The sequence below is a fragment of the Shewanella oneidensis MR-1 genome, from assembly GCF_000146165.2.
Classification (GTDB): domain Bacteria; phylum Pseudomonadota; class Gammaproteobacteria; order Enterobacterales; family Shewanellaceae; genus Shewanella; species Shewanella oneidensis.
The window spans coordinates 1,095,759-1,153,429 of sequence record NC_004347.2 but is presented as its reverse complement, the minus strand read 5'-3'; the positions used below and the strand labels follow the sequence as shown (position 1 = coordinate 1,153,429).

General features: G+C 44.9%; 46 protein-coding genes and 1 riboswitch (2 of these 47 cut by a window edge). Of the genes, 20 read left to right on the top strand and 26 right to left on the bottom strand.

Annotation, left to right across the window (positions count from 1 at the left end; all coding sequences use genetic code 11):
* From nqrM to SO_RS05080, 13 genes are all read right to left on the bottom strand, one after another.
* A protein-coding gene (gene nqrM / locus SO_RS05140) for a (Na+)-NQR maturation NqrM (RefSeq protein WP_011071354.1) crosses the window boundary here: on the bottom strand, nucleotides 1–176 show its 5' portion. The gene continues 49 nt to the left of window position 1, outside the view; the window shows 176 of its 225 coding nt (coding positions 1–176); the start codon lies at nucleotides 174–176; its stop codon lies beyond the left edge, outside the window.
* Between the two features lie 11 nt (nucleotides 177–187).
* The gene (locus SO_RS05135; RefSeq protein WP_011071353.1) at nucleotides 188–1,231 is read right to left on the bottom strand and encodes an FAD:protein FMN transferase; all 1,044 of its coding nucleotides are present in this window, start codon (nucleotides 1,229–1,231) and stop codon (nucleotides 188–190) included.
* A 99-nt stretch (nucleotides 1,232–1,330) separates the two neighbouring features.
* On the bottom strand, nucleotides 1,331–2,587 hold the full coding sequence (gene nqrF, locus SO_RS05130; RefSeq protein ID WP_011071352.1) for an NADH:ubiquinone reductase (Na(+)-transporting) subunit F: 1,257 nt from the start codon (nucleotides 2,585–2,587) through the stop codon (nucleotides 1,331–1,333).
* A gap of 46 nt (nucleotides 2,588–2,633) precedes the next feature.
* The gene (gene nqrE, locus SO_RS05125) at nucleotides 2,634–3,242 is read right to left on the bottom strand and encodes an NADH:ubiquinone reductase (Na(+)-transporting) subunit E (protein ID WP_011071351.1); all 609 of its coding nucleotides are present in this window, start codon (nucleotides 3,240–3,242) and stop codon (nucleotides 2,634–2,636) included.
* 5 nt (nucleotides 3,243–3,247) lie between these two features.
* Nucleotides 3,248–3,880, bottom strand: coding sequence for an NADH:ubiquinone reductase (Na(+)-transporting) subunit D (locus tag SO_RS05120; RefSeq protein ID WP_011071350.1), 633 nt, complete (start codon nucleotides 3,878–3,880; stop codon nucleotides 3,248–3,250).
* The gene (locus SO_RS05115) at nucleotides 3,880–4,668 is read right to left on the bottom strand and encodes a Na(+)-translocating NADH-quinone reductase subunit C (protein WP_011071349.1); all 789 of its coding nucleotides are present in this window, start codon (nucleotides 4,666–4,668) and stop codon (nucleotides 3,880–3,882) included. The genes SO_RS05120 and SO_RS05115 overlap by 1 nt, the downstream gene beginning before the upstream one ends.
* Nucleotides 4,661–5,860, bottom strand: coding sequence for an NADH:ubiquinone reductase (Na(+)-transporting) subunit B (locus SO_RS05110; protein WP_011071348.1), 1,200 nt, complete (start codon nucleotides 5,858–5,860; stop codon nucleotides 4,661–4,663). Before SO_RS05110 ends, SO_RS05115 begins: the two co-directional genes overlap by 8 nt.
* Nucleotides 5,860–7,194, bottom strand: coding sequence for a Na(+)-translocating NADH-quinone reductase subunit A (locus tag SO_RS05105; protein WP_011071347.1), 1,335 nt, complete (start codon nucleotides 7,192–7,194; stop codon nucleotides 5,860–5,862). Before SO_RS05105 ends, SO_RS05110 begins: the two co-directional genes overlap by 1 nt.
* A gap of 401 nt (nucleotides 7,195–7,595) precedes the next feature.
* The gene (locus SO_RS05100; protein WP_011071346.1) at nucleotides 7,596–9,647 is read right to left on the bottom strand and encodes a TonB-dependent receptor domain-containing protein; all 2,052 of its coding nucleotides are present in this window, start codon (nucleotides 9,645–9,647) and stop codon (nucleotides 7,596–7,598) included.
* 132 nt (nucleotides 9,648–9,779) lie between these two features.
* On the bottom strand, nucleotides 9,780–10,289 hold the full coding sequence (gene luxS / locus SO_RS05095; protein WP_011071345.1) for an S-ribosylhomocysteine lyase: 510 nt from the start codon (nucleotides 10,287–10,289) through the stop codon (nucleotides 9,780–9,782).
* Between the two features lie 164 nt (nucleotides 10,290–10,453).
* Entirely contained in the window at nucleotides 10,454–11,566 is a 1,113-nt protein-coding gene (locus SO_RS05090; RefSeq protein ID WP_011071344.1) for a TRAP transporter substrate-binding protein, read from the bottom strand.
* A 214-nt stretch (nucleotides 11,567–11,780) separates the two neighbouring features.
* Nucleotides 11,781–12,101 carry a BolA family protein gene (locus SO_RS05085; protein WP_011071343.1) on the bottom strand — a complete coding sequence of 107 codons (321 nt, stop codon included), beginning with the start codon at nucleotides 12,099–12,101 and terminating at the stop codon, nucleotides 11,781–11,783.
* 145 nt (nucleotides 12,102–12,246) lie between these two features.
* Nucleotides 12,247–12,900 (bottom strand): alpha-ketoglutarate-dependent dioxygenase AlkB family protein, encoded by a 654-nt coding sequence (locus tag SO_RS05080; RefSeq protein ID WP_011071342.1) that lies wholly within the window; start codon nucleotides 12,898–12,900, stop codon nucleotides 12,247–12,249.
* 262 nt (nucleotides 12,901–13,162) lie between these two features.
* Between SO_RS05080 and SO_RS05075 the strand changes: the two genes are divergently transcribed.
* Together SO_RS05075 and SO_RS05070 are read left to right on the top strand one after the other, a co-directional pair.
* Complete coding sequence (locus tag SO_RS05075) at nucleotides 13,163–14,296, top strand: methyltransferase (RefSeq protein ID WP_011071341.1); 1,134 nt, start codon at nucleotides 13,163–13,165, stop codon at nucleotides 14,294–14,296.
* 211 nt (nucleotides 14,297–14,507) lie between these two features.
* Nucleotides 14,508–17,645 carry a DUF2339 domain-containing protein gene (locus SO_RS05070; RefSeq protein WP_011071340.1) on the top strand — a complete coding sequence of 1,046 codons (3,138 nt, stop codon included), beginning with the start codon at nucleotides 14,508–14,510 and terminating at the stop codon, nucleotides 17,643–17,645.
* Nucleotides 17,646–17,731: 86 nt separating this feature from the next.
* Here SO_RS05070 and SO_RS05065 read toward each other — a convergent pair whose 3' ends face one another.
* Nucleotides 17,732–19,024: an O-acetylhomoserine aminocarboxypropyltransferase/cysteine synthase family protein gene (locus SO_RS05065; protein WP_011071339.1), complete on the bottom strand. Its 1,293-nt coding sequence runs from the start codon at nucleotides 19,022–19,024 to the stop codon at nucleotides 17,732–17,734.
* A 587-nt stretch (nucleotides 19,025–19,611) separates the two neighbouring features.
* Here SO_RS05065 and SO_RS05060 point away from each other — a divergent pair.
* Entirely contained in the window at nucleotides 19,612–19,998 is a 387-nt protein-coding gene (locus tag SO_RS05060; RefSeq protein WP_011071338.1) for a GreA/GreB family elongation factor, read from the top strand.
* Between the two features lie 568 nt (nucleotides 19,999–20,566).
* Nucleotides 20,567–21,889, top strand: a complete 1,323-nt coding sequence (locus SO_RS05055; protein ID WP_011071337.1) for an IS4-like element ISSod7 family transposase — start codon at nucleotides 20,567–20,569, stop codon at nucleotides 21,887–21,889.
* Nucleotides 21,890–21,979: 90 nt separating this feature from the next.
* Here SO_RS05055 and SO_RS05050 read toward each other — a convergent pair whose 3' ends face one another.
* Nucleotides 21,980–22,759, bottom strand: a complete 780-nt coding sequence (locus SO_RS05050; RefSeq protein WP_011071336.1) for an AraC family transcriptional regulator — start codon at nucleotides 22,757–22,759, stop codon at nucleotides 21,980–21,982.
* A 190-nt stretch (nucleotides 22,760–22,949) separates the two neighbouring features.
* Here SO_RS05050 and SO_RS05045 point away from each other — a divergent pair, with 190 nt between their 5' ends.
* The gene (locus SO_RS05045; RefSeq protein ID WP_011071335.1) at nucleotides 22,950–23,840 is read left to right on the top strand and encodes a DMT family transporter; all 891 of its coding nucleotides are present in this window, start codon (nucleotides 22,950–22,952) and stop codon (nucleotides 23,838–23,840) included.
* A 202-nt stretch (nucleotides 23,841–24,042) separates the two neighbouring features.
* Here the strand turns inward: SO_RS05045 and SO_RS05040 are convergent, their stop codons facing one another.
* Nucleotides 24,043–24,882: an FAD:protein FMN transferase gene (locus tag SO_RS05040; RefSeq protein WP_011071334.1), complete on the bottom strand. Its 840-nt coding sequence runs from the start codon at nucleotides 24,880–24,882 to the stop codon at nucleotides 24,043–24,045.
* Nucleotides 24,883–25,703: 821 nt separating this feature from the next.
* On the opposite strand from SO_RS05040, the gene SO_RS05035 reads away from it, so the two are divergent.
* The 3 genes from SO_RS05035 (at nucleotide 25,704) to SO_RS05025 (ending at nucleotide 28,657) form a co-directional block, all read left to right on the top strand.
* Nucleotides 25,704–27,041: a Na+/H+ antiporter NhaC family protein gene (locus SO_RS05035; protein ID WP_011071333.1), complete on the top strand. Its 1,338-nt coding sequence runs from the start codon at nucleotides 25,704–25,706 to the stop codon at nucleotides 27,039–27,041.
* Between the two features lie 180 nt (nucleotides 27,042–27,221).
* Nucleotides 27,222–27,917, top strand: coding sequence for a hypothetical protein (locus SO_RS05030; protein WP_011071332.1), 696 nt, complete (start codon nucleotides 27,222–27,224; stop codon nucleotides 27,915–27,917).
* An 11-nt stretch (nucleotides 27,918–27,928) separates the two neighbouring features.
* Nucleotides 27,929–28,657 (top strand): 23S rRNA pseudouridine(2604) synthase RluF, encoded by a 729-nt coding sequence (locus SO_RS05025; RefSeq protein WP_011071331.1) that lies wholly within the window; start codon nucleotides 27,929–27,931, stop codon nucleotides 28,655–28,657.
* Between the two features lie 523 nt (nucleotides 28,658–29,180).
* Here the strand turns inward: SO_RS05025 and SO_RS05020 are convergent.
* Nucleotides 29,181–30,340 (bottom strand): IS3-like element ISSod1 family transposase gene (locus tag SO_RS05020; RefSeq protein ID WP_141135407.1). Its coding sequence is split into 2 segments (ribosomal slippage): nucleotides 29,181–30,091 and nucleotides 30,091–30,340, totalling 1,161 coding nucleotides; the frame shifts between segments, so codons are not numbered across the junction.
* Nucleotides 30,341–30,500: 160 nt separating this feature from the next.
* Here SO_RS05020 and SO_RS05015 point away from each other — a divergent pair.
* The 4 genes from SO_RS05015 (at nucleotide 30,501) to SO_RS05000 (ending at nucleotide 34,513) form a co-directional block, all read left to right on the top strand.
* Nucleotides 30,501–31,694, top strand: a complete 1,194-nt coding sequence (locus SO_RS05015) for a DUF4062 domain-containing protein (protein WP_011071330.1) — start codon at nucleotides 30,501–30,503, stop codon at nucleotides 31,692–31,694.
* A 369-nt stretch (nucleotides 31,695–32,063) separates the two neighbouring features.
* Nucleotides 32,064–33,223, top strand: a protein-coding gene (locus SO_RS05010) for an IS3-like element ISSod1 family transposase (RefSeq protein WP_141135407.1) whose coding sequence is annotated in 2 segments (ribosomal slippage) — nucleotides 32,064–32,313 and nucleotides 32,313–33,223 — 1,161 coding nt in all. Because the reading frame shifts where the segments join, the coding sequence is not laid out codon by codon here.
* 118 nt (nucleotides 33,224–33,341) lie between these two features.
* A complete protein-coding gene (locus SO_RS05005; protein ID WP_164925636.1) occupies nucleotides 33,342–33,602 on the top strand; it encodes a hypothetical protein in 261 nt (86 codons plus the stop codon).
* Nucleotides 33,599–34,513 carry a DUF4868 domain-containing protein gene (locus SO_RS05000; RefSeq protein ID WP_011071329.1) on the top strand — a complete coding sequence of 305 codons (915 nt, stop codon included), beginning with the start codon at nucleotides 33,599–33,601 and terminating at the stop codon, nucleotides 34,511–34,513. The genes SO_RS05005 and SO_RS05000 overlap by 4 nt, the downstream gene beginning before the upstream one ends.
* Nucleotides 34,514–35,122: 609 nt before the next feature.
* Here the strand turns inward: SO_RS05000 and SO_RS04995 are convergent.
* The 3 genes from SO_RS04995 to gbpA all read right to left on the bottom strand — a co-directional run bounded on the left by SO_RS04995 (nucleotide 35,123) and on the right by gbpA (nucleotide 40,727).
* Entirely contained in the window at nucleotides 35,123–37,279 is a 2,157-nt protein-coding gene (locus SO_RS04995) for a S46 family peptidase (RefSeq protein ID WP_011071328.1), read from the bottom strand.
* A 218-nt stretch (nucleotides 37,280–37,497) separates the two neighbouring features.
* On the bottom strand, nucleotides 37,498–38,673 hold the full coding sequence (locus SO_RS04990) for an aromatic amino acid transport family protein (protein WP_164925832.1): 1,176 nt from the start codon (nucleotides 38,671–38,673) through the stop codon (nucleotides 37,498–37,500).
* A 578-nt stretch (nucleotides 38,674–39,251) separates the two neighbouring features.
* Nucleotides 39,252–40,727: an N-acetylglucosamine-binding protein GbpA gene (gene gbpA, locus SO_RS04985; RefSeq protein WP_011071326.1), complete on the bottom strand. Its 1,476-nt coding sequence runs from the start codon at nucleotides 40,725–40,727 to the stop codon at nucleotides 39,252–39,254.
* A gap of 128 nt (nucleotides 40,728–40,855) precedes the next feature.
* A riboswitch (cyclic di-GMP riboswitch) is annotated at nucleotides 40,856–40,949 on the bottom strand.
* 405 nt (nucleotides 40,950–41,354) lie between these two features.
* On the opposite strand from gbpA, the gene SO_RS04980 reads away from it, so the two are divergent.
* A complete protein-coding gene (locus SO_RS04980) occupies nucleotides 41,355–41,909 on the top strand; it encodes a TMEM165/GDT1 family protein (RefSeq protein ID WP_011071325.1) in 555 nt (184 codons plus the stop codon).
* A gap of 79 nt (nucleotides 41,910–41,988) precedes the next feature.
* Here SO_RS04980 and katB read toward each other — a convergent pair whose 3' ends face one another.
* From katB to fkpA, 6 genes are all read right to left on the bottom strand, one after another.
* Nucleotides 41,989–43,449 (bottom strand): catalase KatB, encoded by a 1,461-nt coding sequence (katB, locus tag SO_RS04975; protein ID WP_011071324.1) that lies wholly within the window; start codon nucleotides 43,447–43,449, stop codon nucleotides 41,989–41,991.
* A gap of 414 nt (nucleotides 43,450–43,863) precedes the next feature.
* Nucleotides 43,864–44,103 (bottom strand): YgjV family protein, encoded by a 240-nt coding sequence (locus SO_RS04970; protein WP_011071323.1) that lies wholly within the window; start codon nucleotides 44,101–44,103, stop codon nucleotides 43,864–43,866.
* 53 nt (nucleotides 44,104–44,156) lie between these two features.
* Nucleotides 44,157–44,594, bottom strand: a complete 438-nt coding sequence (locus SO_RS04965) for a PaaI family thioesterase (protein ID WP_011071322.1) — start codon at nucleotides 44,592–44,594, stop codon at nucleotides 44,157–44,159.
* Between the two features lie 108 nt (nucleotides 44,595–44,702).
* On the bottom strand, nucleotides 44,703–45,158 hold the full coding sequence (locus SO_RS04960) for a hypothetical protein (protein ID WP_011071321.1): 456 nt from the start codon (nucleotides 45,156–45,158) through the stop codon (nucleotides 44,703–44,705).
* Nucleotides 45,159–45,291: 133 nt separating this feature from the next.
* Nucleotides 45,292–47,907, bottom strand: a complete 2,616-nt coding sequence (gene exeM / locus SO_RS04955) for an extracellular exonuclease ExeM (RefSeq protein WP_011071320.1) — start codon at nucleotides 47,905–47,907, stop codon at nucleotides 45,292–45,294.
* Nucleotides 47,908–48,470: 563 nt separating this feature from the next.
* Nucleotides 48,471–49,238: an FKBP-type peptidyl-prolyl cis-trans isomerase gene (gene fkpA / locus SO_RS04950; RefSeq protein WP_011071319.1), complete on the bottom strand. Its 768-nt coding sequence runs from the start codon at nucleotides 49,236–49,238 to the stop codon at nucleotides 48,471–48,473.
* Between the two features lie 153 nt (nucleotides 49,239–49,391).
* On the opposite strand from fkpA, the gene SO_RS04945 reads away from it, so the two are divergent.
* The 7 genes from SO_RS04945 to SO_RS04915 all read left to right on the top strand — a co-directional run.
* A complete protein-coding gene (locus SO_RS04945; protein ID WP_011071318.1) occupies nucleotides 49,392–50,342 on the top strand; it encodes a WD40 repeat domain-containing protein in 951 nt (316 codons plus the stop codon).
* A 9-nt stretch (nucleotides 50,343–50,351) separates the two neighbouring features.
* On the top strand, nucleotides 50,352–50,564 hold the full coding sequence (locus tag SO_RS04940) for a SlyX family protein (protein WP_011071317.1): 213 nt from the start codon (nucleotides 50,352–50,354) through the stop codon (nucleotides 50,562–50,564).
* Nucleotides 50,565–50,621: 57 nt separating this feature from the next.
* Nucleotides 50,622–51,167, top strand: a complete 546-nt coding sequence (gene def / locus SO_RS04935) for a peptide deformylase (protein WP_011071316.1) — start codon at nucleotides 50,622–50,624, stop codon at nucleotides 51,165–51,167.
* Nucleotides 51,164–52,564 carry a COG3014 family protein gene (locus SO_RS04930; RefSeq protein WP_011071315.1) on the top strand — a complete coding sequence of 467 codons (1,401 nt, stop codon included), beginning with the start codon at nucleotides 51,164–51,166 and terminating at the stop codon, nucleotides 52,562–52,564. Before def ends, SO_RS04930 begins: the two co-directional genes overlap by 4 nt.
* A 67-nt stretch (nucleotides 52,565–52,631) precedes the next feature.
* Nucleotides 52,632–53,225: a penicillin-binding protein activator LpoB gene (gene lpoB / locus SO_RS04925; protein WP_172966546.1), complete on the top strand. Its 594-nt coding sequence runs from the start codon at nucleotides 52,632–52,634 to the stop codon at nucleotides 53,223–53,225.
* Nucleotides 53,226–53,464: 239 nt separating this feature from the next.
* On the top strand, nucleotides 53,465–56,098 hold the full coding sequence (gene pepN / locus SO_RS04920) for an aminopeptidase N (RefSeq protein ID WP_011071313.1): 2,634 nt from the start codon (nucleotides 53,465–53,467) through the stop codon (nucleotides 56,096–56,098).
* A 492-nt stretch (nucleotides 56,099–56,590) separates the two neighbouring features.
* Nucleotides 56,591–57,671: the 5' portion of a methyl-accepting chemotaxis protein gene (locus tag SO_RS04915; protein WP_011071312.1), read on the top strand. Its footprint extends 812 nt past the window's final position; 1,081 of the gene's 1,893 nt are visible here — the first part of the coding sequence; it begins with the start codon at nucleotides 56,591–56,593; the stop codon falls past the right edge of the window.

Sequence of the window (57,671 nt, the reverse complement as noted above, 5' to 3'; positions counted from 1 at the left end):
GCCATGCGACGTTTACGCTTGTCGCAGGGATCATCACAATCGCAGGCTTTTTCAATCCCTAATACACCTAAACCGCCACAACTTCCTTCTACGGCTTTGCGCTTGATGAGATAACCTATCGACATAAGCAAAAAGAACAGTAATAAAATCACAAATGCCGCGATAAAAGTGCTCATGTAAACTCCGACTACTTAAGGAAAGGCTTGAAGGCGTCGCTGTAGTAGACTTTAAATCCTTCACCTTGCTTTTCTATTAGCATTATCGCCAAGTGTTCCTTCTTGGCAAGCTCCAATGATGCTTCTGTACCCAAAACCATCATTGCCGTCGCAAAACCATCTGCCGTCATGCATTCGTTATGCAAAACGGTGACAGATGCTAGCTTATGATTGATAGGCAAACCGGTACGCGGATCAATTATATGCGTAAAACGTTGGCCTGCTTCCTCATAATAATTGCGATAATCTCCCGACGTTGCCATAGACATAGTGCCAGGTTCAATCACCTGCTGCACAGCTATACCTTCATCGGTCGGCTTCTCTATTGCCACACGCCATGAGCTAGCATCGCCTTTAGTGCCTTTAATGCTCAGCTCGCCACCGATTTCAACTAAGTAACCCGTTGCTTGATACTTATCTAAAATCGAAGCAACTTTATCAACACCAAAGCCCTTAGCGATTGACGATAAATCCACATACAAGTGTGCATTATGTTTACGTAAAAGATTGCCTTCGATAGACAGTTCACGAATACCCGTTTTGGCCTTAGCTGCATCAATCTCGGCTTGACTCGGTACTTTTGTCGGGCGCTTATCAGGTCCAAAACCCCACAGATTAACTAAAGGACCTAAGGTAATATCTAACGCTTTATCGGTAACGTCATATAAACGCATACCTTCTCTAACTACCTTAATGGTATCGGGAGAGACTTCCACACTCTGCTCTAGCGGTAATTGATTGAAACGGGAAAGCTCGGAATTAGGACGATAGGTCGACATTTGGTTATTGACTTGTTCTAGGGCTAAGTCAATTTCAGCCTGCAATAGTTGGGCTGTCGGCATATGCTCATTGGGAACCACTTTAATGTGGTAAGTCGTTCCCATTGTGCTGCCCGCAAGGGAAATAACCTCATCCTGTTTGCTACAGGCTGAAATAAAAAAGGCCAGACCTACAAGGACCAGCCAGCTAACTGAATGCTTAAACATTGAGGTTTTTAACGCTAGGGTTTTAAACATAGTGACTAACAACTCTTTATGTATGCCCTTTAATGCAAAAGTTGCAGATGAGAGCTCTACTCCACATCTGCAACTCATTTTACCTTGGGCTAATTCACATTAGCCGCCGAAGTCATCCAACAGGATGTTTTCGTCTTCGACACCAAGATTTTTCAACATACCGATCACGGCCGCGTTCATCATTGGAGGTCCACACATATAGAACTCACAATCTTCTGGAGCGTCGTGATTTTTCAGGTAGTTTTCATACAGTACGTTATGGATGAAACCAGTGTAACCATCCCAATTATCCTCTGGTTGAGGATCGGACAGTGCCACATGCCATACAAAGTTGTCGTTTTCAGCCGCTAAGCCGTCAAAGTCTTCCACGTAGAACATTTCACGCTTAGAACGTGCACCGTACCAGAAGCTCATCTTACGCTTAGACTTGAGACGCTTCAGTTGGTCGAAAATGTGCGAACGCATTGGCGCCATACCCGCACCACCGCCGATAAACACCATTTCAGCATCGGTATCTTTCGCGAAGAATTCACCGAATGGACCAGAAATTGTTACTTTATCGCCCGCTTTTAAGCTCCAAATGTAAGATGACATCTTACCGCAAGGCAGCGTCAAATTACGTGGTGGTGGCGTCGCGATACGCACGTTCAACATGATGATGCCAAACTCTTCTGGGTAGTTAGCCATCGAGTAAGCGCGGATCGTTTCTTCGTCAACTTTAGATTCTAACTTGAAGAAACCAAAGTGTTCCCAATCGCCACGGTATTTTGCCGGTACGTCGAAATCAGCATATTTAACATGGTGTGCAGGCGCTTCGATCTGGATGTAACCACCTGCTCGGAACGGAACAGATTCACCATCAGGAATTTGCAGCTTCAGTTCTTTAATGAAGGTCGCCTTGTTATCGTTAGAGATAACAGCACATTCCCACTTCTTAATACCAAAGATTTCTTCGTCAAGTTCAATTTCCATATCGTTCTTAACGTTCACCTGGCAAGACAGACGACAACCTTTACGGGCGTCCCCCTTGCTGATGTGGTCTAATTCTGTTGGCAGGATATCACCGCCGCCAGACTTAACCACCACGCGACATTGGCCACAAGAACCACCGCCACCACAGGCGCTCGATACGAAGATACCGTTGTTCGCCAGCACGCCTAACAGCTTGCCACCGGCACCGGTTGTAATCGCTTTTTCAGGATCGTCGTTGATGCCGATCGTGATGTCACCGCTAGACACTAGCTTAGATTTAGCGAATAAAATCACTAACACTAAGACTAGGACGATAGCAGTAAACATACTCACACCGAGGTAAACCTCAAGCGGAGTAGATTTAAAAATACCAAGAATATCCATTAACTTATCCTTAGAAGGTCCAATTCAAGAAGCCGTTTGGTATCTCTTATAGAGACACACCAGAAAACGACATGAAACCTAAGGCCATTAAACCAGCAGTAATAAAGGTAATACCCAAACCACGCAGGCCATTAGGCACATCGGCATACTTCAGCTTCTCACGGATACCGGCCATCAATACGATAGCTAATGCCCAACCTACTCCAGAGCCGAAACCAAACACCAGACTTTCACCCAGTTTATAGTCACGCTCAACCATAAATGATACCGCACCGAAAATCGCACAGTTCACAGTGATCAGAGGTAAGAAGATACCTAACGCGTTATACAAAGGAGGAAAGTACTTATCCAGTGCCATTTCCAGAATTTGAACTAAAGCCGCGATCACACCGATAAAGGTAATGAATTTCAAGAAGCTTAGGTCAGCTTCAGGTGCGCCGGCCCAAGCCAATGCGCCAGGTGCTAACAGCCCTTGGTAAATAACTTGGTTAGCAGGAACAGAGATAGTTAACACTACAACTACCGCAATCCCTAGGCCCATCGCAGTGGTCACTTTCTTCGATACAGCTAAGAAAGTACACATACCGAGGAAGAAGGCCAGTGCCATGTTTTCAATGAAAACAGAGCGAATTAACAGGCTAATATAATGTTCCATCTCAATTACCCTTTTGCTTCAACTTGCTCTGGCTTATAGGTACGAATAATCCAAATCAACATACCGATCAGGAAGAACGCACTTGGCGGCAGTAATAGCAGACCGTTTGGTTGATACCAGCCACCATCAGAGATCTTGTGCAGGATTTGAACACCGAACAGAGAACCGTTACCAAACAGCTCACGCACAAAACCAACAGCTAATAGAATCGCACCGTAACCTAAACCGTTACCAATACCATCCATAAAACTCATCATTGGCGGTGTTTTCATCGCATAGGCTTCAGCGCGACCCATTACGATACAGTTCGTAATAATAAGGCCGACGAATACCGATAATTGCTTAGAAATCTGATAAGCATAAGCCTGCAGCAATTGGTCAACCACGATTACCAGAGAGGCAATAATGGTCATCTGTACGATAATACGTACGCTGCTAGGAATATGATTACGGATCATTGAGATAAACAGGTTAGAAAACGCTGTTACCGCAGTTAATGCCAACGCCATCACCAGTGCAGTTTCGAGCTTGCTCGTTACCGCTAACGCACTACATACACCAAGAACTTGTAATGCAATCGGGTTGTTGTTGACGATAGGTCCAGTCAGAACCTGTTTCAGTTCTTTAGCGTCAGACATTAGCTGAGACCTCCATTGCGTGCTTTTTCAATGAAACTCGCAAAACCTTCTTTACCTAACCAGAATGTCAGAGAGTGTTGAACACCGTTACTGGTCAGAGTCGCGCCGGATAATGCATCTACACCGTATTCAGTGCTGGCTACTGCAGGGTTTTTAGTTACGCTGATCGCAATATTACCTTGCGCATCAAATAACTTTTTACCATGCCACTTGGCTTTCCACTGAGCATTTTGGACTTCACCACCAAGACCTGGGGTTTCACCGTGCTCGTAGTAAACTAGGCTTTGAATCGTGTTGAGATCAGCATCTAACGCTAAGAAAGCATACATTGTTGACCACAAACCATAACCATGAACTGGCAGGATCACGCTGGTTAACTTACCTTGATCGTCGCGAACGAGGTAAACCACAGCGTCCTCAGAAACACGCTTAACAGAAGCAATGTCGTTTTCGGGGACAAATGAGGTCTTCACATCACGAGCCGCTTTGCGTTGGTCAAATGTATTGGCGTCAACACCTTCAACCCAATCACCAGTTTTTAAGTTAACTAACTTAGCTTCGATATGCTTACCGTAAGTTTCCAAAATTTGCGCTTTGGTCACTTTACCGGCTTTAGTGTCAATCAGACCCGCAGCTTCCAGAATGTACTTTTGCTTATCAAGCAGTTTGTTTTCTGCCTGAGTTGGGCGCAGTAATACTGCCGCAGTCGACACAAATATCGCACAAATTAGACATAAGCCAACGACGATAAATAACGTTCTGCCGAACGAATCTTTATTACTAGCCACGAGCAATCCTCCGCTTGATATTTGCCTGAACCACGAAGTGGTCGAACAATGGCGCGAACAGGTTAGCAAACAGAATCGCTAACATCATGCCTTCTGGGAACGCAGGGTTAATCACGCGGATGAACACAGCCATTGCACCAATCAAGAACCCGTAGGCCCATTTAGCTTGGTTAGTGAATGACGCAGACACTGGGTCAGTCGCCATAAACATCATGCCAAAGGCAAAACCACCCAACACTAAGTGCCAGTACCAAGGCATTGCAAACATTGGGTTAGTGTCGCTACCGACAACGTTAAGCAGCGTAGAAATGGCAATCATACCCACCATTACACCGCCCACGATGCGCCATGATGCGATACGGGTATAGATGATAACTAGACCACCTAACAGAATCGCCAGCGTCGATACTTCACCCACAGAGCCTGGAATGAAACCGAAGAAAGCATCCCACCAGTTTTGGTTAAAGGCATAATCTAAACTGCCGGCTGCGGCTTGGCTCAAGGCGGTTGCACCAGAGTAACCGTCAGCCACCACCCAAGAGGTATCACCGGACATGTTCAGCGGATACGCAAAGAACAAGAAGGCGCGGCCTGCAAGTGCGGGGTTTAAGAAGTTACGGCCCGTGCCACCAAACACCTCTTTTGCCACAACCACACCGAAGGTGATCCCCATCGCCACCATCCATAATGGAATCGTTGGCGGCAGGGTTAAGGCAAACAGGATAGAGGTAACAAAGAAGCCTTCGTTCACTTCATGACCACGGATAGCAGCAAACAGCACTTCCCAAATACCGCCCACTGCAAACGTCACTGCATAGATAGGGAGGAAGAAACAGGCGCCATACCACATCAGCGCAGGCCAGCCAGAGTTTGCCGTCAGTTCAGTACCGAACATGCTAAACAAGCTCACTTGCCATACATCAGGGGTCGCAAAACCAGCCACTAAAGCTATTTGAGCTTGTAAACCTACGTTGTACATCCCCACAAACATCGCAGGGAAAGCACAGGCCCAAACCGTAATCATCATACGTTTTAGGTCAAGGTTATCGCGAACGTGGGTCTTGCCATTATTCACTTTGCCCGGGGTATAAAAAATGGTGTATGCCGCTTCAAAGAGGGCATAAAACTTTTCGTATTTACCGCCTTTTTCAAAGTCGGGTTCAATACGTTCGAAAAAATCTTTCAAGCTCATTAGCCTTCCCTCACGATCGTATCTAAACAATCACGCAGATATGAACCGTAGTCATATTTGCCTGGACATACGAAAGTACACAGTGCGAGATCTTCTTCATCCAACTCTAACGCGCCTAATGTAACTGCACCGTCAAAGTCACCCGAAATCAGGTCACGCAGTAACATTGTAGGAAGAATATCCAGAGGCATTACACGCTCATAGTTACCAATAGGTACCATAGCGCGGTCTGAACCACCTGTGCTCGTTGTCATATTGAACAAACGAGAAGAGCTAAAGTGACCAAGGAATGCACGAGTGATAGAGAATTTGTTCGCGCCAGGTAATACCCAACCCAAAAATTCTTTTTCCGTGCCTTCTTCTAGCAGACTCACCTGCATATGGTAACGGCCTAAATACCCTTGAGGACCTATCGCTGTACGACCATTGAGCACAGAGCCTGAAATAAAGCGCACATTACCCGCTAGGGTTTCGCCCGCAGTCAGTTCAGTCATGCTTGCACCTAAAACAGTGCGAACTAATCTTGGCTTAGCTGCTTTGGGACCCGCAATCGCGACTACACGTTCAGTATGCAGTTGACCTGTTGTAAATAGCTGACCAATGGCTATAACATCTTGGTAACCGACATGCCAAACAGTACGTTTTGCAGAGGCGGGAAGTAGGAAATGGATATGAGTACCAACAAGACCCGCAGGGTGAATACCGGCAAATTCTTCAACTTGGGCATTAGCGGCAGGAATATCGGCGCCAGGCGCTTTACAAAGGTAAACTTTATCTTCGGTAAGTCTTGCTAAGACTTTAAGACCATTAGCAAAATCTTCTTTATGCTCGCGGATAACTACTACAGGATCGGCTGCATGGGGTTGCGTATCAATGGCGGTTACAAAAATACCCGCAGCAGAAGAATCTACAGCTGGCACTTTGCTGAAAGGACGTGTACGCAATGCAGTCCATAAACCTGATTCAATCAGGTTATCACGGACCAATTGCGCATCAAGCGTATCTAGTGCAGTGGCATCATATTTCGCAAAGGCAATGCTGTCGTTACCTTCCACTTCTATAACAACAGACTGCAGCACACGCTGGGCGCCCCGGTTAATGTCTAATATAGTACCACTGGCTAAAGCCGTATATTTTACGCCAGGATTTTTCTTATCTTCGAAAATCACCTGACCTTTTTGTACTTTATCGCCCACTTTGATCTTCATCGTTGGACGTAAGCCAATATACTCTTCACCCAAAGTAGCTACATGTTTAATGGCTGGGCCATTATGGATAACTTGCTCTGGTCCGCCTGCTATAGGCAGTTCCAATCCTTTCTTAATTGTAATCATATCCACAAGCACTACGTTTTGAAGGAAAGACAATGCGCCGCGTTCCTGCTAAATACGTGGGTTTTAAACAAAACCTACTGCATTGAGCTAGCGCAGATTTATCACAGAAATGCGATCGCAATCACGCTGGTCGCGCGCATTCTACCCCAATTGCCGTGCCATCGCCACGAAAATTATAGGTGTTTTCAAACCTAAAATAAGGATTTACAAGAATCATGCGCTACAGCGTTCACCTTCCGACCGAACAAGGGTTCAGAAAGAGAGAGTATTACGGTCGTCAAATACTATAACATTAATTTTTAAAGAATTAATTTAGCGAAAGGTCGATAACCTGTGATATCTAGAAATCTAAATGCTTTTTCGCTTTATTCCTAATAACTTTAAACAAGATTTAACTCAGTTTAGAACCGCCATTGATAACCTAAATAGCTGATCCGTCCATTTTCAGTTCGAATTCCACTATTTGATACTGTTGTCACTAAAGATTCATCGAATAGGTTTTCAAGGCGAAAATACACCCTGTGGTGCTTATCAATATCGTAATTTGCCGCTATATCGGCACGCCATTGACCGTCAACACGCTGCAACTCACTACCATACTGACTGAAATCACGCTCAGATTGATAAGCAGCGACAAGGTTTAATTGATATTGGGCGTATTCAATCCCCGCGCTCAATTGCAATTGGTGCTCGGGTAACCAAGCCAGTTTGTCGCCCTCCAGGACGCAACCTTGGATATCGGTGCAGGTGCTCGTCTGATATTCAGCGCTAAGATACTGATAACTTAGCTCTAAGGGTAATTCAAGCTCACCCAACATCGAGCGATAGCCCAGGCCGAATTCAACCCCATAGGTAAGCACATCGGGTATATTTTCTTGAGTTAGCAGACGAGAATCGACGCACATGGAGTAACTATCACAATCCACATGAAGATTATCAAATTCTTGCACATAAGCCCGCAAATCAGCCTTAATGCCGTCACTCGCATATTGGGCACTGACTTGATAATGAAGCGATTCCTGAGCGTCTTGGGTAAGATTACCCGCACTCGCCGCAGCCCATGCCCGGCGTATATCGGTACTAAAACGCCAATCGCCTGCATCATAAAGCACACCAAGTTGCGGCATCCAATCGCTATCAGAAAAGTCCGCTTCGTCAAGCCCAGCAAAAGCTAAGCTCACTTCACGATTAACACTAACATGCTCGTAAGTAAGCCCTAACTTGATTTGCATGCCCTGCCAACGCCATAAAGAGTCGATTGCCGACGTCAGCGCCGTGGCATCATCGGTGTAGGCTAACACCGCATTAGACTCATCACGGACGATACTTCTGTCAGCTTGCCATAATGCAGTTTGATCACCAAAACGCATCTCGGCTTTATCGGTATGATAACGAGCGCTGTAGGTAATTTGATGTTCGCCGTATTGGTTTATCGACTGAGTCTGGGCACCGAATGCACTGTAATCATTGTCTTGCACCAACATATTTACATCGGCGCCATTCGCACTGGGATTACGATCGAAGGCGGCAATGTCGTAAAGCGTTCCCAAGCCAATATTTTGCCCATTAAACGCGCCAAGCTGATCCAGTCGTTGTGAATAGAATTGATAGTAAAAGTCGCTCATCACCTTGCTATCACCTAAGTTGACTTGATGTGATAACTGGTATTTATGTTGCCGTCCTTGATGTTTATCTTGTGCGGTAGCGGAATACAGCAGCAAAGGATCCTGCTGCCAGTCGGCGGCAGTGATCCCAAGCAATGAACGGTAACTATCATCATCGATAAATTGATAGGTAAATTCCGTTTGCTGCGGACTGCGGGCGCCAAGTAAGCTTGAAGCATTGACCTTAAACAACATATCCATTTTTTTTCTGTCAGCATCGCTGCCGTTGAAAAAAATCGCATCACCTTGTTCTTTAATATAATTAGCCGCAAATAAGGCACCGTATTCTTTTTGATTAACGCCCCAACGCATGCCCGCATTCACATCTGAATCCGTCGTCCCCTCGATTTGAACACTGCCAGATTGTGAGCGTTCAATAATGTTAAGGCTTTGGTAGTCCACCACGCCAAATGATCCCTGACCACCAACAGCCATATTGGCCAGTGGCGTAGTCGTCACACTTTGCTGCAACAAAAGATGGGGTAATAGCTGCAATTGCGGTGCCGAATAGGGCGCAGGTGAGAAATACACTCTATCTTGCATCACAGCCACACCTTGGGTGGCTGAGCGCATACTGATATTGGCGGAATTGCCACTATGGTCAGCCCGAAGCAGCGTTAGGCTATTGAGATTGCTTAACTGCATTGCATCATCGGTAGAATGATACTGATCATTGAGCTTCGCTAAATCAAGTGTTTGAGAATAGAGGGGATTTGCATTAAGTGAATTAGCGTAAACACAGGAAACCGCAAGCGCGGTCAGCGACATGACAAAATAGCGACTTGACATACCAAGCTCCCAAAACTTTTTGTTAGCGTACGGCGTTTGTTGTTATTTTGTAAAATAACTGAATTTGCAAGAAAAAAAAAGCGACTATTGTCGCTTTCTTGACGCTTTCGCGTTAAGCCTGATATACGCGGCCTAGAGTTTACCTAGAATCTCATCACTGAGTTTTAAATCATCGTTGCGGTTAACGCTCACGCCAGCTGCGATAATATTACGTGCAATGTCCTGCGCTTGCTCCAAAGAGTGCATCTCATAGGTGCCACATTGATATTCGTTCAGCTCAGGAATTTCAGATTGTTCAACAACTTTCAGTACATCTTCCATTGAGGCAAGCCACGCATCCGCTACTTGACGTTCAGTAGGCACGCCAATCAGGCTCATATAAAAACCAGTGCGACAGCCCATTGGAGAAATATCAATAATTTCCACATCATCACCATTTAAATGGTCACGCATAAAGCCCGCAAACAAATGTTCCAAAGTGTGGATGCCACGCTCGCTCAGGATATCTTTATTTGGCGCGCAAAAACGCAGATCGAATACGGTAATCGCATCGCCTTTTGGGGTCGTCATATGTTTGGCAACACGCACGGCAGGTGCATTCATCCGAGTATGGTCAACGGTAAAGCTATCAAGTAATGGCATAGAGATCTCCAAATTATCAGGGCGATACAACGCCACTGTCGCTATCTGTTTATAGGTGCAAGCATAACATCAAATGGATTTGGACCGATAACAAGATAACTTAAGATGAAATCATCTCATATCAGTCAGATGCTAATATAAACATTTTGTGTAAATAAATGGCATTAATGCTGCCGTTGCTGGCTGTATGCGTCCTCAGAAATCTTATGGTATTCACGCACTCCCTGTTCATAAGCATGATAAGCACGGTACACCTTGCCCATCATAGGATCTTGTTCCGCTTGTTCTCCAATCACCTGATGTGAGATCCGCTCAAGTTCGGTTAACACCGCAGGCGGAAAAGCCCTAAGCTCGACACCTTCTTCTTTAACGAGGGTTTCGAGGGCGGTGACATTGCTCGTGGTGTATTCATCCAACATATCTTGATTGATAGCACGGGCCGCTGTTTTAACGACAGTTTGCAAATCTTCGGGAAGACTCTCAAAGGCGGCTTTGTTGATCAAAAATTCCATATTGGAACCAGGTTCATGCCAACCGGGATAGTAATAATATTTCGCGACTTTATGCAAACCAAAGGCGAGATCGTTAACTGGCCCAACCCATTCGGCGGCGTCAAGCGAGCCTGTTTGTAGCGCACTAAACAGTTCTCTGCCAGCCATATTAACAGGCACGGCGCCAACACGCTTAAGTACCTCTCCACCAAGCCCTGGCATTCGGATCTTCAGCCCTTTAAAGTCGGCAATCGTATTGATGGGTTTATTAAACCAGCCGCCCATTTGCATGCCTGTATTTCCCCCTGCTAAGGGAATAATACCAAAGGGGCGATAAACCTCCTCCCACAGCGCCATGCCGCCATAATGCAACCAGCCGTTCATTTCCTGTGCTGTCATTCCAAATGGAATCGAAGAAAAAAACTGTGAGGCGGGAGTTTTGCCCTTCCAATAATAGGAAGCGGCGTGGGCCATCTGAATTTTACCTTGGCTAACCCCGTCGAATACCGCAAAGGCAGGCATTAATTCCCCAGCGCCGTGCACGGTAATGCGCAATTGACCATGGGACATATCATTAACCAGCGTTGCAAAACGCTCTGGCGCCATACCTAAGCCGGGGAAATTTTTCGGCCAAGAGGTGGCTAAACGCCATTCAATCACTTGCTTCACGGGAGGTGCATCAGTAATGGACGCTTTAGAAATAGGTTCAGCATGTTGGGATGAGGGATTACAGCCAGTCGCACCAAAAAACAATACCGTAAATAACAGTCCCCCCAAATAACGCATCAGCCACTCCCAAGATAAATAAACCGTTAACCGCATGAAATTCGCACTCTTTTTATAGATTGATAGGCGCTTAATCGTGCAAATAGAACATATTGTTAACACAGAATATTCGGCAGGGAAACCCAAGAATGCCTTCAATTTGAGTTAAAACAAAAAAGCCACTCTGTTAAAGTGGCTTTTTGTTTTAACTCTGACCCGTCCTAAATCGCGTTAATTAACCGCGGCAATTAGGTGTTTTGGGCACTTCGACGTCCGCTGCCCACTCACTTTGTGTAAAGGTATGAATAGATAGCGCATGTACGCCATTAGCTAACTCATTAGCTAAACAGTTGTTCACCAAGCGATGACGAGCAAGCAAGCGGAGCCCCTCAAATTCATCGCTGATCACTACAACTTTAAAGTGAGTCTCTGAATTAGGTGGAACATGATGACGATGGCTTTCGTTCAGCACTTCTAAATGCGTTGGTGAGAAGCTCTCAGTTAACTTCTGATTGATGGTCTCAGCCACTGTGCCCTGCTCTTGGGTATTGGACATATTCAAATCTCGACATGGGTAAATCCAGTGGCCGCAGAGTACTGCTTCAAGTATAAAAGATCAAATTTCAGCACCTGTTTTGCAACTCAAAACCCAACAAATCCGACAACATTTTGAATTCAACAACCTCTCAATTACCTTTCAATTACCCATGATAATTAACGACAAGTTGCCTAAATGTGTAGTTCCAACGAGGCTCTGTGACCTTTAGGCGCTTCGGCACACTGTGCAACCAGTCTCGTTGCATAGGCCAGTGCATAATTAACAAGTCACCACTATGTAAACTAATGCAGCATTTCTGCTTGCTATGTTTATGTTTAATCACAAAATCACGAGTCGCACCTAAGCTGATTGAGGCAATATCACTGCCGTGAGCAATTTCAGGCTCATCATCGCTGTGAGCGCCCATACAATCTTGACCATCAGCGTAACGGTTAACTAACACGCCATTGCTGCCCAGTTCAAAATCCCGTTGTAATTTATCGCGTAATTTTTGCAAATACTTAGGCCAAGGTAAGGCACGAATAAATAACCCTGAATATAAATAGTCACATCCTAGGTCGCCATACCATACCTGCTGCCGAGGGATAGCATGATATCGACCAAACACTTGAATTTGCGGGCGAGTAAGTGGGTAAGATTGCGCCTCGTTAATCAACGCATTTTGTTGCGCCTTGCCCAGATACCCCCGCACTAAGGTGATGGGCGGCCTAATATCTTGACTCTCAATGACATGCGCCTCATCAGGAGTCTCCAAAGGATGAGCCTCAAGTTCGAATCCAAAATCTGCTTGTTTCATACGCCAACCTTGCACACCACAAGTCTTTCCCCTAGTCGCCAAACGAAACTGATTTTTGTTTTTCGCTCGGGTTTGCACAGCGCCAGTGTACCCAGTCTCAGTCCAAGGATTCAAATTCGGCCGGTAAACTTAACCGCTACAACATTAGATCAACGGCATGCACAAACCCTCACTCGCAAAGGCAAACATCGCAAGCAGCCATGAAATCTGCGATAATCAGCGCCTTATTTTATTGACACCGTTTTTATTGGCACAACACAAAATGACGACACAATTTTCAGTAGCAGGAATAGAACTCGAACTATTTCGCTATCCCGCTTCGCAGGAATCTAATCTTCAAGCGTGGGATGCCGCAGACGAGCATTTAATCAATAGTCTGATTGAAGGTGGGCAAATCGCTGTGCCAACGGCCATTATTAACGATAGTTTTGGCGCCTTAAGTTGCGCCCTCTCCCGTATCAATCCCAACTGGCCACTTCGGGTTGAAACCGATGCCAGAACCAGTTTTTTAGGTACAGAGCAAAATCATCATCGCAATCAGTTACCTATGGATAACCTGCAATGGTTTACCAGTCGCGATACCTTGCCTAAAGATGTCGCTTTAGTGTTGATGAAATTACCGAAAAATCTCACCTACTTTGCCCACCAGCTAATGCGTCTGTCACAGATATTGCCAGCGGGATGTAGAGTGTTAGTGGGTGCTAAGGCCAAATCGATCAACAGTAGCTTACTGGCATTATTTGCTAAACATTTAGGGCCGGCGAATGCTAGCCTTGCTTGGAAAAAGACCCGAGTGATCACTTGTATTAGCGACGGAAAACCCAGAGCTTTACCGAATGGAATCACCTGGAATATTCCAGAGTTTAACCTAACAATCAGTAACTTAAGCAATGTATTTGCCGCCAACAAGCTCGATATCGGCGCACGAATTATGCTCGACAATCTACCCCAAGGAAAATTTAACACGGTTGTCGACCTTGGCTGTGGCAATGGCGTGCTCGGGCTTCGCGCCGCACAGTTATATCCTAATGCCGATATCCATTTTATCGATGACTCCGAAATGGCTGTCGCCTCGGCAAAGGCCAATTGGACAATGAATCAACTCGCCGAAGGCAAGGGACATTTTCATTGGGATGATTGCATGACCCATTTACCCGAAGATATCGAGCCTGATTTAGTGCTCTGTAATCCGCCCTTCCACCAAGGTGAAGCCATTACCGATCATATTGCTTGGCAAATGTTTTTAGACGCCCGTCGTCGGTTAAAAAATGGCGGGATTTTACATATAGTGGGCAATCGCCACTTGGCTTACCATGTGAAATTACAACGCTTATTTAAAAACTGCACCACCGTTGCCTCCAATGGCAAATTTGTCATCCTACAAGCCCAAAAATAACCCTTTCTACATTGCGAAACTAGCGCTAGCGAATAGCGCTTTTTTTGCGAAATGTCCCATATGCTCATCATCAGAATTTTCCGAACATCGGCTTTTAACTAGCCGACACCACAAGTTGTCAGTACAATCCGCTACAGCAAATGCATAGAATTTAGCAGCTTAGATTTTTATGCCCCCAATGCATTATGGATAGCGTATTTAGGATACAGATATGCCGTTAAAGGATGACGTAGACCAACTCAAAGCGGAATTGGCACAATTAAAGTTGCAGCACCTCTCGCAGCAAACGTCGCTTAGCCGCCAACTGGCTGAATTTTCAGCCAAACTCGATACTTTAAGCATAAGGCTTGAACAGCAAGATAACGGCGCTAATCCAACGAATATTACAATGGAAATTGCCGCACCTGAGCCATCCCCCATTGCGATCTCAGTTGACAATCACACTATGGGGAGTGATGTCGCCAAGCAGTCAGAAGCGGTTTCACATTCTATTCAGCCACAAGCAACCTCCCCTTGGCAGGATGATCCGTGGCAGCGCCCCCGTGAGCAACATCCCAATGCCGACTCACAGCAAGCGACTGACCATGAGCTAACAAAGCAGGTGCGGGCGGAACTAGGCGCTCAAGCAACAAACCAAGTAGAAGCGCAAGTCGAAGCCTTTTTATCGCAAGGCGTTGCCGCAATAATGGCTCCATTTGTAGCCATTAAGGAACAGGTAAAAGGCTTCTATCAACACTATCAAGCCAAAGGCTTGGGGCCAGTGTTTTTAATGACTGTCGCTGGCATAATTACCCTCACCCTAGGTTTTGGTTATCTACTGCAATATTCCATCAATCATTGGTTTTCCGAACTCGGTAAAGCATTGCTCGGCTTTGGCTGTGCTAATGCGATAATCGCTGGCGGCATTTTTATCCGTCAAAAACGCCAAGGCATGGCCGACTTTGGCTCAGGTATCGTCGGACTAGGGCTGATCTTAAATTACCTGTGCGCCTATTTTATTGGCCCCTATTTTGAGATTATCCCCAACAGCGCCAGCTTCATTCTATTGCTATTGATAACCTTAGCGGGCTACGGCCTATCGATGCGTCTCGATGCTAAAGTCATTGCTGTCATCGCCTTAATCGGTGGTTCAACGGCACCTATGATGCTGTTATCCCAAAGCTATGCGCCGCTATTATATATCCCCTATTTACTGCTGATAGGTACTGGGGCATTGGCCCAAAGCCGCAAACTGCAATGGCCATTACTGCTTGAAATAACAGCCTTTTTACATATCGCTTGTATTGAAACCTTCAGCTATTTTGTCGATTTACCAATCCATCACTGGGACAGTGCTGCAGTGCTCGCCGTTGTCAGTATTAACGCCCTATTTTATCTCTATGGAATAGTAGGACTTATCTTTAGCTCATCAACAACACTCAGCCATAGGGCGTTGGCACTGCCGATTGCGTTATTGGCATTTGTGCTGTTTGAACTCACGCAATTTACTGAGTTTGCAGGGGAAATATTTATCGTCAATGCGCTGGCGTGCGCAGGACTATACCTCAAGCTTAAAAATCGACTCGATAAATCCCAAAGTAGCCTCTTACTGGTGTTTGGCGGAAGCTTTGCTGCCTTTGCGGCACTTTATCTGTTAAGCCATGATTTCTTAGGATTAGTATTGCTACTCGAGGCAATATTACTGTTGTGGATTGGCCTCAAAGAAAAACTGATTTCAGTACGGGCAGAAGCCTATGTCTTGCTGGTGATGGCACTGGCGCTCAATGCTTATGGCCTGCTCTCAGGCTTAACGTTACTCGAACAGGCCACTTTATCCCCTGTGGGGGCCCTTGGCTTCCCCCTTATCGCATTAGCCTTAAGTGCTGGCGGATTGTTCTTTACAATCAATCAGCTAACAAATAATGAATTAAAACTTTCCAAGTTAGAAGGACAACTCAGCTATCTACTAAAAGAAATCTTGAGTGGCTTTTATGTCGCGACCCTATTGGTTGCGGCTTATCTTATCAGCAGCGATTACTACCTCGCCATTGTGCCACTCCTTAGTCTGTTACTCTTGTATTTAAGTAGCAAAGACAAACTGATAGCCAGTGAGTTTGCTGCTTGGCTATTGCTGCTGCCATTGTTATTTGCCGTAATCGAAGGCATTACTCTCTCGGGCAGCATGAGTTTTAGAGCGCAGCCGCTGATGGCTAAACTGGCACGAATTGAATTATTCACCGCCCTATTATTAACCCATTATTGGTATCGCAGATACTATCCCACATCCCTATTTGCTCAAGCCGCCAAGCAGATACAAATTGGCTGTTATCTTCTTTTACCACTGCTTTTATTGCCAAAAATCATCCGCAGTTATTGGGAATTTACCGCGGCTGCACTCTGGTTTAGTGGCTTGTTTAGCCTTGGCTTAGCCTATGTGATCAAACATAAAGCCCTTAAGATTGAAGCTAAAATTCTAACTTGGCTTGCCGTACTCACCACAGCGAGCTTATGCCTGTTTGAAATCTGGCAAGGGCTTATCGCGCTGCTGATTGGCACACTTGTTATGGGATTTGTGCTCATCCGATATCGCAAACTCCCAGAGGAATGGCGCCAGCTGTTAACGCTTCAATGGCAACTTAGCCCCTATTATTTTGCGCTGGTATTAGCCGTACTTGTGTATGGATTAAATCACATTGATGTCGTGGCTTGGTCGATGACAGCTTTAGCCCTCAGCGGCTACTTTGCACTGTTGATCCAAAGACGGGCTAAACATACTGGCCCCAAAAAGGGCTTACTCGTCCACATTGCCAACGAGATGCAAGCTGCTATTCGACCAAGCTACAGCCTTGCCTACGGTCTTTGCCTTGGCTTCGCTCTGCTACCTATCCTGCTGCATTTTGAGATATCGCTGAGAGTAGATTTGAATAACGCGTTACTGATCCTCTGCGAATTTACCGCCTTAGCATTACTTGCCACGCTGATATTGCGCCGCGGCGTTGCTATCCGTTTACATCGACCCTTCTTACCGCTGCAATGGCTGAAATGGGGTTGGCATGGGTTACTTGCGCTCAGCTATCTCACTTGGAGTTATGTATTTGATAACATGATTGCCGCGCCGCTCAGTGCGATTTTATTAGTGGTGCATGGCAGCGTATTAATGTTTATCAGCTTAAAACCCCAACATTCGGACATGATCCGCCTCGCCGCAGGGCTCTTTACCTTAGCCACGCTCAAGGTGTTATTGCTCGATATGGCGTCCTTCGAGCTGGTGCAAAAAGTCATCGCCTTTATGTTGATTGGAGTGATTTTACTGACCGTATCTTACTTCTATCAAAAGGCGCGTAATCGCCAACAACAAGCAAATTCGTGAGTGATGTTTATCGCTCAAACGCAAAAGGCCGCTCATGTTAGCGGCCTTTTCATACACAAGTGATGATAACAGTGAGGATAAAATGCTTACACCAAGGCTTTTTCCAGCGCCTGCGACACATCGGCGATGATATCGTCGATATGTTCAATGCCGACGGAAATACGGATCAGATCTTCAGATACCCCAGCTCTAGCAAGTTCATTCGCATCTAGCTGTCTGTGGGTGGTGCTAGCAGGATGACAAGCTAGCGATTTAGCATCACCAATGTTCACTAAACGCAAAACCATCTTCAGGGCGTCGATAAACTTGCCACCCGCGATTTTGCCTTCCTCAGGTGTAGCCGCTTTAATGCCAAAACTGATGATCCCAGACGCTTTACCGCCAGTGATTTTTTCGCAATTCTCACGGAAAGGGCTACTTGGTAGCGCGCCATAATTTACCCAACTTACCGAAGGATGCAGTATCAAATACTCGGCTAACGCGAGCGCATTAGCACAGTGACGTTCCATACGCAGACTCAGCGTTTCAAGTCCTTGTAACAACAGGAATGCACTATGGGGTGAAAGTGCTGCCCCCGTATTACGCAGCGGCACCACACGACAACGTCCAATAAAGGCCGCAGGGCCAAAGGCTTCGGTGTAGACCACACCATGGTAGGAAGGATCGGCTTGATTTAGCAGCGAAAAACGTTCTTTATTCGCCACCCAATCGAATTTACCCGAATCGATAATGATCCCGCCTATGGTTGTGCCATGGCCACCAATGTATTTAGTCAGAGAGTGGATAACGATATCGGCACCATGCTCAAAGGGACGGCATAACACAGGCGTCGCCACGGTATTATCCACAATCAGCGGCACCCCATGTTTATGGGCAATCTCGGCTAAACGTTTAAGGTCGACAATATTGCCAGCGGGGTTGCCGATTGACTCACAAAATAAGGCCTTCGTCTTGGCATCGATTAAAGCTTCGAGCTCTTCAAAATCATCAAAGGCCGCCATGCGCACTTCCACACCTTGGCGTGGCAGCGTATGGGCAAACAGATTGTAAGTGCCGCCATAAAGCTGGCTGGTACTAACAATATTATCCCCGACTTGGGTTAACGCTTGAATCGCATAGGTGATAGCCGCCATCCCCGACGCCACAGCAAGCGCGCCTATACCACCTTCAATGGCGGCGAGTCGTTGCTCTAATACGCTAGTGGTTGGGTTCATTATCCGAGTATAAATATTGCCAGCGACTTTTAAATCAAATAAATCAGCACCATGCTGGGTATCATCGAAGGTGTAGGAAGTGGTTTGATAAATTGGTACGGCTGCTGCCTTCGTCGTCGCCTCTGATTCATATCCGTGGTGTAATGCCAGTGATTCAAGTTTCATCTTTTCTTCCCCTGTTAATTCCTCAACAATCGCGATAAATGCAATATAGGTTTAGCCTTGTGCAGATGGATACTAAAACCGCACAACAATTGTGCCCTGCGCTCAAGCTAACAGATGGCCATCTGGAAGTCTAAGAGTTTTTTATGGCCAGCATTTCCGGAGGAAAATCAGCTATACGTAACGATCACTCGACAGAAAAATAAGTTTTGATGGCTTTTAATTTCTATTTTCCTTTTATTAATGAGGAATCACTTCCAGGCTTGCTTTATTTTTTTAGTTGGCCTATGGTATGAGCAATTAATTAGTGATTAGTCATCAATCTATCGATGATTAATTTAGTCTTAATCTGATATGGAGATGTAGCACTGTGTTAAAAAATGCATTTTCATCACTCACATTTAAGTCAACCTCTTTCATGCTAAATGTTTCTCGTTATTTAGCCAGCGTTGTGCGCCTCTCACTTAAATTTCCAGTTTAAGCCGAGTGCCAATCGCACTCGGCAACCCATACCCTTTATTTTTATAAATTTTTAGCATCGAACCTTCGTTTAATGCTATGGCTGTATTCTAGTTAAAACTGGGGTTACCATGTTTTATTCTTTTTTTAATAATCTATTTCAGTCTTTTATATTAAAAACTGAAACCTATTACTTACAAAATAGTTTTAATGCCTCACTGCGTCCAACCTCGTTAGCCGCCGTGATTGCAAAACTGGATCAACTAAAAAGTGATGATACTGTAGAAAAAGTTACATTAGGGCGAGAAGTTGTACTGGTAAATCAACAGGATCAGCAGGAATACCGCGTTGAGTTGGTTTATCCGCCGAGACACAAGCCTAGGGCTGGGCGCTACTCTGTAATTTCCGATCTAGGAGTGAGTTTACTTGGGCGCTCTAAAGGTGAATATGCTGAGGTAAATATTTTAGGCAAGCCAGTGCTTTTTATGGTGAAGGATATTGCCCTTAGCAAAAAATAATAGCCTAAATGAATAACACCTAAAACGACACTATATAAAATAAAGCATGTTCAAATTTCAGTGGCAGCATGCTTTTAGGTCGCTATTTGCGGCGGCATCTAGCATAGGCATAAGGATATATTGGAGGATACGATTTTGAAGTTTTTTACTGGCCGCGAAACGCATTAATCGCTATGAGCTAACACCCAATCCTCTTGAACATTTACTAAGTATGGCAGCGCTTATGTAAAACCCGTAAGAGGAGCAAGTGGTATAGTTTATTTAGATCATAGTGATGTAAATTATTTCAATTTATCGACAGATATATTTGAAGCAACTATCGGTGAGAATGCGGCGCTACACTCGGTAGTTTTACTTTACTTCGTCTCACTTTAGTTAGGAGTATTTTCCATGAGTAAAGAAAAGGTGAAAAAACCGCCGATGAAAACGTTAAAAGAGAAGCGACAGGATAAACGGAACCGACAAAAAAACTCCGACTAAATGCCTAATGCCGATCAGTTAAGACAGATCGCTTGACGATCTCGCTAAAAAGATCAAAATCCGATGACCTCATGTCATCGGATTTTTTATGCAACTCTCAGAAGCACTTGCTCGCACTCATATTACCCGCCTAACCGAATTCACCTGCCTCGCTGATGTGTTAGAGCCTGAGTTAATTCAATCCTGTTTAGACTCACAAGGCGTTGCTACTCTCAGACGACGCAAATTGCCGATGGACGCGATGATTTGGGCCGTTATCGGAATGGCCTTGTTCCGAGGGGAGTCTGTTCGGTCACTCATCAACAAACTCGACATTGTTTTGCCGCAAGAGATTGATTATGTTGCCCGTAGTGCCGTGACTCAGGCGCGTAAACGATTAGGCAGTGAGGTCGTTCGAGAAGTGTTCAGCCGTAGCGCGAATACCTGGCACGCGAGAGCCGAACACCCTCATTGGTGTGGTCTGAACCTGTATGGCGTCGATGGTGTGGTGTGGCGGACACCCGATAGTGTTCAAAATCAAGCAGCCTTTGGACGAACCGCCAACGCTTCCGGCGAAGCGGCTTATCCGCAAATTCGCATGGTTTGCCTGATGGAGTTAAGCAGCCATTTGTTGGTCAACAGCGCCTTTGATTCGGTTGTCGAAAATGAAATGAACTTAGCCTCTCAGCTCATTTCTAGCATCCCCAATCACAGTCTAACCCTATTTGACCGAGGATTTTATTCGCTCGGCCTGCTGCACGCTTGGCAGCAAGCACAACCTAATAGCCACTGGTTGTTGCCATTGAAGAAAGGCACTCAATATGAGGTGGTTAGAACGCTGGGAAAACATGACCAGTGGGTGAAACTCACCACCACGCCTCAAGCAAGAAAGAAATGGCCGCAGCTCCCTGACACCCTTGAAGCGCGCTTACTGACTAAGACGGTGAAAGGTAAGTCAGTCGCCATATTGACCTCGTTAACAGACCCAATGCGTTACCCAAGTGAAGACATCGTCGACTTATATGCCCATCGTTGGGAAATCGAACTGGGCTACAGAGAGATGAAACAACATTTACTGGAGAGCCGTTTTACGCTCCGCAGCCAACTGCCTGAGCTGGTGTTCCAAGAGCTATGGGGGGTGCTACTGGCCTACAATCTCATTAGATACAAGATGTTACTGATGGCCAAAAGCTTACCATCGGTTCATCCCAATCAACTGAGTTTTCGTGATGCAGCGAGTCATATCATCTTCAAGTTGACACAGTTGTCATCACAAACGCCGGGAAATGTTCCCAGAGACGTATTGGATATAGAACGCAATGCACGACAATTTAAATTGGATGGTAAACGGGAAAGGGCTTATCCAAGGATCCTTAAAATGAGCAAAAATAAGTTTCCGGTTAGATCAAAGAAAAATGCCGTTCACTCTTAAGTGAACGGCATTAGACTAAATGCCTGTTTTTAAAATCCCTTAAATCCTCTCTTTTATGACATGGGGTGCGGCCACTACCGCACCCTATTTTTATGCCAATTGTCGCCGATACTGCTCGGGTGAGTATTGGGCATACTTTTTAAACATCACTATATAAGGTGATGTTTGATTGTAACCCAGCGTCAACGCCACCTCTTTTATCGATAAGCCTTCACGCAGTAATTGCAACGAATAAATAAACTTATGCCGCTGACGCAATTCAGTAAAACTCATCCCAAGGCAGTTTTGGCAACGCCGAGCGAGCGTGCGCTCTGTGGTATGTAATTCACTCGCCCAGCTTTTAAGGCTCTTTTGACTGGCAGGCTCAAGTTCAAGTTGCTGCAAAATAGGTTGTAACAGTTTATCGGTGCTTGATGGTAAAAATTGGGGCTGTGCTTGGCCTAAAATCAGCTGATCGATTAACACTTCAACCAAACGTTTATCCGCATCAGTCTGTGCAACCCGAACCTGTCGCTGGCGGAGATCATTCACAATTGCCTGCGCTATTGGCGTCACCGCAAGTAAGCAGGTCACGTCAGGAAATACCTGCGCACGATTGGCGACAATATTTAATGAGCAATAATGGATGCTGCGGCGGGTGTAACTCTCATGCTCTACGCCCGCTGGCACCCAAATCGCATATTGGGATGGCGACAAAAATCGTTGTCCCGAGGCATGCAACTCCATAATACCACCACTGATCAGCTGTAATTGCCCCCAATTATGGCGATGTTTTGGCGTAATGGTATTAGGCAGAAAGGCTTCATAGTTAAAGAAAATATCAGCTACTGGCAGTTGATCTGAGCTAAGAGGATGATAAACAGGTCGCATCTGTACTCCGATAATTCAACCCAGCTCAGTTCGTGGTATCGACAGACGCTGTGGATGTCTGCCCAGGAACTGACATTGTCTTTTAAGCGATATTTATATCATAAAAGACCAGCGATAATAGCAACAATCTATGACACCGCGTTTATGCCAATTGGCATCTACTCGTTTATCCCCCAATGAAGACTGACCTATGCTGTATCTATTTCCACTGCTCGCCGTTGTGATTTGGGCTGGCAACGCTATTGTTAACAAGCTTTCCTTTGGGATTATCGCCCCTGAAGCAATCGCCTTTTACCGCTGGTTTTTTGCCATGCTCATACTTACGCCTTTTATGCTCAAATCCGTCTGGAAAAATCGTAGAAGGATCATTCCTCTACTACCGAAATTAGCGACCTTAGCCTCCTTAGGAATGGTATTAAACCAGAGCCTTGCTTACTTTGCTGCCGCGACAACAACTGCCACCAATATGGCATTAATCAACTCGTTAGTACCTATGATAAGCCTATTTTTAGCGGTACCTTTACTCAAGCAAAGGCTCTCGCCCTTAGTTTTAGGTGGCAGCGTAATCTCGCTGTTGGGATTAGTGTTTATGCTAAGCCACGGGGATATAGCTAATCTGGCGATTGGTGTTACTGAGGGGGATTTATTATTACTTATCAGTGCCTTTGTTTACGCACTCTATGGGGTACTATTAAAACGCTGGCAGCTACCGATATCGACGTGGGAGTCAGTTTATATTCAGGGCATAATCGCCGTGTTGATGTTAACCCCGCTGCTGTTTAGCGCGCCAAGTATTGCCATAAGTAGTCAAGCGACACCGCTTATTGTCTACGCCGCCTTTGGCGCGTCACTCATCGCCCCTTGGGCGTGGATTAATGGCATTAACAAATTAGGCGCCGAGCGTACCAGCATTTTCTTCAATCTAATGCCTATACTGGCAGCCATATTCGCGGCGATAATCTTGAATGAGACCTTAGCCATTTATCACTACCTTGGCGGCACTATGGTCATCTTGGGAGTAATGTTAGTGCAGATAAAACCCAAACCTAAAACAACGACCATAATTACCTGTGCCGAATAAATCAAACACTGGGTGGTGACTTAATCCGATGAGTTGCCACTAATTATTCAAGGTGAAATAGACAAACGGGCTAAACCCAAAAAGGTTAGCCCGTTTTTATTTAAGACAATAGTTCAAATGAAACAAGCCGATAGGAGCGTGAGTTACAAACTCAGCACACAAGGCACAACAGTTTGTTACTAGGGCGTGGTAAATATCACGGTTAGCAGACTAACTGGCCACCGAGTTGCTGGATTTTATCTTTAGCGGCTTCGGCAGAAAGATAACCCGCCACCTTAGTGAGTGCATCAGCTCGCCATGCAAACGGCGCTTGCACACTGACAACCCGCTCATTAGAGGCATCAAAGCTCATCATATCGACATTGCCAGTCGGTAATAGTAATGCAGGGCAGCCTAAGCTCAATTGCAGCGAAACCCGTGAGCTTGCTAGTGCCATATTACGTACAGTCACCTTTTGGCTTAATCCATTCGAGCCTCGACAAAGCACATCTAAGGAAGCTGAACCAAATACCTTCAAGTCCCCTCCCGCATTGACCCAACCACCCGAAACACCCGCACGGCGTAACTCACGGACTGCCATATCAACCGCATAGCCTTTAGCTATACCATCAAAAGTGACAATTAATGGCCGAGCTAACCGCGCTTGGTTACCTCTAATTTCAATATCCTGCCAATCGCCCTGCAAAAGCAGCGGCATGCCGAGGTAACAAGGTAGCGCCCCGCGTGACATCATTTCGCCACCAATGGTGCAATTAAATAAGTTGTCACTGGCTTTACCGAACCATTTGGCTAACTTGAACACTCTTAGGCTATCTTGGCTTAGGGTGATCCACTGACCTGGCTGACGGTTTAAAAGATTTAACTCACTGTCTTGCTGATGAAAACTTAATAAACGCCCAATTTGGGTAATGCGAGAAAAAGCCGCGGTAATCGCAGCTTGAATGGCTGGCTCATCGAGTGCTGACTGTGAGGATGCTTCAACAACGGATTCGACGGCAATTTCTATTAACGTGCCCAATAATGGCTTAGCTCTACGTATCACTCTAATTGCTGACTATTAAATGGATATGGATGAAAGATCACCGTTTTACCGCATCTGGTCACTAACAGCAATAGTCGGTTTAGTCTGTCAGGCGAGAGATTCCCGCAAGGTTAAAGCGTGAAAAACTGGCAGACATCTCTTAATCAGCAGTTAGCGCTACGTAAAAGGCGACTGAGTCACCTGATTAAGATGCGCTAAGTTGTATATGCAGCAGATAGAGAAATAATGCAATATAACTAGGGCGTGTTGACGTTTCGAGATTAAATTTTGTTCGTTCTGGCAAGTTCGTGCTCGCGAAACGAGGAATGATGTGTAGTTATTCTACTCAAATGACGAGCTGCTCTTATGACAGAAAGTAAGAGCAAGGGCTTACCAGACGAACCCTTCGGGCAGCATTTGGCTGGCTTTTCTGCCGCGTTATCGTCCGTTTATGTAGAATAACTACACTGCACGGACTTTGCCTTGCATAAAAGCCAGCCAAATTGCTGCAAAAATAACCCTGAAACGTCAACACGCCCTAGATGAGCATGAGTCCGTGCTAACACATTGGCTAACGGTAATAACTAAACCGTAAAACCAATAGTGATATTAGGCTGTTTTTTAAAACTAAAAATTTACACAAACCACGATTTAAACCTCCTATTAACGAACAGATCACAACGGAAGTAAAAACATCCAGACGTCTAGATTGACAGTAAATTGGCAATCCAATATGCTTGGCACCAAGTTGCCAGGACATGATGCCAAAGCGGCATAGATTTTAAGCGAGTTTGACTGCTAAGGATTACGCAGGCAAAGCGCCGAGTAAAAGAGAGATTACATTGAGTCAATCAGCCCAAACCACTGCACCCAATAACCCAGCGTCATTTGTTGCCCTGCTGCCATTATTTGTTTTTTTAAGTCTGTTTATTGGCGCAGGTGTGTATTTCCAAAGCCAAGGTGTGGACTTTGCCTTCTATCAATTACCGAGTGTGATTGCCATTATGCCAGCGATTATTCTGGCGTTAGTGCTATCAAAACAGAAATTAAATCACGCCATTGATACCTTTATTGGTGGCATTGGCCACAGCAATATTATTGCCATGTGTTTGATTTACTTATTGGCAGGCGGCTTTGCTGCCGTCGCGAAAGCCACTGGCGGTGTCGATGCGACCGTAGCCCTAGGGTTATCGTTAATTCCCTCAAATTTATTGCTGCCCGGCTTTTTTGTCATTGCCGCCTTTATCGCAACAGCAATGGGTACCTCAATGGGCACCATCGCAGCCGTCGCGCCGATTGCCTTAGGGGTAGCCGACCAAGCGCAAATCGATTATGCCCTGATGGCCGGTGCCGTAATGTCAGGTGCACTTTTTGGTGATAATCTTTCGATTATCTCGGATACCACAATTGCAGCCACTCGCACCCAAGGCTGTGATATGAAAGATAAATTTCGTGAGAACCTGATTTTTGCCATTCCCGCATCTCTGCTGACGTTTGTCGCTTTTGTGATTGCAGGCCAAGGCCAAGCTGAGTTAGCCGCTCAGGAAGTCGACTTTATCAAAGTTATTCCTTATCTGACGATCCTAGTGTTAGCGGTAGCGGGCTTAAATGTGTTTGTGGTCTTAACCTTAGGCATATTGCTTGCTGGTGCGACGGGCTTTATCACCATGGACTATGGTGTTATCCAATTTGGTAAGGATATCTACGCCGGCTTTAGCAATATGCAGGAGATTTTTATCCTGTCGATGTTAGTGGGTGGTTTAGCTGCGCTCATGCAACAACAAGGCGGTTTAGCCTTTGTGAGCAAGCAGATTGAAAAGCTTATTGCGCGTTTCTCAAAAGCTCAGGGCGAAGCCTCATGCCGCGCTGCAGAGTTAGGAATGGCAGGGATTGTGGCGGTAACCAATAGCTGTGTGGCTAACAATACAGTGTCAATTGTTGTCACAGGTGATATTGCAAAAGATCTAGCCGAAAAACACGGCGTAACACCTAAACGTGCCGCCAGTGTGCTTGATATTTTTGCTTGTATTATCCAAGGGTTAATTCCTTATGGAGCCCAAGCGTTGTTAATCGCTTCAACCTTTAGCATCACACCGCTGGCGGCCGTATCCCATGCTTGGTATTGCATGATCCTCGCAGCTGTAGCCATTGCGATTGTGATTTTCCGTAAGCGCCACTAATTTACGTAAGCATCACAACACAAAGGGAGCCCTTGGCTCCCTTTGTGTTACAGGTTTTAAATTCCCCTCCCCATAGGATACTTGCCTTCATGCTGGGATTCAGGCAAGTTACACCCGATGATTCGACCTTGCTTTACCCCATAGCGCCCTAAATCCACACCACTATTCATTAAAAGCAACATGAATCCAAAACAGCATGAGCCCAGCTTTTACGATTTACATCGCCTAATCACTTGGTTGATAGTGGGAGCCGCACTGCTCAGTGCAATAGGAGTGATGGTTGCCCTCTATGCGCAATACCAAAGTATTGGCGTTAGCGCCCTATTTATCCGCGCCGATTTTTTAGGGGACTATATCCACTCGCCCCTCGCCTATGTGTTTAATTTAGGGTTATTAGCCGCAGGCATTTGCATATTGATCTCCATGGCTGGGCTGTATTTACTCAAACTCGATACCTTTAGCCAATATATTGCCCTAACGGGAGCTTGGGTTGGCACCTCAGTGATTTTGATGGGCATCTTCCCGATTAACTTTTTAACTATGCACAGGCTGGTTTCCACCAGCTATCTCTTGGGCACGCTCACTTTACACGCGCTGGTGATTATTGCAGGGATTGTCCCTAAACTGATTTGTCCAAGACCCTTGTTTTACTTAAGTATATTAAGCTTTATCAGCGCAGTTAGCCTAAGTGTGCAACTGGATTGGCGCCAACTGGATTTCCCCCCCTGTGAAGCCAATGGTCACTTTTGTTTAGTCAGTGCCAATATGTGGCTGCAAACCAACCTCAATATTTTATGGTGCTTAAGCCTTGCATTTGCCATGCGCCGATTATCAAAAATCCTGTATTATCGCGCCCAAATTCACCGCCTATTTTAATTGAGCTAGATATGCGCTTAGCCAAGTACCTTGCCCAATGCGGCATCAGTTCACGCCGTGAAGCCTGCCGTTTGATTGAAGCAGGGCGTATCACACTTAATGGCAAGATTGCTAAACATACCGACCCCGTCCTACTCGATGCAAAGGGGCGAAGTCTTGATAGTATTTGCTTGGATGCTGACCCCATATTGGGCACCGAAGCACTGGATTATTGGCTACTCAATAAAGCCGTCGGCACCGATTGCCGCTTGCTCGAAGGCGATAAATCCAGCTTGCTCCATCTTCTGCCGCCAACACCAAGACTTTACCCTGTCGGCAGATTAGATAAGGATTCCAGAGGGTTATTACTGCTCACCAACGATGGCGAACTCACCCATAAACTGATGCACCCCAGCTTTGCCCACAGTAAAACCTACCATGTAAAGCTCGATAGACCCTTTACGGATGAGTTCATCGGGCAAATGGCCAGTGGCGTACAGTACAAAGAGGTGCGCACTCTTCCCTGCCAAGTTTGTAGGCTCAGTGAAGACAAATTCGAAATAGTACTTACCCAAGGCTTAAATCGGCAAATTCGGCGTATGGCTAGCGCATTAGGGTATAAGGTTATCGACTTACAACGCATCGCGCTAATGACATTAACGCTAGATTCCTTAGCCGAAGGAGAGATACGCCAACTTACCCCACAAGAAGTTGTGACGCTAAAGGCATCAGTGACGACCATTGACTATTCATCTGACTAAAAAGCTTTTGCCCCAAAGCAAGATAGCTTGATCATTAGGTGTACTGAGTGAATTGTCATTGTTTCCCCAGTGACACGCCATAAACTCGTCCCTGAGGGCTCTACTAAAACATCCTTGTTTTAGAAGGTCACTGGTACAACATTGCCAATCCTAAGTATCCCTCTAACTGTTCGTGCAGCTAAAAAGCTTTTGCCCCATTTCTCGTTAGTAAAATGACATATTGCTAACTCCAACATCAAAATATTGACCCAATTTTAGTAATGCTACAGTGCTATGGCCTTATCAGTTTTATCTAACTGCAATAACTTTTGCCAATGAGAAAATGTGGTACGAATATCAGCCTGAATACGAGGCAAAATGTTGTTCATCAAGGTCAATAATCAGCCAGGCGTGAGCGTTAAAGAATGAGAAAGCTGAAACGATATCAAGTGATTATTCATCAAACTATATAAAAAACCGCTACCGAAAAAAAGCAAATTCCTATAGCATCATTTATAACAATTTACATGGATGTGTGTACTGGTCAACCCAAACTGGACACTTTTACTTGAGAATTCTCAAACTCTACAGGTGACAGATCGTTATTAGCAGAATGAAGTCGCTCCAAGTTGTAATATTTGATGTAAGCCGTCACATCTTGCTTCATAAACTCCCTTGTTGGTTGAGCAACTTTAAAAATCCAATCGTGTTTCAAGCTACCAAAGAATCGCTCAACAACGGCATTATCCCAACACGCACCCACATCACCCATGCTGGCTCGGATACCATAGCTCGATAGCAGCCTACCGAATTGTTTACTGGTATATTGCGAGCCTCGGTCACTGTGAAATACCAGCCCTCGCGCTGGTTGTCGCAGGTTGTAGGCTTTTATTAATGCCTTGGATATCAAATCTGTGGTCATGCGTTTGTCTATGCGCCATCCCACAATCCGGCGTGAATATAAATCCATCACCACAGCTAAGTACATCCAGCCTTCACCCGTCTTTAAATAGGTCACGTCACCCGCCCAGACCTGATTAGCCGATACTGGATTAAAGTTCATGTTTAACAGGTTATCAGCCACTGCATCTGAGTGTTTTCGCTGTGTCGTCACCTTGTAAGCACATCGCTGGGTTGCTTTGAGTCGAAGGCGGTGCATAATTTTACGAACGAGATAGCGACCAACCTGGTAGCCTTCCTTGCGCAATTTCTTCACCATTTCACGATTCCCTAAGCTGCCTCGACTTTGCTTAAATAGCTGTCGAACAAGGCGATAAAGCTTCAGTGTTTCAACGCTTATCACGTTTGCAGGGCGTTTATGCCAATCGTAATAGCCTGACTTACTGACACTCATTACTCGACATAACAGTGTTATGGGAAACAGGTGAGATTGCAGTTTGATGAAACGAAATCTTACTTCATTTCTCTCGCAAAGAAGGCGCTTGCCTTTTTTAGAATTTCTTTTTCCATGCGTAATTCTTTGTTTTCTCTACGCAATCGCTTCAACTCATCACGCTCAGACTCTTCTAAGGTGATGCCTTGTTGCAGGGCTTCGTGTTTTTCCTTCCAGTTGTAAAGCAGGCTCGTGCTAACTCCAAGAGACTTTGCCGCATCGGCAACGCTATAACCTTGCTCCAGCACCATCAAGACGGCTTCATCTTTAAATGCCTGCGGATAACTCTTATGTGATTTTTTCAGACTCATATAGACCTCTTAATTTATTGACCATACTGTCTCAAAATTAAGTGTCCGATGGGATTAGACCAGAACAGGCAACGGTCAAGTCCAACAAGCGATTTATGCTCTGCAAACAGCGCAGCGCATAAATACTAAGACGTTATGAATTAAAAGGAGCCATCAGAAAATGGCAGGATTAAGAGTTTTTGTGTCATCCACATGTTACGACCTGTCTGTTATTCGATCTCAGCTGAGAATTTTTATACAAAGTCTGGGGCACGAACCCCTGATGAGCGATTACAGCGACCTTCTGTATGACCCTCGCCTTCATACGCATACAAGTTGTGTCGATGAGGTAGCTACAGCGGATATTGTGGTGCTTATTGTCGGCGCAAGATTCGGTGGTAAGACGGTTCCAGAGGCACTTGCGAAGCTAGATTTTGATTTGCTTAAGAAAGAAAGTAAGAGCACAGAGTCTCTGATTAAAAAGGAAAATTTATCTGTAACGCAGCTGGAAATTCTTAAAGCCGTCGAATCTGGAATACCAGTTTTTACATTTGTAGACTCCTCAGTTTGGCATGATCACGCCCTTTACGAAAAAAACAAAGATAAACCAATAATTAATGATATTTCCTTTCCATCAATAGAAAAGGCTGAAACAGCTTCATTTATTTTTGAGTTTATTAATTTTCTCAGGCATAGAGCGAGAGGTAATAGCGTTTATACATTTTCCAAGCTTCAGGACATTGAGGATACACTAAGGCGGCAGTGGTCTTCATTATTTCAAAAGCTGATTCAAGAGCAGAGAAGCAAAGCTTTTGAGGCAAAACGTTTAGATAATTTGACAGAACAATTTGAGGATCTAAAAACCGCAATTCTTACTTCAATTGGAACAACCAATGAGAGGGATGTGGCTAGAGGTGTGGTTCGGTTTAGAAGATTGATAGATTTCGTAAGGTCATTGGGTCTAAAAGACCACAACTTCCTAATCCGAGGGCATCATCCGTGGGATGAACTACTACATTACGCTGAAATCGAAAAAGTTCTTGATGCGGCAGAGTTGCCTGAGGAATTCATTTTCCACAGGAGAAACTTTGGCTCGCGCCCAAGAATGTTTTTAATTAAAAATGACGGTACTTTTTTTGAGCTAAGAACATCTCCAGATTTCTTCCACAGTCTCTCTTTAGAATGGGAAGCTTTTATGGATCTTCCCGAGGACACTCGTGAAATCATTGTAGACGCGCTTAGTGAGATGAGGCCAGGAATGGGGCCTTTGAGATATATTCGAGAACCGTTTGATTACCACGTGGATAAGTGGATTCATCAAGAGCGTTTATTGAAAGACATAGATGATTCTGATCATGAGTCAAGTCATTCATAATAAAGCATTGCAGCGGACAAGCCGCTGAATGCGACGTTTAGTGCTACTAACCATTCGTATCTTGGGGAACATCAAAGTGGTAATAGGAAATGCAATTTAGAGTTCTATCTGCCTTTATAATTTTCATAGGCTCGTACTTGCCATTAGCACTGATTCTTGCAGTGCAAGATATTCCTATGTCATGGTGGAACAAATCATTTTGTGATTTCTCTGATATAGAAAATTGCCTATTGAACCCTTTCAATAGCCCTTATTTGTCGATCATATTTATTGCTGTAACTGTCATATCTGTAGTTGTATCATGTTCTGGTCTAATCCCATCGGACACTTAATTTTGAGACAGTATGGTCAATAAATTAAGAGGTCTATATGAGTCTGAAAAAATCACATAAGAGTTATCCGCAGGCATTTAAAGATGAAGCCGTCTTGATGGTGCTGGAGCAAGGTTATAGCGTTGCCGATGCGGCAAAGTCTCTTGGAGTTAGCACGAGCCTGCTTTACAACTGGAAGGAAAAACACGAAGCCCTGCAACAAGGCATCACCTTAGAAGAGTCTGAGCGTGATGAGTTGAAGCGATTGCGTAGAGAAAACAAAGAATTACGCATGGAGAAAGAAATTCTAAAAAAGGCAAGCGCCTTCTTTGCGAGAGAAATGAAGTAAGATTTCGTTTCATCAAACTGCAATCTCACCTGTTTCCCATAACACTGTTATGTCGAGTAATGAGTGTCAGTAAGTCAGGCTATTACGATTGGCATAAACGCCCTGCAAACGTGATAAGCGTTGAAACACTGAAGCTTTATCGCCTTGTTCGACAGCTATTTAAGCAAAGTCGAGGCAGCTTAGGGAATCGTGAAATGGTGAAGAAATTGCGCAAGGAAGGCTACCAGGTTGGTCGCTATCTCGTTCGTAAAATTATGCACCGCCTTCGACTCAAAGCAACCCAGCGATGTGCTTACAAGGTGACGACACAGCGAAAACACTCAGATGCAGTGGCTGATAACCTGTTAAACATGAACTTTAATCCAGTATCGGCTAATCAGGTCTGGGCGGGTGACGTGACCTATTTAAAGACGGGTGAAGGCTGGATGTACTTAGCTGTGGTGATGGATTTATATTCACGCCGGATTGTGGGATGGCGCATAGACAAACGCATGACCACAGATTTGATATCCAAGGCATTAATAAAAGCCTACAACCTGCGACAACCAGCGCGAGGGCTGGTATTTCACAGTGACCGAGGCTCGCAATATACCAGTAAACAATTCGGTAGGCTGCTATCGAGCTATGGTATCCGAGCCAGCATGGGTGATGTGGGTGCGTGTTGGGATAATGCCGTTGTTGAGCGATTCTTTGGTAGCTTGAAACACGATTGGATTTTTAAAGTTGCTCAACCAACAAGGGAGTTTATGAAGCAAGATGTGACGGCTTACATCAAATATTACAACTTGGAGCGACTTCATTCTGCTAATAACGATCTGTCACCTGTAGAGTTTGAGAATTCTCAAGTAAAAGTGTCCAGTTTGGGTTGACCAGTACATCAAATCTATCTTTAAAAAAATATCATTCCCATTTGATGCCCAGGTTGAAAGCTCTAAAACAATACCAAATGACATTATAAATTATGTGTTTCCATATGTTGTTTCTTTTATGGGAATAAGCTATGAGGCACCAGAAAAGCTATTAGGGTTTGCCGTTTTCTTATTTTGGATGTTTGCAATAACATACAAATCTGGGCAGATTATTATGAATCCGCTTTTGCTAATGTTTGGCTGGAGATTGTATGAAGCAAAGATCAATATGAACGGACAATCTAGGAATGTTAGAATTTTAAATAGAGGAAATTTAACCCCTGGGGTTTATAAAGTCCAAACGATTCAAGATTTTTATATTGCACAGGAAAACCAATGACAGCTGACTTTCAATCTTTAAAATCTTTTGATTTTTCAAGTTCCAAACCACATTTGTGGGTTTTCAAGGATAGTGACAGTGCTGCGCGCTTCAGAGCATTTTATGTTCAAACAGAAGGCGATCTAAATATTCAGTTAAAGGATTTCGTTACAGCAGAGATTGAAAGAATTACTGAGCATACGCCTTACACTTATATATCTCAGACAAATGAGAATAGCTGTTTATCAATTGAACCCACAAGTACAGATTTTCCGCAACTAAAAGTACTAGTGGATCGACTTGAGAGTGAGCATAGGATTACGGACTCGAAAGACCTGAAAGGTGCAAAGGGGTATGTGGTCAAGTTTACATCAAATGGGACTACGGTTTATGCTGTGAAACGATCAACCTCTACATGGAAGACATCATATCCAAAGAAATATATCAATATGATTTTTTCAAATGGCGAATTGTCTGGAGTTGAAGACAATAGCTTTGCTATAGAAAAAAACTTTGACTTCTATGTTATTAATAATACAGTTTTTATCGCTAATAAGCGCGGATTCGAGTCGGCTATGCAGCATAGAGCTGCATATGTTCAAGCATTTACACAGCTCCAACAAAGTCCAGCATTTAGCGGCTTGTTTTCTGATATAAATCCTATCATCGAATATGTTGGCACAAATTCCATACAGTTAAGGCGCATGGCTGTTATTGAAGAAAAAGGTATTTACAGTAGACCAAATTTTATTCCGACTCTACAAAGAGTAAACAATACCAGAAATTGGGGAATTAACTTTGATCCAATAAGTAATACAATAATCCCTTGTGTAAGTACAGCAGGGATCATCATTAATGTTCTTCTTGATCACAGACTTATTAGTGAGATAACGGATAATATTTATGATGTTCCTGATGCAACCCAAGTCTAGGCGCTTAACAAGTCAAAGCTCTCGGACATGGTAAAGATATAACTTTTTATTTCAAAAAAGTTGCCAACTTCACCATACTGTCGTTTGCGACGTTAACCCATAGATATTTTTATCCGAAGCAGACGCGTTAGAGTTAAGACTTTAACTCGAAATTGTCCCAAAACGAGTCACTATCTTCTTTAAAATAAACAGGCCACACCGATGTTAAACAGGAGAACCATGGCAATTAGCGAGACGACCTTCCGCCCCATGGATGGGGCGGTCGAGCATCCACGGATGAACTTGCTGCGCGTCGGCGAGTAAATGCCATGGTTCACCTATGAACCTGCACTTATAGAGCATTACATCCAAGTTTTTCCTCTATCCAATCCGTTGGCCCAAACCGTCAAAAAGCGAATGCAATAACTCGCCCACAAATGGAAGCCAAAGACTGTCACCTGTATTAATGCGCACTGTCCCCTATCAAACCTCTGAAAACAAAAAAGCGATAAACCGCGTTGGCTTATCACTTTTTATTGTTTTGCGGTTGCTACCTATTTATCACGTAAATCATATGACATAAGCGGCTTTGCAATAATACTTGCCGCACCTGTGCGATGCGACTATCGATTAGTTAACGATTTCCATCTCGGCCAATAGGTTGTCGGCATGGTCTAAATACTTCATTACCCACAACATATAACGGCTGTCGACATGAATAGAACGGTTAATCTCGTTATCAAATGCCCAACCGCCGATAATGCTTTCATACACACCGTCGAACAGCAGACCAACTAATTCAGCGCGGCCGTTTAAGGTCGGTGAACCAGAATTTCCGCCCGTTGTATCTAAAGTTGATAAAAAGTTTACTGGTACAGAATCTATTGATTTCATATAAAAATCACCGTATTGCTTCTGCTTAATAAGCTCTAGCTGTTGTTTCGGTGCATCAAATGGATCAATACCTGTGTCCTTTTGCACTATGCCTTCGAGGCGAGTGAATGGCACAGCCACTAAGCCATCTTTTGGCGAATAACCTTTCACATGGCCAACGGTGACACGCAGACTAGAATTCGCATCAGCGTAAACAGGCTTACCCTGCTCAAGGTTATAGGCAATGATGGCATCCATATATTGCGGACGCACTTTCATCAGCTCGCCGTCTAATTCTTTTTCTTTCTTCTCTTCGCTCATATTGGTGTCATACATGGCCACCGCGAATTGAATAAAAGGATCCTTAGAGGCTTTAAAGTCGTCAACGGATTTTTCCATCCAAGCTAAACGCACATCTTTATTGCCAAGTTCGGTTTTGGCGTACATTTTATCTAAGGTTTTAGCAAGCTTAGCTTCGTTAACCTTATTATCGATACCAAACGCTTTATCCATTGCAGGTAAACGTTGCGCCTCAGGTAACGCGGCATAACGTTTGAGCATATCGAAGAGTACCGCTTTATCGACACTCGCGGCATAACGGCGATCAATACGCTCCATGCTTGCCTTAAAGCGAGTCATATCACGGTCTTGGAAGCCGGGTTCGCGCTGCATATCTGGCAGTTGCTTCTCATGGGCTAAACGGTACAGATTATTCGCCGTGGGCAGCATAGTGGTGCTACTGATGTAGCTTAAAATCATATCCCGCTCTTGATGGGCTTTGCTCTTGGCAATCAAGGCATCTAATTCGGCTAAGGTTTTACCGTATTTGGCCTCACGGCTGCTGTCTTTAGCGATCCACTCAGCAAGCTTAGCTTCAAGGGCTTTACGGTCGGCCAACATGGTCGATTTGCCGTAAAACTCGATCATCGAAGTGAAGTTTTTAGCATAATTGGCCAGACCCGCAATTTGACTCTCGTACTTAATCCGCTCGTCACTGCCCTCTGGCGCAGTTGCTTTGATGATTTCAATAAAGCGCTCACGCAGCATTTTGCCTTCGGGATAAGCCCACTCAAACTCATTTTGAACTTCAGTCGCGGTGCGATAACGATTTGTACGGCCGGGGTAACCCGCTACCATCACAAAGTCACCTTCGCTCACGCCTTTGGCAGAGACTTTTAAGAAACTCTTTGGCTCGTAGGGCACGTTGTCGGCACTAAATTCCGCAGGCTTACCGTTTTTAGACACATAGGCGCGGTAGAAGGAATAATCACCCGTATGGCGAGGCCACATCCAGTTATCGACATCACCACCATATTTACCCACACTGCCCGCAGGATTGTAGACTAAGCGCACATCGCGGATTTCTAACTGTTTAACCAGATAATATTCCAAGCCACCATGGAAGCTATACACTTGGCAACGATAGCCTTCGTCTTTTTCACATTCGGCAACTAAGGCTTTCTCTTGATTTTCAACCCCTTGATAAAACTCACGGCCGGTTTTGTTTTCTAGCCCAGCTTTAACACGCTCAGTGACATTAGTGACATCTTCAGTCACATACACGCGTGAGCCAGGTGCAGCTGGCAATTCATCGGCAAAGGTTTTTGCTAAAAAACCGTCCTGAAGGAGGTTTTTCTCAGGAGTAGAATTGTATTGAATCGAACCATAGGCGCAGTGATGGTTCGTCACCACTAAGCCTTTTGGCGATACAAAAGATGCTGTACAGCCACCGAGGCTAATCACAGCATTCATCGGGAATTCGGTGAGCTTAGAAATTGATTTTGCATCAATTTCTAAGCCTTTCGCTTTGAGTACATCGGCCATGGCTGGCAACTGATGGGGCTGCCACATGCCTTCGTCGGCATGGGAAGCAAAACTTGCAGCCACGGCAACTGAGAGTAACCATTTTTTCATTGTGTTAAGTCCGTTTTGGTGAAGAAAGCCGAGCGCTTGCGAGGCCATTTCTAAGTATTATGTGGATCTATTACCCGACACCCAGAAAGTAAAAAGTCAGGCACAGGGCCTGACTTTAGCATATCGCACGCACTTTATAACAGACTCAGAAAAATTCGCTTACAAAGCAAATACATTAATCATCGTTTACCTACTTAAGTACGCTAAATTACTCTCGTTTAGAGTGCGACAAATAACTGAGCACCAATAATAATGGCCCCCAAGATCCCGGCAAGACCGAGCGCAAATGTGCCGCCTACAACCTGATATCCTTGAGGCTGTATTTGACGCTGACGCAGGGCCATCGCAATTGGCAAGAAGATAATCATCACCACCAACGGCACAGCGGCAAAACCTAATACGGCAACGAAGCCTTCTGGCACATAAAGTGCGCATAACAGCGGTGGCACAAAGGTTAATAACCAGGTTTGCGCCCGCCCGACGAAGGTCTTCTTGGCACGGGTTAACTCAGCCACAAAATCGTATAGGCTTAAGGTAACGCCAAGGAAGGAAGTGATTAAGGCTAAATCAGCAAACAGAGAAATACATTTGCTGATCAAAGGCGTGTGGGCAATCTCTTGTAACGCACTGATAAGCGCAGGTAAAGAACCATTAAAGCCATTAATTTCGTTGCCGCCTACCGTACCTAAGGTCACCAATAACCAGAAGATATAACAGGCTAGCGGAATGGTTGAACCAATCAATAGCACCTTGCGCAGAGACACGGTATCGCCATCTAAATAACGTACTAAGGTCGCGATACAGACGTGAAAACCAAAGGAAGTAAATACCACGGGGATAGCCGCCATCCAACTGCTGGTCAAGGATTGCGCCACTGCACTAGTTGCTATGGTGGAAATACTGACTTCAGGTAATAGAAACAGCACCACGACAATTAGCAATAAAATCATCAACGAAAATAAAAAGCGTGAGACTTTATCAACCCAAGCCACCCCTAACGCTGCAAAACCGCCGAGCACAATGGTAAATAACACCACCGCCAGTTGGTTATCTAACACTATGTCAAACATATTTTGGGCTTTAAGCACCAACAGGGACGAGCCCCCCGTTAGATAAGCAGCCGTTAAAGCAACCAGCAGACTCAAAAATGATGCCCCCTGCACTATCTGGCCTTTCTTGCCGAGTAATTTGCCTGTAATCGCATGGACATTATCACCCACGCCAGAGCGAAGGTTAATCTCAAGCATTAACAATGAGGTATAAGCTGATAGCCCCCAAATCACTACCATCAACAAAATAGCAGGTACCATACCTAAGGCCGCTGTAGCGAGCGGTAAAGCTAACATTCCCGCGCCAATAGCGGTGCCTGCAACAATGGCTATCGAGCCTAACATTTTTGAATTCACACAATTATCCTGTTCAAGTATTAATTATTATTTTTTAAGGTTTTTTGAGTAGATTTGAAGGATAAAGCCTTGCGCACTCTGTGATTAAGCTAACTGCATTCTCAAACGAAAAGCGTCACTAAACTTAAAGCATCCAATCCGATCTCAAAGAGCAGATCAATTGGCCCCAATAGCTTTTGAATATGTCAACCCAGTCGCCATTGAGGCTAACTAAATCGTTTGCAAAAAAGTGACATTAATTTCAACCGTGATTGCCTTAGCAAAACAGCGACAACGCGCGTGATAGAAGATAGCTAGGGACATTAACAGAGCCAATCCCAGCGGGCAAGCCAGTTGTGAACAAAGATAGAAGGTGCGCCAAATGGTAACAACTCAATAGCGCAGTGATAAACGAAAACACACAAGCCAACAAAATCGCTACCTTTGTGAAAAATACGCCAAATGCGTTATTTAAATCACCTCAAGGTAAAATCAGCCTTCGCAACAGCACAAACGCGCTGATAATGGGCTTAAACGCAATCCATATGTTTAAGCCCAATCCGATGAATTTAACAATCAGATGTAAATTACAGCTCTGTCCAAGCCATGGTCCAAGAGTTACCTATCCCAGGTTCGAATCCGGTTGCAGTTGGCGACCATTGCACACAATAACCATTGTAAGGCCAAGGTTTACATTGATAGACCTTACCCGTTTTAGGTTGTAGCACTTTAGTGCCCGCAACATAACTTTTGATCCCCTCAGGGAAGATAAAGTCAGCATCCGGCGCTGTGGCTTGATCTTTCAGGAAAAGATCAAAGTTTTGCTGGATAACTTCACCTTGTTTCGGCTCAGCTTTTACTTGCAAGTGATAATGCCCCGCCTTAGGTGCAACAACATCAAGCACTAAACTCGCGCTGGTATTATTTACTGCCTGAGTCACATAACCTGCCGCAGTGCCATCGTGGCTAAACAAGTAAGCCGAAACCTGCATGTCTGCATTAGTGCTCACATCAAAGCTGACCTGCGCCGCGCCATCAACAATGGTGTAATCATCGGCCAAGGAGGTGACATTAAGCTGATTACCCGGTGCTGGCGCAATATCAAAACTCACTTCCACTCGCTCTAAACCCGACTTAGGCGCAGCAAAAATTTCATTTTTGCCATACACAGGTGAAATCACGCCAGCCGCATTCTTCTGCCCCGCTTTAAGTTGGGGTTGCTGAGCATTAATGGCGCTGGCTAATAGGAATGGCCAATTTTGCTTAGCGCCTTGGGTGGCATCGGCAATCGTAATTTGGGTTTGCTTGGCGCTTTGCTCACCATTGGCATCAAACACCCGCGTCATCACCTTATCACCCGCCTTAAGATCGAGGGATGGATTAATATCACCAATATCGGTCCATTCACCGGGCACAACAGCGCCAGAGCTAAAGTTCACATCAATGGCATTGTAAAAGCTGTTGGTAGTATCACCCACTTCCCACACCGCCAAAATCACCTGATAACCACTTCTGTCTTCCGGCACATAGCAATTATGAGTCACTAACTTCGGCGGTTGCACCATGCCACCATCGATCACACAAAATGGTGCCAAGTCAAAGCTGGCACGGCTTAAGGGTTGATTTTGATCCCAGCCTTGGCGAGTTAAGTAGTAACGCCAATTACGGGTCACATGGTTGGCGGTAAATTGCCAGCTAAAGTCATTCCAGCCCGATTTGATATCACGCTTAGACCAACGACTTGGACTCTGTTCATCCAAGGGAGAAAACGCCCCATTCGCCGCACTGGCAATTTTACCGTCTGCTGGGCCAGATTCAGGGAATCCCGAAGCACCTTCAACACTTTGCGGCTCCCACTGAACCGCGCCACAGTTGACATTACTGCCCGTTTTACAGGCGTAAGAGCGAGACTCTGGTGATACGACATAACCATGGGCCGATGCCGTTTGGCTCACCAACGTACTGCCAGCAGTTAAAGCCAAGGTTACTAGGCTTAACTGAGTGAGCTTAGGGATTGTGAATTTAGGGATGGTTGATTGAGAAAAAGCAGTTAAATGCTCCACTTTAATGTACTCCGTAGGGTGCCTATTTAGATACAAGATTGGCATTGGTATAAAAGTGGTATTTAGGCAAAACAGCATTTAGCAAATGCTATTTATTTTTATAAGAATTCAATACATTCACTGAATCCTTAAGCAACCCCGCTATCTTAGTTAACATCCCTTTACAACCTTAGACCGGAGGCTTTGCGTCCTAATTTTTCAATTAGTTTGCCCAATACGGTGTATCTTAATTGATTAAGTTAACAGGATGTAACTTAAACACTAAGACCCGGCTAACCTAACAACAAAAGACAACGTTGTCAAAAAATAAATCATTAAAATTCAATTGATTAAAGAATGTTCAGCGGTATTTTTTTGGCACCTGTCAGATTTTATGCTTTAACGCTTGCTAAGTTTAACCTTGAAACGGAACGCTACTTGGGTATAATGCCCATCTCGCTTCGGGGGAGTAGCTAACTGGATTTCGAGCCATCGATCTCTAGGGTGAACGTCAACATACTTGGCCGCATGCCATGGTGTTCACAGCAAATCATCGATTTGTCTTGCAAGACCTGAGCACAATAACCGCACCTAGGGGTGGACGGTCTATTGTGCTTATGTCAAATGCCACCCCTAAAAGGATCACACTTGGAAGCGTTACTCGCCTCAACCTTTACGGTTGCTATTGCCGAGATTGGCGATAAAACTCAACTACTTGCCCTATTACTTGCCGCAAGATTTAAAAATAAAACCGCGATTATTTTGGGTATTTTCCTGTCAACCCTGTTTAACCATTTTGCCGCCGCTTGGCTTGGGCAATGGGCGATTAACTGGGTCAACCCTGATGTTGCGCGTTATTTAGTGGCCGCCTCCTTCTTCGCGATTGCCCTTTGGGTGTTAATCCCTGATAAAGTCGATGCCGAAGAAAGTCGGTTTTATAAAATGGGGCCTTTTGTCGCAACCTTTATTCTGTTCTTTATTGCCGAAATGGGCGACAAAACCCAAATAGCTACCGTTGTGTTATCAGCAAAATACGATGCATTAGCTATGGTGGTAGCAGGTACAACTATCGGCATGCTACTGGCGAACGTCCCCGTAGTCATTGCAGGACACTTTAGCGCCGAAAAATTACCGATGAAGTGGATCCATAGGGGCTGCGCAATTTTGTTTGCCCTACTCGGGGTCGCAACCTTAATCTATTAATTCAACCTATTGATTGAATTTGAATAAATTAAAAGGCCTGTGATTTCACAGGCCTTTTCGATTAGATTAACCGCTTAAATTATAACCCCAGCGCCATTTTGATACGTTGACCATAATCAGCATCAGCTTTTTGGAAATGTGCCAGCATACGTTGCTGTACATCCATGCTTGCCTGACGCAACGAACCTGAGATGGTTGCCACTAAGCGAGCTTTTTCCTCTTCACTGAAGATACGGTACAAATTACCCGCTTGAGTGTAATCATCCTGATTGTAACGGCTGTAACGCGCCGTTTCTCCGTCTAAACGCAGTGGTGGCTCGGCAAAGTTTGCCGGTTCTACCAAGGCGCCTATTGTGCTATTAGGGCCATAGTTGGCAGAAGCATCACCACCTGTTTGACTGCCATGGTAAGGACATTGAGTTCCTGCCATTGCGCCTGCACGTTGATGATGATTGGCTTTAGCCGCATGTGGACAGTTTACTGGCAATTGGTTGTAATTCGCGCCAATACGGTAACGCTGCGCATCAGCATAGGCGAATAAACGCGCTTGTAACATCTTATCAGGCGATGCACCCACACCTGGTACTAAGTTGCTCGGTGCTAAGGCCACTTGCTCGACTTCCGCAAAATAGTTTTGCGGTAAACGGTTCAGTTCTAATACACCAATCTCAATTAACGGATAATCGCCATGTGGCCAAACCTTAGTTAAATCAAACGGATTGATATGGTAAGTATTAGCATCGGCCTCAGGCATGATCTGCACATTCACCGTCCAACGAGGGAAGTTACCATCAGTGATAGCTACCACCATATCGCGCTGAGAAGAATCAGGATCAATGCCTTTTAACTTGTCAGCTTGTTCGTTGCTTAAGTTCACTACGCCTTGCTGCGATTTGAAGTGGAACTTCACCCAGAAACGCTCACCTTTAGCATTCCAAAAAGAGAAGGTATGCGAACCATAACCGTGCATTTGGCGATAGTTTGCCGGAATACCACGATCTGACATCAGAATAGTCACCTGATGCATAGCTTCAGGGTTGAGCGACCAAAAATCCCACATCGCTTGTGGATCTTTAAGGTTAGTCAATGGGTTACGCTTTTGGGTATGAATAAAGTCTGGGAACTTAATGCCATCACGCAAAAAGAATGTCGGCGTGTTATTACCCACGATGTCGTGATTACCGCGAGCGGTATAAAAGCGCAGACCAAAACCACGTGGATCACGCTCGGCATCGGCAGAGCCCATTTCACCGCCTACGGTGGAGAAACGCACAAAAGTTTCAGTTTGCTTACCCACACCATTGAAGTGATCGGCAATGGTGTAATCACTCAAGTCTTTGGTCAGAGTGAAAGTCCCGTATACGCCAGTCCCTTTAGCATGTACCACACGCTCTGGAATACGCTCACGGTTAAAATGAGCAAGCTTTTCAATTAAATGCCAATCTTGCAGGAGTAAAGGACCACGTTCACCCGCTGACAATGAGTTTTGATCATCCGCAATCGGGGAACCGCTCTGGCTGGTTAAATACTGTTGACTCATATCCTGCTCCTTATTTCTGGTTATTCGCTAACCAGAGTTCAATTAAATCGTGAAGAGTGGCCATGGTTGATCTCCCTTGGCTAACGACCTGTGTCGATGAATAAAGCATAAGGGAATAATGTAAACCAATAAAACGATTAAAGTAGATTCTTACAATCTACTTTAAAGATTAAAACCGTTAGGTATGGCACGGAGCAGGACTATAATTGGGAGATGAGTAAAATCACACTTGTAACCTCAGTAATTGAAACCTAACGCTACTAATGTAATACTTTGATAAAAAAAGAAATTTATAACGTTGTAATCAAATAAATTCGAGTACATAACACTCAGGATACTTTTCATAAAGCGACTCAGGTGCGCTAGCGGCCTCATACTAGCATGCCACTAGCGTACAAAACTCAATCAATAGGCTTATGACGATGAAGAGGATTCTCGATAAATTTTTATCAAATAGTACAAATCAATCAGTACAATAAAAAAATTAACTGCAGCAACGGGATAAGCCTGTATCGCCATCCCATAGGCAACAAAAAGCATCGCTCCAAACAAATTCAACCAACGTAATTTTTTGATGTCAGACATCATCAAAGAGATAGCCACTACCACGGACGCCAAATAACCAACCCATTCCCAAATCATTGCACTATCCATATCACAACCTTCTTTATTGATTTATTCCAGTGAAACAGGTTGGTTAATCCACACTAGCGTTTGACTACCGCTGCCGTCATCCGTGAAATACAGGTCAACTCCCCTGCACTGTTATGGATTAAGATTTCCCATACCGAGCTACGCTTCCCCACATGAATGGGTTTTGCTGTTGCCGTTAACACGCCATTACGTGAAGCGCGTAAATGGTTGGCATTAATCTCTTGCCCTACACAATAATATTGCTCAAAATCCACCGCAAAATTCGCGGCATAACTGGCCACCGTTTCGGCTAATGCTACATTCGCGCCACCGTGCACAATGCCCAACGGATTATGTACCGCAGGCGTTGCAGGCATTGTGGCCTTCATATAGTCATCACCAATCTCGCTGATTTCAATCCCTAAGGTTTGCATCAGGGTGCCTTTGCCGCCCATTCCAGCATCTAAACGTGCACAATCTTCTAAGGTTACCGGTCTAAACCAAATACTCATTTCAACATCCTAGTAAAGAAAACCAGTTAGCAGTTTACTAAGAAGTGACTGAAGTTCAACACATAAGCAGTCGCTTAATCTGTCACCGATGCCAATAAGACGCTACACCTAAGTTAGCCAGTGTTTTGTAACAGCAAAACGACTCAGCCAGACCAAGAAAATGCCCCAAAGGATCACCACACTTGGCATCACCAAGGCGTCACTACCTAATACCGAAACTGCCTGTTGAATACCAAACACGTAACCCATTTGCACTATTACCGCGACGAACGAAGCAAGTAATACTTTATAAGAAAAAGCTTTTTTAATAAGAATTAACAAACAACCTACAACCCCAGAAACCACCGCAAATCCAAACACAAGGTCGAGCCATGTTGGGGTGGATTCGTAGAGTTTTATCTGCTCAGGACTCATTTGCGCCATCGCTTCTGGTGTCATGCTCATTTGGATCACAAAGGCTAATAACCCCATGATATTCCAGATTAAACTAACTACTGCAACAAAATAAAACCACAATGGTGCCTTAACTGTATCAATTGTATGATTAGACCCATTCGCTGCCATCTTTTTCTCCTTTGGACTCACGCCCATCAAACACTATGAAAGCTCAACTAAACCAGCACCATAAAAAAGGGATGGCAAACCATCCCTTAGTTTTGAGTTTAGCTTACAACCTAGTCGTGAGAGTGCAAACAGTTCAATAACGGCGACGACGTTGTAAACCCAATAGCGATAACAAGGCTAAGCCCAAGTAACCTAGCGCACCGCCATCATCCTTTGGCGTCGGCTGCGGTTTTGGTGGCACCACAGGTGCTGGATAGCTTAACGCCACAATCACAGGGTCATGGTCTGAAGCAGAAAACGCATTCTCAGATTTGACAAGATTACCTGAGAATTTTTTACCGAATTCGAACAGGCTAGACTCCACCGAGTTGATATGCCAATCTTCGATATCCACTAAACGCTTGGCAAGGCTAGTGTTTGCCAAGGCATGGTCGAGGTTGCCTAACTCACCATTGTAGCTGTATGAGTAAGTGCCAGTACCGTGAGCTTTAGTATTGAGATTGATAAGACCATAGCCCTTGTCAATCTTGCTACCTTGGCGTTCATACACTTTGCCATTTAAGGTGGTCCAAGAGGCAGTCATGATGTCGCGGTCAGACTTGCTGGCATCGAAGTCAGTCAATACGCGCAGAGGATCTTCCATACCATAGGCATTCATATCGCCGATAACCAGTAAATCGCCTTTCACGTCTTTTAACGCTTCACCTAACACTTTCGCCGCTGACACACGGAATTCGTTACATCTACCCTGTAGATCAGCAGGATCGACTGACTCTTCGAAGTTAACCCAATCTTCCAAACAGCCTGAATTCTTTGATTTAAGGTGGTTAACAACAACGGTTAAGTTTTGATCATGGATCTTAAAGGTTTGCGCTAAGCTGTGACGTTGGTAAGCATCATTGCCAGGGTTAGTCTCAGTCTTGCCATCTTTAATGCGAGTCACACTGCCCACACTCGCATGTTGCTCAGGAGTTTCAATAGTACGAGCCGCACCCGCAAGGCTTACTTTACCAGCACGATAAAGCATACCAACAGTAATGGCATCGCTACCAAAGTACTTGCCGTCGTATTTATCTGTGTCGGCGATTTGAATATAGCTGTAAGCATTTTCTGTGGTTTGCTTCTCGTTTAAGGCATCGACCAAGTTCTTAATCGCGCTCTTTTCGCCAAAACCGTTGTTAGCAATTTCCATTAAGCCAACGATATCGGCATTCATGGCGGTAATCGCACTGACGATTTTTGTGCGTTGTAATAGCATTTCTTCTTCGGTCAATGCGCCGCGGTTACCACCTGATGGGTTAGTATCGCCACCCACAACATCGTTGAAGAAGTTAAGCACGTTGAAACTGGCCACACGAATATCGCCTTTGGTGGCCACGCTGGGTGCATCGGTTCTATCATCGCCACGGATAAAATCGCCAGCAGTAATAGTATTAGTTGCCACTAAACGGTAAGCCCCGTAGCTGTAGCCAACCACACCTTGCAGATTTGTCAGTTGATCGCCCACGCGGATATAACCTGTTTCGGCGTTAAAGTCGGGGAAGTAAGGAATAATGCCATCCGCAGGCTTGTAATCGGATTCAATAAACAGCTGATTCTCGCGGTTTGATTTAGCTAATGCCGTCGCCTCGGCAGAAAGTGCTGGATATAACTGGGTCGGCTTCATCAGGGGTGCTTTGTATGACACCAACATGTTATTGCGCTTACCTGCGTAGTCGTAGCTAAAGGTACGGTTGATCTTCAAATCGCTGCCCGCATCCAATAGTACATTCATCCCTTCAAAACGCTCTAATGCCTGAGCTAAAGTTTCACCTTCTGCAACATAGAAAGGCGCGGCGACTGGGACTTCACCCTTAGTGCCAGCTTCAAATTTCTTATCGGTTTTGATATCAATTTGAGTCAAGCCGAAGTATTCCTTCACCTTACCCTGAACACAAATTTCAACCCCAGGCTGAATCGCTGGAGGTGGCGCTTCACCTAAAAACACAAATACACCATCGGAAGTGTATGGCGAGTTATCACCCTTCACTTCTTGTAGATAAAAACCTTTAAATAAATTCTCACCACGGGCAGTGACGACACCGCGAACGGTTACTTCGCTTTCAGACTCGAATGCGCCAGCTGGCACATAAGGACTAGACTCTCCCGCACCTTGAACTTGGTAAATTGGGACAATTTTTGCACCGCTGCAGCTAAATGCAGGTGTTTCAGGCTTAGTAGGGGTATCCAGTGAGCCAAGGCCAGTGAAAGTATCTTTAGGTAATTGTTCCCACTGGGCAGGATTAAAGACAGTATTTGCCACTAATGAGTCAAGCTTGCGCTTAAGGGTAACATCAAGCCCCCAACCCACAGGGGTTGGCACGTCACCAATAATATCGACAACCGCACCATCTTTAACTAAGGCAACCGCATCGCCACCGTTAAAACTTAAGGTACCAGAAAAACTATCAACGCCTTGAGGCAGGGTAATAACACCACTTGAATTGAGAATGACTTTAGTAGCTTTAGGTGCGATGCTTTGTCCATCTAACACTTGCATATCTGCCGCATCGGTGGCGCCATCTTTATAACGAACGAGTTTATAACCGGTAAGATCTATTGCTGTATTGCCACTGTTATATAATTCAATCGCTTTGTTATTTGAGCTACCTTCAACATACTCAGTGATCATTACATTAGCGTTTGCCATCATAGGCAAAGCCGCGGCTACAGCTAAAGAAACAGCTGTTAACTTATTAACATTTTCCATATCAACAACCCCATCATTATAATATTGCCGCTAATTTTTATTAACGTGCGGGCAGATTATTCCAGAGTTGCAGGGCTAAAAAAAGGGGGCAAGATCTCACTATGCACGCATAAGATATTGATGGAAATGAAATTTTACGGGTTAAATTGTCTTATATTCAGAACAGTAGCATAAGGCAAAAGTGTTAAATAATGACAAAACAATAAGTAAGAAAAAGACATCTAACAGACCCAATCAAGCCCGATGAGTAAATAATAACCGCAAAAATAAATGTGATATTTTAATGATATTTTTTAACATACCATTCTGAATAAACGCATTAAACTTCCCATATTCAATATACGTGGTTAATTTAACCCTTAATCAGTCTTTAATTATTTTGAAATAATTGCTCTTTTAAAACCAAATAATCACGTTCCCAAATAAAAATTTAAACAACAATAAAGCCAAGTCCCTTAATATGACTAGGTTTACTGATAGATTAAAACAACTGTGGGATTCAATCGCATAAAAAAATACCGCCCTAGGGCGGTATTTTTATAAAAGCGAACGGCTGCTAAACATTACTTCTTAGCAGGCTCTGCTGCAGGAGCAGCTGCTTTCTCAATTGATTTCAGTTCAACTTCAAAAATCAGCGTTGAGTTAGGTGGAATAGTACCATTATCGCGATCACCGTAAGCTAAGTTTGCAGGAATAACAAACTTGTACTTAGCGCCAACTGGCATCAATTGTACGCCTTCGGTCCAACCAGGAATAACACGATTCAACGGGAACTTAAGCGACTCACCACGTTTGTACGAGCTATCAAACTCTTTACCGTCAATCAGTGTGCCCACGTAATCCACTTCAACTGTGTCTTCAGCAGCTGGCTTCTCACCTGAACCTGGAGTTAATACTTCGTATTGCAGGCCAGATTCAGTGGTGACGACGCCAGACTTAGCTTTGTTTTCATCAAGGAACTTTTTGCCATCCTCGAGATTTTTCACCGCAATGGCTTTAGCTTGTTCTTGACGTTTGTCGTTTAACTTTTTATCTAAACTTTGAAGAATGGTTTGCATTTCTTCTTCAGTTAATTTCAGTTGATCATTTAAACCGCTAGTGAAACCAGTCACGATCAAAGTGCGGTCAACTGGCAGGCCTAATTCTTCTTGCTCTTTAATATGGCCAGACATATAACGACCGATTGAAGCGCCAACACTGTAGGCTTCTTTCTGTGCTTCAGTCGTTAATTCAACATTTGTGCTTGCATTTGTTGCTTTTTCTTCTTGATTACAAGCAGATAGGCCAATAACAGCCAATGCAACTAACGATAATTTATAAATCGATTTCATTAAAGCTTCCTCAGCATCCTCAAGCGGTTACAATAACCTAAGCGCGACAACTTTATACTAGTTATCTGGGTTATACCAACTAGATTCTTTATGGGTTAACTGTGATTAATTTCACTCTACCGGACTAGAGACACCAACTTTAGGAGCAAGTTCATGAAGAAAACCCTACTGCTGGTAATTTGCACGATGTTTTTAACTGCATGCCACCCCAGAGCCGACGATATTCGCGAGCTCTCAAAAGAGCCTTCTTACAGTGCCAGCCTCTCAAGTGATGGCACGCTTGCCATTATCGCCACACAGAGTCAGGGAGTGCAGTGTTGGGACTTAATCCATCACACCCTAAAATACCAATGGATACATGGTGACCTCAATACAGGCGTGACCAGCACAGCCATTTCGCCTAATGGTGAGTTTGTTGCATCGTTAAGCCGCGATTCAGTTGTGCTATGGACAATTGCCGATGGAAAATCCCTCGGTTGGTGGTCACTGCCATCATCGGGAGAAAGTGTTGCGGTGGCCAACAATGGGGCTTTACTTATCGGCTTAAACGATGGCAGCGTTATGTCCCTCAATGCGGCTAAAACGGCACTGATTAAGTTTTTAGGTCATAAAGAACGAGTCAATACGGTTGCCATTTCAGCAGATGGGCGCATAGCGCTTACGGGTTCAAATGATATGCAGGCCATTTTATGGCAAGCGCAGAGCGGGCAGCCTATCCACACTTGGGATCTGGGCAGTCGAGTGACTAAAGTAGCACTGAACGACAGTGGCAGTTTAAGTTTTACCAATGGCAGTACTAATGAAGCAAAAATATGGGACAATGCAAGCGGTAAGCTTTTAAATCAATTAGAGATTAACCGTCGCCAAATGACCTTTTCAGCGGTACGATTTACTCAGCAAGACAACCAGTTATTAACCGGTACCCCCGCCCGCGAAGTCACACTCTGGCAACGCAATACGGGGAAACCTATTGCCCAATGGCAAATTGCGCTGACGAAAAACAGCCAAAACCGTGGAGCCGTTGTATACTCTGTGGCAATTCGAGATACCAATAAAATCGTTAGTATCAGTAGCCAAGGCTTAGTCGAGACTTGGCAACAATAGAGGTTAGTCATGCAAGGCGTACAAGAACAGATTGAAGAGCTGCAAACTAAATTAGCTTTTCAAGAGCTCACGGTCGAAGAGTTGAACCAAGAAGTGATTAAATTGAACCAACTCGTGGCCCACCAGCAACATCAAATCCAGCTATTAATTGGAAAGTTGCAGGCGATAGAGCCGAGTAATATGGCGACCCAAGCCGAAGAGACACCACCACCCCATTATTAGTAATAACGAACTAAAATCGTAAGCCAAACGATGAACACTAAATATCCAAGGAATGCGATGTTTAAAGATGAAATGCGACAAACACCCAATAAGCCACTGCCGATAGCCGTGGTGGGGGAAGCCATTTTAAAACAACAGGCGATTGAAGTACGTGACTTTGATGACACACTCAGTCAGTTAGCATCGCAAATGGCAGCAAGCATGGTGGAGGCAAAAGGCGTCGGCATTGCCGCCCCTCAAGTCCATAGCCCACTCGCCCTGTTTATCATGGCCTCAAGACCAAACGAGCGTTATCCCGATGCCCCCTTAATGGAACCACTTGTGGTGGTTAACCCACAGATCGTGTTGAGATCTTTGCAACTTGAGAAGGGGGAGGAAGGTTGTTTATCTGTCCCTGGGCAACGGTTTACCATTTGGCGCCCTCAGACGATTGTTGTGCGCTATCAAAACCTCGCAGGACAGTGGCAACACTCTGAGTTAACAGGTTTTATCGCACGCATTTTCCAACATGAATTTGATCATCTTCAAGGGATCACTTTGCTTGAGCGTTCACAAATGCCAGAGCAAAAACTAATGGCGCAAGAAGGTAAACCACAGGCATGAAAACCACCTTCATTCATTCTTTTATCAGACCCACAATCAGCACGCTCATGCTCGCCGCCATCTTAGGCTCGAGTGGTTGTGCTTATAACAGTATTTTTATTAATTACCCGGCACAAATTGCGCCAGTAAAACAAGAACTCAATACTGCTAAGCCCATGGCTGAGATAGATAAATTAGCCAGTAATATCCAAGGTAATGACGGTTTACTTTACGCACAAGAGGCGGGGCGCGTGGCCCAAGTTGCGGGGGATTTTGCCAGCAGTAAAAAGTACTACCAGCAAGCGGTTGCAGCCTATACGGCCTTTGATGACAAAGCCAAAATTAGTGCCAGCGATATCGGCGCAACGGCCACCAGCTTAGTGTTAAACGATAATGCCATACCCTATCGCGGCCCGGGCTACGAGCGGATTATGCTACACCAATATCAGGCGCTAAATTACCTCTTCAGCGGCGACTATCAAGGCGCATTGGTGGAAGTTCGTCGCAGTAACGAACTGCAAAGCTCAGAGCAGGAACGCTATCAAAAGTCGCAAAAATCAGTACAAGCTATGGCCAATGGCACAATCGATGCTGAGGTCAATCGGCTCGGTCAAGCGGCTGGCACTGTGACCAGTTCCTTCCTAAACGCCTATAGTTATTACACAACGGGCGTACTTCACGAAGTGCTTGGTGAGCCAAACGACGCCTTTATTGATTATCGTAAAGCGGCGCAAATCACCCCAGATAACACTTATCTGCAACAGGATTTAGTGCGCCTTGCCAAACAACTCGGCATGCCACAATACGATGAATTTAAAAAGCGCTGGGGCGATGCCAAACTCCCAAAAGCGGGTGAAGGCCAAGTGATTTTAATGGTCGAAAAAGGCTTTGTACCTGAAAAACAAGCGCTCACAGTCCCCTTTACCATTCATGGCAACTGGCAAACCGTGTCTCTAGCCACCTACGGACCAAACAATAGCTATGTACCAGAGACGCAGGTACAAGGCTTAGGTACAGTGCTCAAAACGGAACCTATCGCCAATATTGATGCCTTAGCGATTACCGCCTTGAAGGAAGATTTACCCGGCACCTTAGTCCGCCAAGTGGCGCGGGTATATGCTAAATCGGAGATGGCTTACCAGGTCGAAAAAAGCGGTAAGCCAGGCAATAATGCCGCCGATATTGGCAGTATCGCCATGCAGATTTTTAACGTTGTCACCGAACAGGCGGATCGCCGCAGTTGGTTGACACTGCCAAAACAAGCGCAAATTGGCAGACGTTATCTCAATCCGGGTGAATATACTCTGCAATTGGATAAGGCTCCACCGGCAAAAATTGAAGTTGCTGCAGGCAAGACCACCTTGGTCTGGGCAATTGATACTGGTAATTACACCCGAATTTATTCAATAATCATTTAACCGAGCGGTGAATGTTTGAATAAAACGAGTGTCATTAAGTTTTTACAATCACAAAATGGAACTGACTATGAAACAATTTAAACTGATTTTTGTGCTGGCTGCCGTGATGGGTCTGGCTGCATGTCAATCGAAAGTCGAGTATGGCGATGCCACTGAAGTTGAAACCGTTAACGAAAACTTTGGTTCAACGGATCTGCAAGCCATTGCCGCTAAGATGGTCGATAGCATGATGACATTCCCGCCTATCGTAGCGATAACAGCGAATAACCGCCCAATCTTGTTTGTTGATAGCATCAAAAACAAAACCTCAGAGCATATTGATACTGAGTCAGTGACCGACTCGATCAGCAATAAGTTACTGCGTTCTGGCAAGTTCCGTTTTATCGATATGACTAAAGTCGATTCAGTACGTAAGCAACTGGATTATCAAAATAATACTGGTATGGTTGACCCATCAACCGCAATCAAATTTGGCCGCCAAATCGGTGCTCAATACATGCTCTATGGCAACCTATCAAGCATTGTGAAGCAAGATGGCAGCACCAAAGACGTTTACTACAAGATGACAATGCGCCTGATGGATTTAGAAACAGGTCTTATCGAATGGTCTGACGAAAAAGAAATCCGCAAGACTAAGTCTAAGTCTTTCTTGGGCATGTAATTCATTACAGCACCATCGGCTAACGCCGAAATATGCCAAAAAAGCCAGCATTTTTGCTGGTTTTTTTACATTTTTAACATTGGTTATCCATGCTAAATAAGGTAGTGTACTCGCCCAAAACACTCAGCAATGATGCCGCCTTCAAACGGGGATGAGTTTGCCACTCAGCGAGGGCTTCACTCGCACTCCTACGCTGCATCAAAGCCATAAATAAAGTACATCGTTGAAGGATTGAAGTAGTGAATTTGTTTAAAGCTAGCCTAGTCGCCCTCACCTGCTCAGCATTAATGTCGTGCGCCGTCCAAAATCCTTTAAATACAGGACCAAGGGATACGAGTCCCTATATCAGCCAGTATCAGGCAAGTTTGCGTTCACAGGTGATATCGAATGTACATTATGAGTTGGATTTTCAACTGACTGGCGATACCGAATTCAGTGCGACAACGAAAGTGAACTTCAATTTAAGCGAAGTGCCCAAGCAACTGAGCTTAGATCTCAACAAAGCACAAATTAAGCGCTTTTTGATCAACGGCACCGCCGTTTATCCTAATTACAATGGCGCCTATATCAGCCTCAACACTCGCTTACTGACTTCAGGGGAAAACACAATTGAAGTGCAATTCACCCGAGCCCACAGTACCAATGGTGAAGGTTTGCACCGGTTCCAAGACCCAGTTGATGGCAAGGTTTACCTTTACTCCCATTTTGAACCTGCCGCCGCCCAACAAATGTTTGCGGTATTTGATCAACCCGACTTGAAGGCCAATTATAAAATCAGCGTAACTGCACCTAGGGATTGGCAAGTTATCAGTACGACCCGTGAAACGACCGTCACCCCAGCTGGCGCCTTTAATCGTTGGGAGTTTCCTGAAACGCCTAAGTTAAGCCCTTATAACTTCTCCATGCATGCTGGCCCATATTATATGTGGCAGGATAATTCTGGCCGTTATCCAATGCGCTTATTCGCACGGCAATCCGTTGCCAGCCAAGTGAATCCACAGGACTGGTTTACCTACACCAAACAAGGGTTAACCTTCTTTGACGCCTACTTTGGTATTCCTTACCCCTTTAAAAAATATGATCAGATCCTCGTGCCTGATTTTCTCTACGGCGCGATGGAAAACGCAGGAGCAGTGACCTTCGCCGAAGATCACTTCCTCCACAAAGCGGAAATGACCGCCGAGCAAAAACAAAACTTAGCGGGCGTAATTATGCACGAAATGGCCCACCAATGGTTTGGCGATCTGGTGACCATGAAGTGGTGGAACAGCCTCTGGTTAAACGAAAGTTTTGCTTCTTTTATGGGTACACTTGCAACCCAAGAAGCCACTGAATTTACCAATGCATGGCGCAGTTTTTATGCTCAAGGTAAACAACGTGCCTATGAGCAAGACAGCTTAGTGACCACTCATCCCATTGAAGTACCCGTGGCAACAACCCAAAATGCCTTCGATAATATCGATGCCATTACCTATCAAAAAGGCGCCTCAACCCTCAAACAACTACGCCATTTACTCGGTGATGTGGTGTTTCGCCGCGGCGTGAGCAACTACCTCAAACAATATAGTTATCAAAATGCCGAGCTAGATGACTTCATCAATAGCCTCGCCAAAGCCTCGAATCGTGACTTAAGCGCATGGACGCAGGAATGGCTTTACAGCGCAGGGGTAAACACGATCAAGGCAGAGTACCGCTGCGACGGTAACCGCATCAGCGAATTTAGCCTACTGCAATATCCTGCCAGCAGCGAACTGCCAACACTTAGGGAGCAAAAAGTCCAAATCGCGCTCTTCACAAAAGGACGTTTCGATTTACGACATGAGACCACAGTGCCAGTCACCTACAAAGGTGAGCGCACGGAAGTGAAGCAATTAGTCGGTGAGCGTTGTCCAGATCTGGTTTACCCTAACTACGATGACTGGGGCTATGTAAAGGTACAACTCGATGACAAATCCTTTGATACCGCCAAGCAACAGCTAAGCAAGGTGACAGACCCGCTTCTGCGTTCAATGTTATGGCAAAGCCTGTGGGACAGTGTGCGTGAGGGCAACCTGAGTTTGGACCAATACCTGAGCACAGTGTTTATTAATGCACCAGCAGAAAATGACTACACAGTCGTCGGCCAAATTATTTCAAGCCTGCTACGCAGTAAAGCGTACCTTGCGCAAATCGCACCAATCCAGCAAAACTATGCTGAAAATGCAGTAAAAGGCTTAGCACAAATGAGCCTTCGAAAAACCATGGAGAGTAGAGGCAACAATGACTTCCAGCGCCGCTGGTTTAATGCCTATATTCAATTAGCGGGCGATCGCGACAGTTTACGCCACTTAGCACAATTACTAGATGGCACAACCAAAATCAAAGGGTTAACCTTAGATCAAGATCTGCGCTGGGCTATCATAACTCAGCTCAATCGCTACGACTTCCCCAATGCGCAGCAACGTATTACACGGGAAAGCGCACGCGATAACTCAGATTCAGGGGAAAAGTCTGCATTAGCTGCACAGGTTATCCGCCCAGAAGCCGCGGCGAAGCGTCGTTGGTTAAGTAAGGTGCATACCGATGCACTGCCCTTTGCAAAACAGCGCATTATCATGGAAAACCTTTATCCTGCTGAGCAAAAGCTCTTAAGTGCGGCCACCGCCGAAGAGCGCCTCGCAAACTTAGCAGACATGGATAAAAAAGGCCCGGTGTTTATGCGTAGCTACAGCCGCACTCTTATTCCAACCGATTGTAACTACAACAGTATTGCGGCCTTAGATAAAGTATTAGACAGCCAAACAGGCTTATCTAATCTTAGCCGTCGAACCTTATTAGAAACGCGCCAAGCCGAGCAGCGCTGCGTACTAATTAAAAATAAAATGACCCATTGATAATAGCTCACAAAAATGAGGCTCTGACGAGTCTCATTTTTTAGCACCATCCAAACCATTTACAAAACTAAGAGTTATGCCATCAAAAGCTTGAGTAAATGTTTATTCCACACTGTATGCTGTAATTCAAGGTTGAATTGCACCCGCCAATAGTATTGGCAAAAGAAATATAAGGCATGTATGTAGCCAAGGATTAAAACACCAGCGTGGTTCATATTATTCTGTTCGCCCTCTTAAGCGCGTGTTCAAGATGCTATCATTTATTACTCTTTGAAAATGCTATGTTTATAGTCATCCCTATATTGTGCGGTAAATCAAGCCTGCTATTTCACGTTGTGCAATTTGCCGATCTCGACTTAAAAATAAAATAAGGTTCAGTCCACAACTTTATCAAATCGATAATGATAAGCCATGAACTATTAATACTTTAGCCATTTCAGCCGCTATACTCTATTAACGTTAGGCTGCTAACGGAATTTAAAGGAATTAAATATGCGTTCAACACTTAAAACTCGCCTACTTTTTAGTAGTCTCTTTGCTGTATTCATTACCGTCGCAGTGCTGGTAAGTATTTCAAGTTATGTCATTAGAAATCATGCAATAGATAATACCCAAGGTGAGATCGATCAACTCGCTAACACCTTTGCAGAAGGTATTGGTCTGTGGATGCAAGATAGAAAAACAGCCATCACTAGCCTTAAAAAGACTGTTGAAGCTGATCCCAATGTGCAAATTACCCCTTATTTATTACAGGCCCACAATGCGATGGGATTTGCACTCACGTATTTTGGTGACGAGCAAGGCAACATGTACCGCCAAGACCCCGCGCTCAATACCGCAAACTATGACCCACGCGAACGCCCTTGGTATATGGATGCTAAAGCTGCCAATGCCATGGTAATGACGGCCCCCTATGTTAGCGCCACGCTTAAAAAACAAGTTGTCACTATCGCAGAGCCCGTGATGGTCTCTGGTCGACTCTTCGGCGTAGCCGCCGCAAACCTGACCATAGATCAACTCACCGATGCGGTGCAACGACTCGAAGTGCCAGGCAAGGGCTACACTCTGATGGTAGACACCGCAGGACTTATCATTAGCCACCCCAACACTCAGCTCAATAACCAACAACTTACCAAAATTGATAGTCATTTCACCCCCAGTTGGCTATCCCAGCGCGCCAACGCCAATACCATGGAAGAGCGCGAGCTAGATGGTGGGACTCAATTAGTCTATGTAGCGGCCGTCCCCTCCACTGATTGGGCATTAATATTTGTGATGAATAAGCAAGAAATCATGTCACAAGCCACATCGCTTGCTTGGTGGATGTCAGCCGTGGGCGTGGGCTTACTGGTAATATTTGGCTTGGTCTTAGTCGCAATTTTCAAAATGCAATTTAAAGACTTAGAGCGCGTAGCTTTAGCACTCAACGATATAGCCGAAGGAGATGGCGATCTGACCGTTAGAATCCATACCGCAAACAGCCATGATGAAATTGGCATCTTGGCTTCAGGTTTTAACCGCTTTGTTGAACGCCTGCATGGCATGATTTCAAGAATGCACAATATTGCGGGCC

Bases quoted from the DNA above. Each gene is read 5' to 3' on its own strand.
- SO_RS05135 (WP_011071353.1), bottom strand. From the start codon at position 1,231: ATGTTTAAAACCCTAGCGTTAAAAACCTCAATGTTTAAGCATTCAGTT.
- nqrF (WP_011071352.1), bottom strand. From the start codon at position 2,587: ATGGATATTCTTGGTATTTTTAAATCTACTCCGCTTGAGGTTTACCTC.
- nqrE (WP_011071351.1), bottom strand. From the start codon at position 3,242: ATGGAACATTATATTAGCCTGTTAATTCGCTCTGTTTTCATTGAAAAC.
- SO_RS05120 (WP_011071350.1), bottom strand. From the start codon at position 3,880: ATGTCTGACGCTAAAGAACTGAAACAGGTTCTGACTGGACCTATCGTC.
- SO_RS05110 (WP_011071348.1), bottom strand. From the start codon at position 5,860: ATGAGCTTGAAAGATTTTTTCGAACGTATTGAACCCGACTTTGAAAAA.
- SO_RS05105 (WP_011071347.1), bottom strand. From the start codon at position 7,194: ATGATTACAATTAAGAAAGGATTGGAACTGCCTATAGCAGGCGGACCA.
- SO_RS05100 (WP_011071346.1), bottom strand. From the start codon at position 9,647: ATGTCAAGTCGCTATTTTGTCATGTCGCTGACCGCGCTTGCGGTTTCC.
- luxS (WP_011071345.1), bottom strand. From the start codon at position 10,289: ATGCCATTACTTGATAGCTTTACCGTTGACCATACTCGGATGAATGCA.
- SO_RS05090 (WP_011071344.1), bottom strand. From the start codon at position 11,566: ATGCGTTATTTGGGGGGACTGTTATTTACGGTATTGTTTTTTGGTGCG.
- SO_RS05085 (WP_011071343.1), bottom strand. From the start codon at position 12,101: ATGTCCAATACCCAAGAGCAGGGCACAGTGGCTGAGACCATCAATCAG.
- SO_RS05080 (WP_011071342.1), bottom strand. From the start codon at position 12,900: ATGAAACAAGCAGATTTTGGATTCGAACTTGAGGCTCATCCTTTGGAG.
- SO_RS05075 (WP_011071341.1), top strand. From the start codon at position 13,163: ATGACGACACAATTTTCAGTAGCAGGAATAGAACTCGAACTATTTCGC.
- SO_RS05070 (WP_011071340.1), top strand. From the start codon at position 14,508: ATGCCGTTAAAGGATGACGTAGACCAACTCAAAGCGGAATTGGCACAA.
- SO_RS05065 (WP_011071339.1), bottom strand. From the start codon at position 19,024: ATGAAACTTGAATCACTGGCATTACACCACGGATATGAATCAGAGGCG.
- SO_RS05060 (WP_011071338.1), top strand. From the start codon at position 19,612: ATGTTTTATTCTTTTTTTAATAATCTATTTCAGTCTTTTATATTAAAA.
- SO_RS05055 (WP_011071337.1), top strand. From the start codon at position 20,567: ATGCAACTCTCAGAAGCACTTGCTCGCACTCATATTACCCGCCTAACC.
- SO_RS05050 (WP_011071336.1), bottom strand. From the start codon at position 22,759: ATGCGACCTGTTTATCATCCTCTTAGCTCAGATCAACTGCCAGTAGCT.
- SO_RS05045 (WP_011071335.1), top strand. From the start codon at position 22,950: ATGCTGTATCTATTTCCACTGCTCGCCGTTGTGATTTGGGCTGGCAAC.
- SO_RS05030 (WP_011071332.1), top strand. From the start codon at position 27,222: ATGAATCCAAAACAGCATGAGCCCAGCTTTTACGATTTACATCGCCTA.
- SO_RS05025 (WP_011071331.1), top strand. From the start codon at position 27,929: ATGCGCTTAGCCAAGTACCTTGCCCAATGCGGCATCAGTTCACGCCGT.
- SO_RS05015 (WP_011071330.1), top strand. From the start codon at position 30,501: ATGGCAGGATTAAGAGTTTTTGTGTCATCCACATGTTACGACCTGTCT.
- SO_RS05005 (WP_164925636.1), top strand. From the start codon at position 33,342: ATGGGAATAAGCTATGAGGCACCAGAAAAGCTATTAGGGTTTGCCGTT.
- SO_RS05000 (WP_011071329.1), top strand. From the start codon at position 33,599: ATGACAGCTGACTTTCAATCTTTAAAATCTTTTGATTTTTCAAGTTCC.
- SO_RS04995 (WP_011071328.1), bottom strand. From the start codon at position 37,279: ATGAAAAAATGGTTACTCTCAGTTGCCGTGGCTGCAAGTTTTGCTTCC.
- SO_RS04990 (WP_164925832.1), bottom strand. From the start codon at position 38,673: ATGTTAGGCTCGATAGCCATTGTTGCAGGCACCGCTATTGGCGCGGGA.
- katB (WP_011071324.1), bottom strand. From the start codon at position 43,449: ATGAGTCAACAGTATTTAACCAGCCAGAGCGGTTCCCCGATTGCGGAT.
- SO_RS04970 (WP_011071323.1), bottom strand. From the start codon at position 44,103: ATGGATAGTGCAATGATTTGGGAATGGGTTGGTTATTTGGCGTCCGTG.
- SO_RS04965 (WP_011071322.1), bottom strand. From the start codon at position 44,594: ATGAGTATTTGGTTTAGACCGGTAACCTTAGAAGATTGTGCACGTTTA.
- SO_RS04960 (WP_011071321.1), bottom strand. From the start codon at position 45,158: ATGGCAGCGAATGGGTCTAATCATACAATTGATACAGTTAAGGCACCA.
- exeM (WP_011071320.1), bottom strand. From the start codon at position 47,907: ATGGAAAATGTTAATAAGTTAACAGCTGTTTCTTTAGCTGTAGCCGCG.
- fkpA (WP_011071319.1), bottom strand. From the start codon at position 49,238: ATGAAATCGATTTATAAATTATCGTTAGTTGCATTGGCTGTTATTGGC.
- SO_RS04945 (WP_011071318.1), top strand. From the start codon at position 49,392: ATGAAGAAAACCCTACTGCTGGTAATTTGCACGATGTTTTTAACTGCA.
- SO_RS04940 (WP_011071317.1), top strand. From the start codon at position 50,352: ATGCAAGGCGTACAAGAACAGATTGAAGAGCTGCAAACTAAATTAGCT.
- def (WP_011071316.1), top strand. From the start codon at position 50,622: ATGTTTAAAGATGAAATGCGACAAACACCCAATAAGCCACTGCCGATA.
- SO_RS04930 (WP_011071315.1), top strand. From the start codon at position 51,164: ATGAAAACCACCTTCATTCATTCTTTTATCAGACCCACAATCAGCACG.
- lpoB (WP_172966546.1), top strand. From the start codon at position 52,632: ATGAAACAATTTAAACTGATTTTTGTGCTGGCTGCCGTGATGGGTCTG.